This window comes from Solibacillus cecembensis (assembly GCF_050272495.1).
Classification (GTDB): domain Bacteria; phylum Bacillota; class Bacilli; order Bacillales_A; family Planococcaceae; genus Solibacillus; species Solibacillus cecembensis.
The window spans coordinates 57,672-115,342 of sequence record NZ_JBNNMF010000014.1 but is presented as its reverse complement, the minus strand read 5'-3'; the positions used below and the strand labels follow the sequence as shown (position 1 = coordinate 115,342).

General features: G+C 36.4%; 45 protein-coding genes, 3 pseudogenes and 2 other annotated features (2 of these 50 cut by a window edge). Of the genes and pseudogenes, 37 read left to right on the top strand and 11 right to left on the bottom strand.

The window, feature by feature from the left end:
* The 20 genes and pseudogenes from ACQKIH_RS13715 to ACQKIH_RS13620 form a co-directional block, all read left to right on the top strand.
* Positions 1–339: the 3' portion of a helix-turn-helix domain-containing protein gene (locus tag ACQKIH_RS13715; RefSeq protein WP_427766884.1), read on the top strand. Its footprint begins 249 nt before the window's first position; 339 of the gene's 588 nt are visible here — the last part of the coding sequence; the start codon falls outside the window, past its left edge; it ends in the stop codon at positions 337–339.
* Entirely contained in the window at positions 332–1,453 is a 1,122-nt protein-coding gene (eutH, locus tag ACQKIH_RS13710; protein ID WP_427766881.1) for an ethanolamine utilization protein EutH, read from the top strand. Before ACQKIH_RS13715 ends, eutH begins: the two co-directional genes overlap by 8 nt.
* Entirely contained in the window at positions 1,437–3,212 is a 1,776-nt protein-coding gene (locus ACQKIH_RS13705) for an aminopeptidase P family protein (protein ID WP_427766879.1), read from the top strand. The genes eutH and ACQKIH_RS13705 overlap by 17 nt, the downstream gene beginning before the upstream one ends.
* Before the next feature lie 633 nt (positions 3,213–3,845).
* A complete protein-coding gene (locus tag ACQKIH_RS13700) occupies positions 3,846–5,546 on the top strand; it encodes a methyl-accepting chemotaxis protein (RefSeq protein ID WP_427766877.1) in 1,701 nt (566 codons plus the stop codon).
* Positions 5,547–5,898: 352 nt separating this feature from the next.
* Positions 5,899–7,428, top strand: coding sequence for an AbgT family transporter (locus tag ACQKIH_RS13695; RefSeq protein WP_057982617.1), 1,530 nt, complete (start codon positions 5,899–5,901; stop codon positions 7,426–7,428).
* 12 nt (positions 7,429–7,440) lie between these two features.
* Complete coding sequence (locus ACQKIH_RS13690) at positions 7,441–8,634, top strand: M20 metallopeptidase family protein (RefSeq protein ID WP_427766874.1); 1,194 nt, start codon at positions 7,441–7,443, stop codon at positions 8,632–8,634.
* 271 nt (positions 8,635–8,905) lie between these two features.
* Positions 8,906–9,315 (top strand): annotated as a pseudogene (locus ACQKIH_RS13685) (sodium:solute symporter family transporter); the annotation flags it as partial.
* A 217-nt stretch (positions 9,316–9,532) separates the two neighbouring features.
* The gene (locus tag ACQKIH_RS13680) at positions 9,533–10,003 is read left to right on the top strand and encodes an HAD family hydrolase (protein WP_427766872.1); all 471 of its coding nucleotides are present in this window, start codon (positions 9,533–9,535) and stop codon (positions 10,001–10,003) included.
* 16 nt (positions 10,004–10,019) lie between these two features.
* Positions 10,020–10,124 (top strand): annotated as a pseudogene (locus ACQKIH_RS13675) (RNA-guided endonuclease TnpB family protein); the annotation flags it as partial.
* A gap of 253 nt (positions 10,125–10,377) precedes the next feature.
* Entirely contained in the window at positions 10,378–11,358 is a 981-nt protein-coding gene (locus ACQKIH_RS13670) for a DUF4822 domain-containing protein (protein WP_427766869.1), read from the top strand.
* Positions 11,359–11,401: 43 nt separating this feature from the next.
* Positions 11,402–12,853, top strand: a complete 1,452-nt coding sequence (locus tag ACQKIH_RS13665; protein ID WP_427766867.1) for a sensor histidine kinase — start codon at positions 11,402–11,404, stop codon at positions 12,851–12,853.
* Positions 12,854–12,868: 15 nt separating this feature from the next.
* Entirely contained in the window at positions 12,869–13,564 is a 696-nt protein-coding gene (locus tag ACQKIH_RS13660) for a response regulator transcription factor (RefSeq protein ID WP_427766864.1), read from the top strand.
* A 27-nt stretch (positions 13,565–13,591) separates the two neighbouring features.
* A complete protein-coding gene (locus tag ACQKIH_RS13655) occupies positions 13,592–14,266 on the top strand; it encodes an ankyrin repeat domain-containing protein (RefSeq protein ID WP_427766862.1) in 675 nt (224 codons plus the stop codon).
* Positions 14,267–14,729: 463 nt separating this feature from the next.
* Positions 14,730–15,587 carry a MurR/RpiR family transcriptional regulator gene (locus ACQKIH_RS13650; RefSeq protein WP_427766860.1) on the top strand — a complete coding sequence of 286 codons (858 nt, stop codon included), beginning with the start codon at positions 14,730–14,732 and terminating at the stop codon, positions 15,585–15,587.
* Positions 15,588–15,592: 5 nt separating this feature from the next.
* Positions 15,593–16,720: an amidohydrolase gene (locus ACQKIH_RS13645; RefSeq protein ID WP_427766857.1), complete on the top strand. Its 1,128-nt coding sequence runs from the start codon at positions 15,593–15,595 to the stop codon at positions 16,718–16,720.
* Positions 16,717–17,538, top strand: a complete 822-nt coding sequence (locus ACQKIH_RS13640; protein ID WP_427766855.1) for a GNAT family N-acetyltransferase — start codon at positions 16,717–16,719, stop codon at positions 17,536–17,538. Before ACQKIH_RS13645 ends, ACQKIH_RS13640 begins: the two co-directional genes overlap by 4 nt.
* On the top strand, positions 17,525–18,631 hold the full coding sequence (menC, locus tag ACQKIH_RS13635) for an o-succinylbenzoate synthase (RefSeq protein WP_427766853.1): 1,107 nt from the start codon (positions 17,525–17,527) through the stop codon (positions 18,629–18,631). The genes ACQKIH_RS13640 and menC overlap by 14 nt, the downstream gene beginning before the upstream one ends.
* Positions 18,632–18,731: 100 nt before the next feature.
* The gene (locus ACQKIH_RS13630; protein WP_427766850.1) at positions 18,732–19,808 is read left to right on the top strand and encodes a YkvI family membrane protein; all 1,077 of its coding nucleotides are present in this window, start codon (positions 18,732–18,734) and stop codon (positions 19,806–19,808) included.
* A 140-nt stretch (positions 19,809–19,948) separates the two neighbouring features.
* Positions 19,949–21,298 carry an FAD-binding oxidoreductase gene (locus ACQKIH_RS13625; protein ID WP_427766847.1) on the top strand — a complete coding sequence of 450 codons (1,350 nt, stop codon included), beginning with the start codon at positions 19,949–19,951 and terminating at the stop codon, positions 21,296–21,298.
* A 435-nt stretch (positions 21,299–21,733) separates the two neighbouring features.
* Positions 21,734–22,999 carry an MFS transporter gene (locus ACQKIH_RS13620; protein WP_427766845.1) on the top strand — a complete coding sequence of 422 codons (1,266 nt, stop codon included), beginning with the start codon at positions 21,734–21,736 and terminating at the stop codon, positions 22,997–22,999.
* A gap of 117 nt (positions 23,000–23,116) precedes the next feature.
* On the opposite strand, the gene ACQKIH_RS13615 is transcribed toward ACQKIH_RS13620, so the two are convergent.
* Positions 23,117–23,539 (bottom strand): hypothetical protein, encoded by a 423-nt coding sequence (locus ACQKIH_RS13615; RefSeq protein WP_057982637.1) that lies wholly within the window; start codon positions 23,537–23,539, stop codon positions 23,117–23,119.
* A gap of 205 nt (positions 23,540–23,744) precedes the next feature.
* On the opposite strand from ACQKIH_RS13615, the gene ACQKIH_RS13610 reads away from it, so the two are divergent.
* Complete coding sequence (locus ACQKIH_RS13610) at positions 23,745–24,797, top strand: YkvI family membrane protein (RefSeq protein ID WP_427766842.1); 1,053 nt, start codon at positions 23,745–23,747, stop codon at positions 24,795–24,797.
* A gap of 54 nt (positions 24,798–24,851) precedes the next feature.
* Here ACQKIH_RS13610 and ACQKIH_RS13605 read toward each other — a convergent pair whose 3' ends face one another.
* Together ACQKIH_RS13605 and exaC are read right to left on the bottom strand one after the other, a co-directional pair.
* On the bottom strand, positions 24,852–25,187 hold the full coding sequence (locus ACQKIH_RS13605) for a DUF779 domain-containing protein (RefSeq protein WP_057982641.1): 336 nt from the start codon (positions 25,185–25,187) through the stop codon (positions 24,852–24,854).
* A gap of 81 nt (positions 25,188–25,268) precedes the next feature.
* Positions 25,269–26,789 carry an acetaldehyde dehydrogenase ExaC gene (gene exaC, locus ACQKIH_RS13600; RefSeq protein ID WP_057982643.1) on the bottom strand — a complete coding sequence of 507 codons (1,521 nt, stop codon included), beginning with the start codon at positions 26,787–26,789 and terminating at the stop codon, positions 25,269–25,271.
* Positions 26,790–27,267: 478 nt separating this feature from the next.
* Here exaC and ACQKIH_RS13595 point away from each other — a divergent pair, with 478 nt between their 5' ends.
* Positions 27,268–28,956 carry a stalk domain-containing protein gene (locus tag ACQKIH_RS13595; RefSeq protein ID WP_427766838.1) on the top strand — a complete coding sequence of 563 codons (1,689 nt, stop codon included), beginning with the start codon at positions 27,268–27,270 and terminating at the stop codon, positions 28,954–28,956.
* 99 nt (positions 28,957–29,055) lie between these two features.
* Here the strand turns inward: ACQKIH_RS13595 and ACQKIH_RS13590 are convergent, their stop codons facing one another.
* From ACQKIH_RS13590 to ACQKIH_RS13580, 3 genes are all read right to left on the bottom strand, one after another.
* Positions 29,056–30,246, bottom strand: coding sequence for an MFS transporter (locus tag ACQKIH_RS13590; protein ID WP_427766835.1), 1,191 nt, complete (start codon positions 30,244–30,246; stop codon positions 29,056–29,058).
* Positions 30,247–30,497: 251 nt separating this feature from the next.
* Entirely contained in the window at positions 30,498–31,913 is a 1,416-nt protein-coding gene (locus ACQKIH_RS13585) for a HAMP domain-containing sensor histidine kinase (RefSeq protein WP_427766833.1), read from the bottom strand.
* Entirely contained in the window at positions 31,910–32,584 is a 675-nt protein-coding gene (locus ACQKIH_RS13580) for a response regulator transcription factor (protein WP_427766917.1), read from the bottom strand. The genes ACQKIH_RS13585 and ACQKIH_RS13580 overlap by 4 nt, the downstream gene beginning before the upstream one ends.
* 209 nt (positions 32,585–32,793) lie before the next feature.
* Here ACQKIH_RS13580 and ACQKIH_RS13575 point away from each other — a divergent pair, with 209 nt between their 5' ends.
* Together ACQKIH_RS13575 and ACQKIH_RS13570 are read left to right on the top strand one after the other, a co-directional pair.
* Positions 32,794–34,182, top strand: a complete 1,389-nt coding sequence (locus tag ACQKIH_RS13575) for an S-layer homology domain-containing protein (protein WP_427766830.1) — start codon at positions 32,794–32,796, stop codon at positions 34,180–34,182.
* A gap of 522 nt (positions 34,183–34,704) precedes the next feature.
* Positions 34,705–36,609, top strand: coding sequence for an endonuclease MutS2 (locus ACQKIH_RS13570; protein ID WP_057982653.1), 1,905 nt, complete (start codon positions 34,705–34,707; stop codon positions 36,607–36,609).
* A gap of 245 nt (positions 36,610–36,854) precedes the next feature.
* On the opposite strand, the gene ACQKIH_RS13565 is transcribed toward ACQKIH_RS13570, so the two are convergent.
* Entirely contained in the window at positions 36,855–37,835 is a 981-nt protein-coding gene (locus ACQKIH_RS13565) for an SDR family NAD(P)-dependent oxidoreductase (RefSeq protein ID WP_427766827.1), read from the bottom strand.
* Positions 37,836–38,218: 383 nt separating this feature from the next.
* The gene (locus ACQKIH_RS13560; protein ID WP_427766824.1) at positions 38,219–39,457 is read right to left on the bottom strand and encodes a flavin monoamine oxidase family protein; all 1,239 of its coding nucleotides are present in this window, start codon (positions 39,455–39,457) and stop codon (positions 38,219–38,221) included.
* Positions 39,458–39,737: 280 nt separating this feature from the next.
* Here ACQKIH_RS13560 and ACQKIH_RS13555 point away from each other — a divergent pair, with 280 nt between their 5' ends.
* The 7 genes and pseudogenes from ACQKIH_RS13555 to ACQKIH_RS13525 all read left to right on the top strand — a co-directional run bounded on the left by ACQKIH_RS13555 (position 39,738) and on the right by ACQKIH_RS13525 (position 48,155).
* Entirely contained in the window at positions 39,738–40,226 is a 489-nt protein-coding gene (locus tag ACQKIH_RS13555) for a L,D-transpeptidase family protein (protein WP_427766915.1), read from the top strand.
* An 87-nt stretch (positions 40,227–40,313) separates the two neighbouring features.
* Positions 40,314–40,548, top strand: a binding site (T-box leader).
* Between the two features lie 75 nt (positions 40,549–40,623).
* Positions 40,624–40,857 (top strand) — a binding site (T-box leader).
* 92 nt (positions 40,858–40,949) lie between these two features.
* Positions 40,950–42,308, top strand: a complete 1,359-nt coding sequence (locus ACQKIH_RS13550) for an amino acid permease (protein WP_427766822.1) — start codon at positions 40,950–40,952, stop codon at positions 42,306–42,308.
* Between the two features lie 724 nt (positions 42,309–43,032).
* Positions 43,033–43,599 (top strand): annotated as a pseudogene (locus ACQKIH_RS13545) (SF0329 family protein).
* A 143-nt stretch (positions 43,600–43,742) separates the two neighbouring features.
* Entirely contained in the window at positions 43,743–44,675 is a 933-nt protein-coding gene (locus tag ACQKIH_RS13540; RefSeq protein WP_427766819.1) for a hypothetical protein, read from the top strand.
* 88 nt (positions 44,676–44,763) lie between these two features.
* Positions 44,764–46,077 (top strand): GHKL domain-containing protein, encoded by a 1,314-nt coding sequence (locus tag ACQKIH_RS13535; protein WP_427766817.1) that lies wholly within the window; start codon positions 44,764–44,766, stop codon positions 46,075–46,077.
* A 721-nt stretch (positions 46,078–46,798) separates the two neighbouring features.
* Positions 46,799–47,059: a class I SAM-dependent methyltransferase gene (locus tag ACQKIH_RS13530; protein ID WP_152982914.1), complete on the top strand. Its 261-nt coding sequence runs from the start codon at positions 46,799–46,801 to the stop codon at positions 47,057–47,059.
* Positions 47,060–47,309: 250 nt separating this feature from the next.
* Positions 47,310–48,155 (top strand): aldo/keto reductase, encoded by an 846-nt coding sequence (locus ACQKIH_RS13525; protein ID WP_427766814.1) that lies wholly within the window; start codon positions 47,310–47,312, stop codon positions 48,153–48,155.
* 78 nt (positions 48,156–48,233) lie between these two features.
* On the opposite strand, the gene ACQKIH_RS13520 is transcribed toward ACQKIH_RS13525, so the two are convergent.
* On the bottom strand, positions 48,234–48,608 hold the full coding sequence (locus tag ACQKIH_RS13520; RefSeq protein ID WP_057982672.1) for a winged helix-turn-helix transcriptional regulator: 375 nt from the start codon (positions 48,606–48,608) through the stop codon (positions 48,234–48,236).
* Positions 48,609–48,717: 109 nt separating this feature from the next.
* On the opposite strand from ACQKIH_RS13520, the gene ACQKIH_RS13515 reads away from it, so the two are divergent.
* Together ACQKIH_RS13515 and ACQKIH_RS13510 are read left to right on the top strand one after the other, a co-directional pair.
* On the top strand, positions 48,718–49,932 hold the full coding sequence (locus ACQKIH_RS13515) for an MFS transporter (RefSeq protein WP_427766811.1): 1,215 nt from the start codon (positions 48,718–48,720) through the stop codon (positions 49,930–49,932).
* Positions 49,933–50,035: 103 nt separating this feature from the next.
* Entirely contained in the window at positions 50,036–50,605 is a 570-nt protein-coding gene (locus ACQKIH_RS13510; protein WP_427766808.1) for an SF0329 family protein, read from the top strand.
* A 176-nt stretch (positions 50,606–50,781) separates the two neighbouring features.
* Here the strand turns inward: ACQKIH_RS13510 and ACQKIH_RS13505 are convergent, their stop codons facing one another.
* Positions 50,782–51,972 carry an oxalate decarboxylase family bicupin gene (locus tag ACQKIH_RS13505; RefSeq protein ID WP_427766806.1) on the bottom strand — a complete coding sequence of 397 codons (1,191 nt, stop codon included), beginning with the start codon at positions 51,970–51,972 and terminating at the stop codon, positions 50,782–50,784.
* Between the two features lie 267 nt (positions 51,973–52,239).
* Between ACQKIH_RS13505 and ACQKIH_RS13500 the strand changes: the two genes are divergently transcribed.
* Positions 52,240–53,019 (top strand): alpha/beta fold hydrolase, encoded by a 780-nt coding sequence (locus ACQKIH_RS13500; protein WP_427766804.1) that lies wholly within the window; start codon positions 52,240–52,242, stop codon positions 53,017–53,019.
* A 278-nt stretch (positions 53,020–53,297) separates the two neighbouring features.
* Here ACQKIH_RS13500 and ACQKIH_RS13495 read toward each other — a convergent pair whose 3' ends face one another.
* Positions 53,298–54,521, bottom strand: coding sequence for a DUF418 domain-containing protein (locus tag ACQKIH_RS13495; protein WP_427766802.1), 1,224 nt, complete (start codon positions 54,519–54,521; stop codon positions 53,298–53,300).
* A gap of 142 nt (positions 54,522–54,663) precedes the next feature.
* Between ACQKIH_RS13495 and ACQKIH_RS13490 the strand changes: the two genes are divergently transcribed.
* The 3 genes from ACQKIH_RS13490 to ACQKIH_RS13480 form a co-directional block, all read left to right on the top strand.
* On the top strand, positions 54,664–55,344 hold the full coding sequence (locus ACQKIH_RS13490; RefSeq protein WP_427766800.1) for a response regulator transcription factor: 681 nt from the start codon (positions 54,664–54,666) through the stop codon (positions 55,342–55,344).
* Entirely contained in the window at positions 55,332–56,798 is a 1,467-nt protein-coding gene (locus tag ACQKIH_RS13485) for a HAMP domain-containing sensor histidine kinase (RefSeq protein ID WP_427766798.1), read from the top strand. The genes ACQKIH_RS13490 and ACQKIH_RS13485 overlap by 13 nt, the downstream gene beginning before the upstream one ends.
* A gap of 523 nt (positions 56,799–57,321) precedes the next feature.
* A protein-coding gene (locus ACQKIH_RS13480; protein WP_427766795.1) for a malate synthase crosses the window boundary here: on the top strand, positions 57,322–57,671 show its 5' portion. The gene runs 505 nt beyond the window's last position; only the first 350 of its 855 coding nucleotides appear in the window; its start codon is at positions 57,322–57,324; its stop codon lies off the right edge, out of view.

Below are 57,671 nucleotides of genomic sequence, written 5' to 3'. Positions count from 1 at the left end.
GTAGAAGGCGGTTTTATTAAGTATAGTTTAAGTGCAAATTTGGAAAATAAACAACTTGTTCCAAGGCTTATCGAAATTCTTCCTCAAAAGCAAGATGAAGAAATCGTATCCTATCAGCATGCGGGCGAGGAGTTCGTTTATGTTTTAGAGGGAATATTAACCGTTTACATAAATGGCAAGAGGCATGAAGTATATCCTGGTGACAGTGTTCATATGGACTCAACTATTGCGCACAATTGGGCAAATTATACGAACAAGAAGGTCAAGCTGATAGCCGTTAATACGCCTAACTATCTTTACAATAGTAGGTTGTTAGAAAGTAATCATAACAATGGATAAATTTGTATTATATATAATTGGTACTTTTTTTGTAATCGGGGCAATTGATTATATGACCGGAAATCATTTGAAACTCGGTGAGAAGTTTGAGGAAGGCATAAAAACGATGGGGGCTTTAGGGCTTGGCATGATCGGAATTCTTTCTTTAGCCCCTATCTTTACCAACTTTTTAGCAACTGAAATTGTCCCAATCTTTAGAGAATTGAATCTAGATCCTTCAATCGTTCCAGCAGCGTTATTAGCAGTTGATATGGGAGCCTTTCAAATGGCGAATGAGCTGGCTTTAACAGAGGAAATGGGGGCATTTTCAGGAATTATCATTGCCTCTACTTTAGGCGCCACCATTAGTTTTTCAATACCTGTTGCGTTAGGGATGCTTTCTAAAGAGGATGAAAAATATTTTTCTAAAGGTGTGTTAATTGGTATTATTACGATACCAATTGGATGTCTTGCAGCGGGCTTGTGGCAACAAATAGATATTAACATTTTAGTATGGAATATGGTGCCGATATTTGTTTTTGCTATTTTATTAGGGGCAGGATTATTAAAAGCTCCTACTATTTTTATCAAAGTTTTTAATGTATTTGGGAAGCTAATCATAACTTTGAGTACGGTTGGATTACTTTTACAAGGGATAGATGTGATATTTGGTGTAACGCTCGTGTCAGGATTAGCACCACTCTCTGACTCTACTTTAATCGTAGCCAAAATCGCACTTTTCTTAGGTGGAGCTTATCCAATGTTAGCATTGATTAATCGAATTTTTAATAAGAGTTTTAAAGAAATCGGGGAGAAATTGGGCATTAATTCAGCTTCAGTAGCAGGTATTCTAGGCAGTTTAGCGAGTAATCTGTTGGTATTTGGAACATTTAAAGAAATGAATCCGAAAGGGAAAGTGGTATGTACGGCCTTTGGGATAAGTGGAGCATTTGTGTTTGGCGGCCAGTTTGGATTTGTGTCAGGAGTAGCCCCAGAAATGTTAGGCGCGTTTATCATCGCAAAACTTACAGCTGGAACACTGAGTATCGTACTTGCTGCATGGCTGTTTGAGCGTGAAAATAAAACAATTAGTGTTAAAGAAAATGGAGGAATTCGTCATGAATATCAAGGATAGAGTTGAAAAGTTAAGACAGTTAATGAAAGAAAATCAAATGGATGCGTATATCATTCCTAGTTTTGATGCGCATCAAAGTGAGTATGTGGCAGAACATTGGAAAAGTAGACAATGGATTTCAGGATTTACAGGTTCTGCTGGTACGGTCGTGATTACATTAGAAGATGCGGGATTATGGACAGATGGTAGATATTATATTCAAGCAGAAAAGCAGCTTGCGGGTTCAGGAATTCGATTATTTAGAATGGTCGATCCAGGGGTACCATTTTATTCGGAATGGCTAGCAGAAGTTTTGAATGAAGGAAGCAATGTCGGCTTTGATGGAAATGTTTTTTCAACGAACTTAGTAAAAAGAATGGCAGAAGATCTACAAGCAAAGGACATCCAATTAAAAATGGATCTTGATTTAATTGGTGAGCTATGGGAAGATCGACCAGAAATTCCTAAAACACCATTATTCACGCATGATGTAAAATATGCAGGTAAATCACGCGTTGAAAAATTAAATGAAGTAAGAGAAGAAATGAGAAATAAAGGGGCCAATTATTATATTTTAACGTCTCTTGATGACATTGCATGGCTTTTGAATATTAGAGGGGTGGATGTGCCGAACAGTCCTGTTGTCATTGCTAATGTAATTGTAGCCGAACATACATGTTATTTATTTATCGATTCTTGCAAAGTCCTTGCTTCGGATAAATTAGAACTGGAAGCGGAAGGGATCGAGTTAAAAGCGAATGATGAAATACAAACATTCCTAGAAACTCTTTCAAGCGAAGATGCCGTTATGTTAGATGCGACTAAAACAAATATCAATTTATATAATGCCATTAATAGCGATACAAAGAAATGCGAAAACCCTGACATCACAACAAATTTAAAAGCGATTAAAAATGATGTTGAAATAGAAAATATGAAAGAGTGTCAAATAAAAGACAGTGTAGCCATGGTGAAATTTATTAAATGGCTAAAAGATGCTGTAAACAACGAAGAAATTACAGAAATTGCTGCAGAACAAAAATTAGAAGGTTTTAGAAAAGCGCAGGAAGGGTATATGGGAACGAGCTTCGATACAATCGCAGGCTATCAAGAACATGCCGCAATGATGCATTATAAAGCGAATGAAGAAACGCAATTTATGCTTAAAAATGAAGGCCTCTTTTTAATCGATTCAGGTGGTCAATATTATGATGGTACAACAGATATAACGCGGACGATTGTTTTAGGAAATCTGACTGATGAACAGAAAAGAGATTATACTTTAGTGTTAAAAGGGTTTATTGCACTTAGCGCGGTAAAATATTTACATGGCTCGACTGGTGCGAACTTAGATATTTTAGCAAGACAGCCAATATGGCAGCATGGTATTGACTATAAGTGTGGGACAGGGCATGGGGTCGGCTTTTTCTTGAATGTTCATGAAGGACCACAAAGCATACGAAATAATAATCATGTGCCATTAGAAAAAGGTATGATCCTTACGAACGAACCAGGAATCTATCTTGAAGGGAAATATGGCATTAGAATTGAAAATTTAATGATAGTTGCTGAAGACGAAAAAACAGAGTTCGGTCAATTTATGAATTTCGAAACGATTACTTATTGCCCGATTGATTTAGCTGGGATTAATCAAGGACTATTAACAGATAGCGAAAAGCAATGGTTAAACAATTATCATCAAGAGGTATATACGAAGCTAGCTCCTTATTTAAATGAAGAAGAGCGCAGTTGGCTAATGGAAGAAACGAGAGCAATATAAAGAGGTATTGCTAAACATAAGTAATATTTTTCACCTTAAAGTATAAAATGAATGTTAGTCACTTAGTTTTGTTACGGAGAACCGTATCATATGTAAGTGCGTTTTATAAAATAGACCACCTAAAACGTTGATTAGGCAACGTTTTAGGTGGTTTTAAAGTTGGGAAGAAGCAAATGTTTTTTTCGAGGATCAAATTGTAATATCAAGCCAATTCTACATACTTAATAAAATTTTACTCTTCAATGTTGTATCGTTTAAATGCTTGAATAGGTGCTTTAGGTTTTTCTGAAATAATAGTTGAGTCATTATAAGAATCCTTTCTTTTGGTTAATGTTTAGTCGCAATAACCTTAACAGAAATGGATTTTGTGTTAGTTGGTGAATAATCTAGGGTATACTTTTTTTAGAAAAATATATGGATAAGCCAAAACGTGAGCATGAACTAAAAAAACTTACAAAATATAGCTCATGGAACAAAAGGCGGAGAGTGTAGCTACCGGCATATTCGATAGTGAAAATATAATTATTCAGAGGCTTTATAGCATGTCGTTAAATGTCGAATTATAGATTATAATAATAGAAAAAGATTCTTAGAGTTTATGGTCTAGAAATAGAATCGAGAAGGAGATAATATATGAAGTGGACAATTGGTAGAAAGTTAGGGGTTTCATTTACGTTAATTATGCTCATTATTTTGTTTATAAGTGTCTTTTCAATCAATAGCTCTTTTACGTTAAATGAAAATACAACAACAATCAATAATGAAATAATGCCGAAGATTCGAATGGCTAACAAAGTAAATATCCAAACAGACAATGTACTTATTGCTACACAAAAGTTTTTGTTATCTAACAATCAAGCAGACAGAGACAAATATTTAAAAGAGGTACAATCAATTATTGGACAAGTAGAACAAGCTTCGAACGAGTATCAAGCAACATTGACGACAAAGCTGGGAGAAGAAGGATTTGAAACATTCCAATCTAGCTGGGCTGTCTATGTAGATAGTTTGAAAACAATTACTAGCTTAGTGGATGAAGGTAAAGTAGATGAGGCAATTGCGAAATCTTTCGAAATAAATGCCATGTATGATAAGACACAGGAAAAGATGAATTATTTAATCGGCTTGCATGAACAACAAGCAGACGCACTTCAGAAAGAAGGACTAGCTGACTTTAACAAAACAGTACTGTTGCTAATCGTTGTTGGTGTTATTGCTCTCGTACTAACGATTGGTATTGTTATCTTCTTTATGCGTGTTATTAAGAAACCTGTAGAGATTCTATCAGTACAAGTTAAAGAATTAGCGGATGGGAACTTAAGGTTAGAGCCAGTACAAATAAACAATCGAGATGAAATTGGTCAATTAGCAACAGATTTTAATATCATGCACACCAATTTAAAAGGATTGATACAAGGACTACAAGATCACATTCAAACAGTAGCTGCTACTTCAGAAGAGTTGTCAGCTAGTGCAGAAGAAACGAGTAAAGCAACCGACCAAATTACGAGTTCTATGGTAGATGTATCAGACGGCGCAGATCGACAAGTACAAAGTGCTAGAACTAGCAACGAAGCAATCTCAGAAATGGTGACTGGGATGGATCAGGCATCCCAATCTGTTCAATCTGTTTCGGATTTAGCGATCTCTACTAAAGAGTATACAACATTAGGTTCTTCTATGATGGACCAAACGATGAAGCAAATGACAAATATTCAACACTCTTCTGAGACAACGGCGAAAGTTGTTCAATCTTTAGGCGAGAAGTCTACGGAAATAAGTCAAATTGTAGGATTGATTACAACGATAGCAGATCAGACGAATTTACTTGCATTAAATGCCGCAATTGAAGCAGCAAGGGCGGGTGATTATGGCAAAGGATTTGCAGTAGTAGCCGATGAAGTGAGAAAATTAGCAGAAGATTCATCTGTTGCTGCCAACCAAATCCGCGATGTTATAGTATCTATTCAACATGAAGTAGGAGAAGCTATAAATGCGATGAATGTGTCTACTACTACAGTAGAAGAAGGCATTACGCTTGTTAAAAAGTCAGAAGAAAATTTCCACGGTATCTCTTCGATGATTGAAGATGTATCAGCTCAAACAGGAAATATTTCTGCAGTAATTGAACAGTTAAGTGCGAATACAATTAGCATTAAAGGGCAAATGGACGAAATAGCTACACTTTCAGAAAATTCGTCTGATAAAGCACAAACCGTAGCTGCCGCAGCCGAAGAACAAAATGCCACAATGGAAGAAATTGCAGCATCTGCTCAAGTATTAGGTGAATTGTCTACAGAGTTACAAGAGATGGTAAAAAAATTTAAAGTATAATCTTAGAAATAAGAGTTATGTGGAATGATATACCAGAATGACTGGCTATTCATTCCACTTTTTTCTATGTATAGAATTTCGGCAGCCATTACATAATTAGGCTAAAAGGTTAACGGCTATCTTTATGGTGAAAATCGGCGGGAAATGTTGTTTAAATGATGTTTTTCATGTAAAATTAGCTATGCTTATGTCCTTTGTTTTGGTTTTGGATGGTATACTACCGCCAAACCATTATAAAGGCTTTTTTTATGTGTGTATAATATGACAGAAATCTCGTTTTATTTATACTGTAAAAAATTTATAATGCGACGCTTGTGACGTCGGATAAAGTAATAGAAGGAGATGCGATTGTATGAAAGGGAATTTGGAAACAAAGGGAAAAAAAGCTTGGGTAGATAAAATGTTGGATAAGATTGAATACGCGGGCAATAAATTACCGGACCCGATCACGCTATTTGTCATTCTAGCGGGCTTAGTACTTCTTTTATCATGGATACTATCAATATTCGGTGTTTCGGCAGTCCAACCGGGTACAGACAATGTGATTGAAGTAAAAAATCTACTAAGCCAAGAAGGACTTATTTTAATCGTCACACAGATGGTTTCAACGTTTACAGGCTTCGCGCCTTTAGGATTAGTCGTTGTGACAATGATTGGTATCGGTTTAGCTGAGCAAACGGGACTTATTTCAGCTGTTATGAAAAAGCTTGTCATGTCAGCCCCGACAAAATTAATTGTACCGTTTGTTATTTTCGCAGGTTTAGTTGGTAACATTGCCGCTGATGCTGCATTTATCATTTTGCCACCAATTGCGGCGATGATTTTTATGAGTCTTGGTCGAAATCCACTAGCAGGTTTAATTATTACATATGCGGCGGTAGCTGGGGGTTTCAGTGCCAATATTATTATTAACTCAATCGATGTATTATTATTAGGAATTACAGAGTCAGCAGCGCAAATTGCAGATCCGGAGTATAAGGGTCGTGCAACGATGAACTATTACTTCTTAATTGTATCCACGTTTTTAATCGTCATTATTGGTACATGGGTTGCGAAGAAGTTTACTGAACCTCGCTTCGGTACATTTGAAGGAAAGATTGAAAAGTTAGAGCCTGCGACAGATTTAGAAAAGCGCGGTTTAAAATGGGCAGGTATCGTTGCATTTATTTATGCGATCATTATTGCAATGACGGTCATTCCATCTAATGGGCTATTACGTGACCCTGAAACAGGTGGCTTCTTAGATTCACCATTTATGTCTGGAATTGTCCCGATTATGTTATTTTTCTTCCTGTTACCTGGTCTTGCATATGGTATTGCAGCGAAGGAAGTTAAAAATGATAAGGACGTTGCTGAGAAAATTTTTAAATCAATTGCTGATTTAGCACCGTTTATTGTATTAGCATTTGCTGCTTCACAAATGATTGCCTTTTTCAACTGGAGTAATATTGGTGCGATTTTAGCCATTAAAGGAGCAGAACTTTTACAAGCATTCAACTTTACAGGCTTGCCGTTAATGATTGGATTTATTTTAATGTGTGCATTCATTAACTTATTAATCGCAAGTGCATCAGCGAAATGGGCATTACTAGCACCGATTTTCGTGCCGATGTTCTTTTATTTAGGCTATTCTCCTGCGATTACACAAATGGCGTATCGTGTAGGGGACTCGATAACAAATCCAATTACGCCGATGCTCGCTTATTTTGCTATACTATTATCGTTTGCAAAGCGTTATGATAAGAATATCGGTATTGGAACACTGATTTCAGCCTTGCTACCGTTCTCGGTATTCTTTGCAATCGGTTGGATTCTATTATTTGCGATTTGGTTCTTCTTCGGTTTACCGCTTGGACCTGGAGATTATATTTACTTAAAATAAGGGGTGTTATCCATGACAGCTTTACAACAAGAGCAGCTAACTAGTCTATTAAAGGAATACGAAGAAGAGATGATTCAGCTTCGTCGTTATTTTCATGAAAATCCTGAAATATCATTTGAGGAAGTAGAAACGCCAAAAACAATTGCGGCATTTCATCGCGCGTTAGGCCATGAAGTACGTGAAGGTGTTGGTGGGAGTGGTGTTGTCGCAAAGCTTGTAGGTGGCAAACCAGGAAAAACAGTCGCGTTACGTGCAGATTTTGATGCTTTAGCCATTACAGAAGAAACGGGCCTACCTTTCCAATCAAAAATGAAAGGGCGTATGCATGCTTGTGGGCATGATGGGCATACAGCTTCATTATTAATTTTAGCGAAAGCAATCAATCAAATGAAGGATGAATTAGCAGGGACAATTGTGTTTATTCATCAGCATGCGGAAGAAATTGCGCCTGGTGGAGCGATTGCGATGATTCAAGATGGCTGTTTAGAAGGTGTAGATGTTATTTTCGGCACGCATTTATGGGCACCGATTGAGCTTGGAGAAGTACATTCTGCTAAAGGTCCATTAATGGCTGCGGCAGACGGCGTATATATTACGATTAAAGGTAAGGGCGGTCACGGTTCGAACCCAAGTGATACGAAAGATTCGATTGTACTGGCGGCACAGTTTATTACTAATTTGCAACAGCTCGTATCACGCCGTATTAATCCATTGCGTCCGGCAGTCGTTTCGATTGGACATATTGAAGCATTAAATCCTTTCAACGTGATTGCAGACCAAGTGTATATGAAAGGGACTGTGCGTACTTTCCATGAAGAGGAGCGCGCTTTATTAGAACGTGAAATTGAAGAGTTATTAAAGGCGACATGTTATTTAACGAAGGCAGATTATGAATACGAATTTGTTCGAGGCTATCCACCAGTTGTGAATCATGACGCGGAAACAGAGCATGTGATGGCATCTGCAGAAAAAGTGGCTGGTGTGGAAGCAGTTAAATATATTGAACCGATTATGGGCGGCGAGGATTTTGCTTACTACTTAGAGGAAATTCCAGGATCATTCTTCTTCACAGGGGCAAAAAATCCAGCTTGGGAGGAAGTATACCCACATCACCATCCAAAATTCGATATCGACGAGCGCGCATTGCGTATCGCGGCGAATGTGTTGGGGCAAGCGACTTTGGATTATTTAAAGGAAAATAATTAACCTGATTTTTGTAGTTTAATTTTCGTCTAGAATATTATGGTAATAACAAGTTTAAAGACGCTTAGATTTAATAAATCAAGCGTCTTTTTTTGTACCCTATTATGCAATTTTACGCACGGTCTTTGAGAGATTAGGTGTTTACATAGGTTAATTGATTTTCAAATTCGTGAAATTAATTCACATTATATTACGTATTAAGTTGATATTTTCTTATTAGTAACAATAATGGAATTAATTAGTTAAATGATGAATGTCGGAATGGAAATCAAGAATAGGTAGAATTTCGATTGTCGTTGCAACATTATTAGCCGGAATTATTGGACTTAACCCCTTGGTGCAATTACACAAATTGTTGCTTGGGCATTTGCGCTTGCATCTGGTACATTCTTCCCGGCTCTCGTACTGGGCGTCTGGTGGAAGCGTGCGAATGCAAAAGGAACAATTGCCGGTTTGCTTGTCGGTTTAACTGTGACGCTTCTTTACATTTTCGGTGCCAAGTATGGTGGCTTTACGATACTATGTATTATTGATACAGGCGCTGGTATTTTCGGAGCGATTGCAGCCTTCGCAACGAATATTATTGTGTCACTCTCAACGCGTCCACCTACACAAGAACCGCAGGATGCGGTTATTAACCTACGTTATCCAGAGCAAATGGTTTATAAAGATGGTGATGTTTAGTTAAATGATGGTTCAGTGAAAGAACAATGAACTAAGCAGGGCAGTGCAACAGACTATCTAAAAAGTTGATAAAATTTCAAAATGTCGAAACGCTGTTAAATCAACGTTTAGGTATTTTTTTATGGCGTTCATTTATAGTGTTAGTGGTAAAAAATGCTAAAAACAAATATAATTAAAATTATATATAATTGAAACTAGCGATTAGGGGATGTTTATCGTGGAAATTAATATACCAGGGAGAGGAATCATAGAAATTAAAAATCTGTTATTAGACTATAATGGGACGATAGCTTGTGATGGTAAATTGATTTCTTCAGTACAAGAAAAATTAGAGGCGATCAATAAAAAAGGTATAACAGTTCACGTAGTAACTGCTGACACGCATGGTACTGTAACGGCTCAATGTGCGAATTTACCTGTTGAAATAAAAATATTTGATAACTCAAATGCTGCAGCAAATAAACGAGCAATTGTAGAAGAGTTAGGTGCAGAACAATGCGTATGTATTGGAAATGGGTTTAATGATGGACAAATGTTTGAGACTTGTAGCATAGCCATTATTGTTATTGGAGAAGAAGGATGTTCTGCAAAATCTTTCATGAAAGCCGATATTGTATGTAAAGATATTGAAGATGCTTTTGATTTAATATTAAAACCAAGTAGAATGATTACAACTTTACGAGGGTGATGTAATCACAGCAAACCTATCTAGACGCAAGAAGGGTTCTGTACGTTGGACCAAGCAACGTATAGCAGCAGCCAAGTTACATGAAAAGATAGCAAACCAACGCATGAACATTCTCCATCACAATTAAATGTACAAACTAATTGAAGGGATACTTTATTATTTTGGAGTACATAACATTAAAACCCAGCAACCTTAACATGAAAAGGTTGCTGGGTTTTCTAAATTATTTGAATGCGAATAAATACTACTATCTTATTGGAGCAGGGGAGATAATTCATTCGTTTCGAATTTATAATTTGTTTATATTTGCGATATAAGCAGTTTAGAACTGTCTTTCATAATGAAGTATAAGAAATGAAAGGGAGAGAACAAATATGAATAAAAAATTTAAATTTGCATCATTGGTAGTATTTAGTTCATTAACAATTTTGGCGGCATGTAGCGGAGAGGCGGCAACGGAAAAGGAGACAACTAAATCTACGGAACAAGTTGAGCAAACAGAACAAACAACACAAGTTGAAACAGAAAGCCAAGTTTCAAAAGGTCAAGAAATGATGAATATGCTCGGTAGTACAAATTGGCAAGGAACAAAGGTTTATGATAAAGACAACAATGATTTAACAAAGGAAAATGCAAACTTTGTTGGCTTAGCAAAATATGATGCTGAAACTGGTCGTTATGAGTTTTTTGATGCAGCTACAAAGAAAACACGTGGCGATGAAGGAACATTCTTTATGACAAATGATGGCGGGAAGCGAATTTTAATTTCAAACACGATGAAGTATCAAGCGGTTGTGGAGATGACGGAACTAAACGAAGACATTTTCACATACAAGCGCATGGGTAAAGATGCAACTGGCAATGATATCGAAGTCTTTGTGGAGCATATTCCATATGATGAAACAGAATTAGCCTTTACAAATCCAATGCCAAATTTAACGGCAACGACAGGCACAATTATTACGGACGTAGATGGTGATGATATTTTAGGAGAAACAGTATGGCAGGGGATAAAAGTTCTAGATGAGCAAGGTAATGATGTAACTGAGCACAATTCTAACTTTATTAGTATCGCTAAATGGGACCCAACAACAAATCAATATGAATTTTTCGACGTTGAATCAGGCGTGAGTCGTGGAGACTTTGGTTACTTTGATGTCATTAATAGTAACAAAGTTCGAGCACATGTTTCGATCGGTGAAAATAAATATGGTGCAGCTTTAGAACTCACAGAATTAAACGGCAGCAAGTTTACTTATAAGCGTATGGGCAAAGATGCAGCAGGCAATGAAGTGACTATTTTTGTAGAGCATGAGCCATATAATGGAGAATTAAATGTGAATTTCAGCTTTTAATTGGTATGATTTTTTATATAGAATTAGGGAGAGGGGGGCTACAATGACAATAAAAAATCGATTTCTCATTTCATATATTGGGGGTATTTTTATTGCGAGCGTCTCCATTCTCCTAATTTTATGTATCGCTTTTTATGTAACGACAGGGTCCGTACCAACGCCGAAAACATTGTATCAATCCTTTACGAAGCAGCGTTCTTTGAGCCCTGAAGAGGAGCTAGCTTATGTAGAATTACGAAATATCGCAAAAAGAACGCCAGACCAACTATTAGAAGAGGCTATGCCAAATAAATTACAGCAATTAGAACAGCAATCTCTTGGTCTTGTGATTCGCAAGGGGCGGGACATTTTATATTACTCCGAGGAGCTAGTGGAGAAGTCGCTTACTGTGCATTTTCCTAATTTTGATTCAAATAATATTGAAACAAAGGGCACGATTGATAATGCAGGTAGAATGTTCCGTTACATTAAATTTGATTTTTATTATAGCGATCAAACTAAAGGAAGTATTCTAGTATTAAAAAAGGAAAATAACTTGCTCGAGTTTCTGACAAGATGGGGACTGCTTGTTATTGTTCTTATCTTGTTCGTTTCGATTACAGGTATGTTATTTTTAAATTATCAAATTCGAAAATCAATTATTCAACCTATTGAAAAATTAGGTCGAACAATGTCCGGTATTCGAGATGGGGACATGATGATGCAGACAGCTATTTTGCCGGAAAATACGGCAAAAGAAGTACAACAGCTGATGGTAAATTTTGAACGAATGAGAGAAGCTTTACTAGTATCGATTGAAGAGCAGCAAAATCTTGAAAATAATCGAAAAGAATTAGTGGCGAGTATTTCGCATGATTTGAAAACGCCGATTACCTCTATTATTGGTTATGTAGAAGGTTTGCAAGAAGGTGTTGCTGAAACACCTGAAAAGCAGGAAAAGTATTTAAAAACAATCCATTCCAAATCACTTGCTTTAAATCATTTAATAGAGGAACTTTTTCTCTATTCAAAGCTTGATGCAGAAGCGGTACCATTTCATTTTGAACGCACATCATTGCCAAATTTTCTAGCACATGTTGTAGAAGAATTTCAATTATCCAATCGACAGGTTCGCATTGACTTGCAGGTTTCTGAGGAAGTACATGTGCAAATTGACCGAATGCATATGAATCGGGCAATTACGAATTTAATAGAAAATAGTATTAAGTTTCAAAAGACGAGGGAACCATTAATAATTGTTGTGGAAGTGATTACTGTGTCTCGCTTAGTGCAATTGATAGTCAAAGATAATGGGCAAGGTATTTCAGAGGAAAAATTGCCCTATGTATTTGATCATTTTTATCGCGGGGAAGAAGCACGAACATCGACAACGGGTGGCAGTGGCTTAGGGTTAGCGATTGTAAAGCAAATTGTTGAAAAACATAATGGTCAGGTGAAAGTTCAAAGTACATTAGATGAAGGTACATCTGTAATCATTGTTTTGGAAAAGGCTTAAAGGAAGTGTTGAGAAATGGTAGCATCACGGATTTTAATTATTGAAGATGATTTAAGCATTGCGGAATTGCAGCGAGATTATTTAGAAATTCATTCAATTGAAGCAGATATTGTAACGGATGGATTAGAAGGGGTGAATTGTGCATTAAATGAAGATTATGCCTTAATCGTTATTGATTTAATGCTCCCTTCGATGAATGGCTTTGAAATTTGTCGCCGTATTCGCGAGGTGAAAAATATTCCACTCATGGTTGTGTCAGCAAAAAAGGAAGATGTTGATAAAATTCGTGCCCTTGGTTTAGGCGCGGATGATTATATGACAAAACCATTTAGCCCTAGTGAGTTGGTTGCACGTGTCCAAGCACATATAAAACGCTACAAACAGCTAACAGGCGCTGGTCAAGCGGTTGAGTATATCGAAATGAATAATATTGTTGTCGATAAGGCAGCGCGTAAAGTTTATGTGCTCGGTGAAGAAAGTACATTTACAACAAAGGAATTTGATTTACTCGTATTTTTTATGGAACATCCTAATCGTGTATGGACGAAGGAACAGCTTTTTCGCCAATTATGGTATATGGATGATTTGGATGGTGAAGTATTCACTGTTGTTGTCCACGTCGGGCGAATCCGTGATAAGTTAAAAAAAGGTAAATTATCAGAATTACCGATTGAAACCATTTGGGGCAGCGGTTATCGCTTTAATAATTGATTTCTCCTTTTGGAGGGAGGCTCTAATTTGAAACTTTTTAAAGGTTTAATTATTATCTTTTTATTCATAATAACAGGCTGTAATGACGAGGAGGAAATACAAATGGCACATCAACCAGGTGAATTGCTTCAAGCTGTTGAAGCGAACAATCTAGAAAAAGTACAAGACATATTAAAAGATACATCATACCCAATCAATGAAACAAATGAAAAAAACGAATCACCATTGTTAATTGCAACGCATAAAAATTACATTGAAATTGCAAAAGCTTTAATCGATGCAGGATCAGATGTTAACCAACAGGACGCGATTCAAGATAGTCCTTATTTATATGCAGGCGCGCAAGGTAAAACCGAGATTTTAGCTTATATGCTAGAAAATACAATACCTGATCATCAAGTGTACAATCGCTATGGTGGCAATGCCTTAATCCCAGCTGCTGAAAAAGGACATTTTGAGAATGTAAAGTTACTTTTAGTAGACGGAAAGATGGATATGGATCATCAAAATAATTTTGGTTATACAGCCTTAATTGAAGCAGTCGCATTAACGGACGGTTCAAAAGTATATCAACAAATTGTACAGGAATTGTTAGCTTACAATGCGAACAAAGAGCTTCGTGACAACAACGGTATGACAGCATTGGATTACGCTAAAGAAAGAGGATATACAGAGATGATCGAGCAGTTGGAAAGGAAATGAAACATTTTATTAGTTGAAAAACAGGGGGATATCTCTTCCCATTCGTTTTAAATACAGTTGCCCAAAACTTTCTAGTTGTACAAAGTAAAATTAACTAAAAGAATTGAAAATACCAAAAACAGGAGTGATTGCGTTCATCTTGTTTTTGGTATTTTTTGTTCAATCATAAACAATATGAAGCTTTTGGATACAAATGTTGGGGGAAAATCAAAACTATTTCTGTAAAAGTCCCTAAAGCATAAAAATAAATTTCAAAAGTACAAATAAGCGATTTTCCTTCCTTGTTTGTACTTTTTTCTGTTTGAAAACGCTTTATCGGGAATTGTGGAAACGTGTAGTTGTTGTTTAATTGAGAAATTTCAGAAAACTAATTGCTATTCATACTTAATCATGCTAAATTATGTAATACCCGAACGAAGTATAAACTTCAAATAAGATAAAAATAAAGGAGTGACTTCTTTTATTGACGATTAAAGAGCGTATTGAGCAACATTTTTATCAATTATCAAAGTCTCAACAAAAAGTGGCTACTGTTGTTTTAAATAATCCAGCGTATATTAGTACGCACGCAGCGGCTGAAATCGGTCAATTGGCGAATACAAGTGAGACAACCGTTATTCGATTTTGTTATGCAGTGGGGCTGACAGGGTTTGCACAACTACAAAAAGAAATTACAAAGTTCTTAGTAGAGGATTATGCAAGTAGTACATTAGGAAATTACGTATCATCGAAAGAAGTGCTATTTAAAGAACCAGCGCTTTGTGAAAAGGTCATGCGTCAATCGAGTGCTAAAATTGTCAAAATTGCTGAGCAAATGGATGAACTACTTTTTAAAAATACGACGAAAGCAATGCATGATGCGAAAAAAATATACATTGCAGGTGTTGGCGCTTCACAATTTGGTGCACAGTGGTTGCACTATACGCTGAACATGCTAAGACCGGATGTGGAATTGCTTGTGATGGAAACAAGCGCCTTAATTCGGAAGCTACAAGAAATAGATGATTCCTCACTTGTGCTCATTATTTCCTTACATCGTTATTACAATGACACTTTGCATTTAGCACAAGAGGTATTGTCAAGAGGTGCTAAAGTGATTGGGATAACAGATTCTAATGTTGCCCCTTTACATGAAGTGATTGATACATGCTTTGTTTTGGAACAAAAGGAGCTCTCAACAATTGATTTAATGCCTGCGCTTGTGACGTTTTTGAATTCTTTAATAGTTGGCATGATGTCACATGACGTAGCTTATTATAATGAACAGCGGTTAAAATTTGACGATTTCCAATCTAGTTTTATCGCAAATCGATGGAGATGATAAACATGAAGGAGCAATTACAAGCCCGTCTACAAAATGAATTTAACTATTTACATACACATCCAGAAATTAGCTGGCAGGAAGTAAACACAACAAAATACATTGCAGAGTTATTACGAAAAGAAGGCTTAAAACCAATTGAATTTTCTGATATGACAGGTTTATATGTTGATATTGGTCAAGGTGAGCCGAAAGTGGGATTCCGAACAGATATGGATGCATTATGGCAAGAAATTGATGGACAGTTTCAAGCGAATCATTCGTGTGGACATGATGGACATATGACAATGGCGATTGGAGTCGTGTTGTTATTAAAAGAAATGAAACTTCCAGGAGCTGTACGTATTATTTTCCAACCGGCAGAGGAAAAAGCATCCGGGGCAAAGGCGATGCTCGAAAAAGGCGTCATTGATCCGCTCAATTACCTATTCGGTTCACATGTTCGCCCGCTTGTAGAGTTAGCAGACGGACATCATGCCCCCGCACTTTATCATGGGGCAGCCAAACTGATTACCGGCACAATTACAGGTATAGAAGCACATGGTGCAAGACCAGAGCAAGGAATTAATGCTATCGAAGTAGCTGCAGCACTGGTAGATGCACTAAAACGTATTTGGATTAGCCCAACGGAGTCCGCTTCCATAAAAATGACGCAAATTCAGAGTGGAGGGACGTCGACAAATATTATTCCGGGCACAGCAACATTTAGTATAGATGCTAGGGCACAAACAAATGAAACGATGAACAAATTAACGACTGGCTTCCAAATTGCTGTCGATGCAATTAGCCTTTTGTATGGGGCTTCGATTAAGACGACGGTATCAGCATATATTGTAGCTGCACAGGTAGATAAAGACGCAGAAGAAATCATGAGGCAGGCAATCACCGATACGGTTGGGGTAACGAATTGTGCACCGGCTATTGTGACGCCAGGCGGGGAAGACTTTCATTTTTATACGTTTACGAAGCCTAACTTGAAAGCGACGATGTTAGGACTTGGTTGCGCGGTATCGCCAGGATTGCATCATCCACAAATGACATTCAATCATAAACAGCTACCAGTAGGAGCGCAAATTATTACAAAAGCGATACAACTAGCTTATCAGCAATTAGAAGGAAGCGAACAAGCATGATTATTAAGGAATTAACAACATTACAAGAAATGGAGCAAGTCCAACAGCTAGAGCAGCGCGTATGGGGTATAAGTCCAATTCCGACGCACCAAACGTTAACGGCTGTGAAAAATGGGGGCATTGTCGTTGGCGCGTTTGATGGTGAAAAATTAGTTGGCTTTAGCTATGGTTTTCCAGCATTAAAAAATGGCCAAAGTTATCTTTGCTCGCATATGTTAGGCATCGATGAAGCGTATCGTTCACAGCGAATTGGTGAGCAACTGAAGCATGAGCAACGTCAAATTGCACGAGCAAAAGGTTACAATATGATGCATTGGACATTTGATCCACTGGAAACACGCAACGGCTATTTAAACTTAACTAAGTTAAATGGTATTTGTGACACGTATTTAGAAAATTGCTACGGTGAAATGCAAGATGGCTTCAATAAAGGGCTCCCATCAGATCGCTTTGAGGTGCACTGGCATTTAGCTTCAGATTATGTAGAACAGCAACAACAGCCAGAAATTGTGAATTTACGACCAATAGGCCAATTTTCTACCGATCAAAATGAGCTACCTACTTTACAGCTAGAACCTTTAGAAAATTTAACAAATGATTCGTATTCACTACCTGTCCCGAAAGATTTCCAACAATTAAAGCAAACAAGCGCGGATTGTGCAATGCACTGGCGCATGATGACACGAAAAGCATTTTTAGCACTTTTTTCGCAGGGCTATGTAGCTGTTCGTATCGCAATTGGAGAACAATGGAATGATTACATTTTTGTGAAAAAAGAAACATTAGCACTTGGAGGGAATACATATGAAAATTACTGAAATAACAATTCGCCATTTACAAATGAAACTAAAAGCACCGTTCACAACAAGTTTTGGCACATTTTCAAATAAAGATTTTTTAGTATTAGAGGCAAAGGACGAAAGCGGTACTATCGGCTGGGGTGAATCTGTTGCTTTCCATTCTCCTTGGTACAACGAGGAAACGCTAAAAACGAACTGGCATATGTTAGAGGATTACTTAATACCTCTTATTTTAAATAAGGAAATTAATCATCCAGATGCAGTAAGCGAAATTTTTGAGCCAATCCGTAAAAATAATATGGCAAAATCGACAATCGAAGGTGCAATTTGGGACATCTATGCGCAGCAAACGAATCAATCACTTGCTGCTGCGCTTGGAGGCAAAAAAGATAAAATTGAAGTCGGTATTAGTATCGGCATTCAAAAATCAATGGATGATTTAGTCGCACTTGTAGATGAATATGTCAACGAAGGTTATAAACGTATTAAGGTTAAGATCAAGCCAGGCTGGGATATCGAGGTAATGCGTACATTGCGTGAAACATTCCCAGGTGTTGCCATTATGGCTGATGCCAACTCAGCGTATCGTTTAGCGGATATGGAATTATTAAAGCAATTGGATGAGTTCAATTTAACGATGGTGGAGCAACCGCTCGCATCGGATGACATTATCGATCATGCATCGTTACAAAAGCAAATGACGACGCCAATTTGCTTGGATGAAAGTATTCATTCTTTAGAGGATGCACGAAAAGCGATTGAAATCGGGGCTACAAAAATTATTAATATTAAAATTGGACGTGTTGGTGGCTTAACAGAGGCGAAAAAGATCCATGACTACTGTGAAGCACAAGGAATTCCTGTATGGTGTGGCGGTATGTTGGAATCGGGAATTGGACGTGCGCATAATGTGGCATTAACAACCTTAACAAACTTCATCCTACCTGGTGATACAGCGAGCTCAAACCGTTACTGGGAAAAAGATATTATCGAGCCGGAAGTTGTAGCAGAGAATGGTTATATTACAGTGCCACAACAAGCTGGTATTGGCTATCAAGTAAACGTTGAAACAATAGAGTCATATACGGTTGAGAAAAAAACGTATCAATGATGGCATACAATCCTTAAGTATCGAATCAGGTGCTTAAGGATGTATTTAGGTCTAAATTAACTGAATATTTAAATAACAAAATAATTTAGTAGGTGAATTTATGAAGAAAAGTATACAAATAGGGGGCGCATTTGTCGGGATTATTGTCGGTGCCGGCTTTGCTTCTGGACAAGAAATTATGCAGTATTTTACAAGCTTCGGGCTTAAAGGGTTGATTGGTGCGATTATTGCTATGATCGTCTTTGCCTTTTTAGGTATGACACTTGCACAGCTAGGTTCGGATTTACAAACAACGTCGCATAAAGGTGTAATCTATTACATAGGTGGACGTTATATTGGATTAATATTAGACATTTTAATTACGTTCTTCTTATTTGGTGTAGCCGTTGTTATGTTTGCTGGTGCGGGCTCTACATTCCAGCAAATGTTTGGAATTGATCCGATGATTGGTAGTGTCATTATGGTAGTAGCAACCATCATTACGCTATTATTAAATGTAAAAAATATTATTAATATAATAGCTTTAATTACGCCATACTTAATGTCAATTATTTTTGTTATATTAATCTATTCATTATTTACAATGGATATTTCTATCTTAGAGGCAAATGAAATGGCCCAAACACAAAATTCGGCAGCATCTAACTGGATTGTCAGTGCATTGCTTTATGTTTCGTATAACCTAGCAGCAGGTGCAGCGATGTTGATTGTAATGGGTGGAACAGTAAAAGATCGTAAAGTAGCTGGTATGGGCGGTGTTTTCGGAGGTGTTATGCTAGGAGCTTTAATCATTTTAATCAATTTAGCGATGTATGTGAAAATGGATGTTGTCGCAGGAGTAGATATGCCTACACTTGAATTAGCTAACAACATTCATCCAGTAGTAGGAGTTTTAATGGCTATCGCACTTCTTGGAATGATGTACAATACCGCAGTTGGGATGTTTTATTCATTTACAGTGCGCTTTGTTGCCGCAGATGACAAAAAATTTAAACCTACTGTTGTATTTGTAGGATTACTTGGTTTTTTCGCTAGTTTAGTAGGTTTTACAACATTGGTTGGAAAAGTATATTCAACAATGGGCTATTTAGGATTTGCATTAATTATTACAATCGTGATTGCATGGTTCCGTAAAACGAAAAAAATAGCCAAATTGAACACGGTAAATAATATGTAATCATTTGTTTTACCCCGCCAGTTAAATCGTGACGGGGCTTTTCTTCGTTTAACTTGCTTATAGGACCTTAAAAAACTTTCCTTATGTCGTTGCATAGTATGTAACATATGGGCAATATCATTTGAGAAAGAGGTTATGAATTGAAGAAGGCGAAGCTAACTGGAAGAATTGTTACCCCTGAAGATCCTAACTATGAACAGGCGAGGACGAATAATAATTTAAGCATTCCAAAATTTCCGAGTAAAATTGTATTTTGCCAAAAAACAAAGGACGTCATCAATGCATTGCGGTGGGTGCAAGAAAAGAATGAATCGTTTCGCATTAGAAGTGGTCGGCATAGCTATGAAAATTTTTCGTTAGTAACAAAGGGATTAATTATTGATGTTAGTGAAATGAATAAAATTGAGGTAAATCCTAAAGCTATGACGGCCAAAATCGAAGCAGGTGCAAATATAGGTGCAGTTTATCAAGAACTGTGGGAACATGGCCTGACGATTCCAGCGGGTACTGAAAGCAGTGTGGGTTTGGTTGGTCTTACACTAGGCGGTGGAATTGGCATGTTGTCACGGCCGTTTGGACTGACTTGTGATAATTTGATTGAAGTTGAAATCGTTACGGCGAATAGTCATGGAGGAGCCGAACTCATTAAAGCAAACCAAAATAAGAATCATGAATTGTTTTGGGCGTGTTGCGGAGGTGGAGGCGGAAATTTCGGTATTGTCACTTCACTTACATTTAAGCTGCACCCTATTGCAAATGTGTCACTCTTCTCTATTACATGGGGGTGGGAGGATTTCGAAGTTGCCTTTGATTCATGGCAACGTTGGGCACCCTTTACAGATGAACGGCTCACATCACAAATTGAATTGAAATCAAAAAAAGTAGGCGGAATTGTTGCGCAAGGCATCTTTATAGGTTCACCATCCAAATTAAGAAAGCTCCTCAGACCTTTAAGGAATACGGGCTCCCCGACGAATTTCTGGATTAAGGAAGTGCCGTACATCAAAGCGGCTAAATTCTTTGACTTACCGAGCGGCAATCAACCAGCCCCCCGCAAACGCTCTGGATCATTTATTGAAAGACTATTTCCGCGGAAAGCCATCACCGAAATGAAAGAGTTGCTAGCAAACGCACCAAATAAAAATGCATCTATTTGGCAACAATCATTAAGAGGAGCGGTAGGGCAGGTCTCTTCAAATAGCACCGCATACTACTACCGAAATGCGCTCATTGCTCAAGAATACTTGACGATATGGAAATGCCCAGATGAAGAAAAGCAAAATATTCGTTGGATTGAACAAGTGAGGAATACTTTATCGCCTTATACAGCGGGAGATTATGTGAATTTTCCAGACCGCTATATTAAAGATTGGCCAACTGCATACTATGGACGAAATTTTAGAAGACTGAGAGAAGTTAAATCAAAATTTGATCCGAGAAATGTCTTTCAGTTTCCTCAAAGTATTCCACCGAACAGGAAATGGTTTTAAAAAAATATTTTAAAAAGGATAAATCCGGTTATTGTTGTTTTTCGAGTATTCTTTCATTATATAAAGTTTCATGAAAGCAGAGTGCAGAAATATCTTCGCATGCTGCTTTTTTGTTTTGAGTATTAATAAAAAGGGGAATAATGATTTGGTTATGTAAGAAACATCGTCAAAATTGGCCCCCAGTGTATGTTTTTTTGAGTTCAACTTGAATAAGTTCGTTTTTTTGTAAAATCAGTAAAGTTCATATTATTGACACATAATCCTCATAGGGTTATTATTTATTATTGTTACGAAAAGTAACTAGGTGATTAATAGTTATAATAGTGAGAATTCTTTTCTTTTAATTGTAGATAAATCAATTTGAAGTATTCTCTCAAATTACGAAATATTTTGCATGAAAACTAGAAGTCAAATATAGGAATCGGGGACGTCATCATGAGTGAGTTATGGAAAAAAATCCACTATGCTTGGTGGGTATTATTTGGATTAGTTGTAATGGTCGGAGCAGCAAAAGGCGGTATTATGACGACTGGTGGGTTATTTTTAACGTCAGTTACAGAAGATCTTGGTATTGGAATGGGCAGTTTAACATTATACTTTAGTATTTCATCCATTGTCACAATGATATCGCTACCATTTGCAGGAAAGCTAATTGCAAAATATAATATTAGAGTTCTTTTAGTAGCGGCAGTTATTTTGGAGGCAGGCTCTTTTGCGATGTTTGGTTTAATGAACTCGGTATGGGGTTGGTACTTGTTTGCAATCCCAATGGCAATGGGTTCTGTAATAGTTACACAATTAGCAGGTCCTGTACTGATTAATAATTGGTTTAAGAAGCACAGAGGATTAGCTATCGGTATTATGGTGGCAGCAGGCGGTTTAATAGGTGCTTTCCTTCAACCTGTCGCGGGTAACTTAATTGCGAGTGCGGGTTGGAGAAGCACGTATATTATTTTAGGTGTTGGCGTTATGGCAGTTGTTATTCCAATCGTGTTAATAACGATTAGAAAGGCTCCACAACAAAAAGGTTTACAGCCATATGGTATGGAAGATGTGAAGCAAAAAGATCTATTGAAAGTTTCTACAACAACAAATAGTGGAGTTTCAACGGCTGTAGCGAAAAAATCGAGTGCATTTATCTTTTTACTAATTTTCTTCTTTTTTGATACATCAATCGCCGCATTTAACCAACATGTCGCGCCATTTGCGATGGGTATAGGCTATGATATTAAGTTTGCAGGTAATGCGATGGGTGCTTGGTCGGTAGGGGTTGTCATAGGCGCATTATTTTTCGGCTTCCTTAGTGATAAAATAGGTGTGAGAAGTACAGCGACTGCCGCGATGCTTTTAGGACTAGTTCCAGTTGGCATTCTTATCCTGATTCCTGAAAATCCAATCATGTTTACAATCGCTACCGGTCTTTATGGATTTGTTGTTGCATCTCTCGGAACTTTGGGACCTCTTTTGACAACAGCACTATTCGGTAATAAAGAGTTCAGTCAAATTTACGGACTTGCCATAACAGGATTAGCAGTAGCGGGCATCGTTGCGTTACCTGCATATGGCTTTATATTTGAAATAACAGGTAGTTATACGTATGTGTTATATGCTATTTTTGTCATGCTGATCTTAAATGTGGGATCTATTTTCTTCGCATTTAGAGGGAAAAAGAAGCTAGAAAAAGCAGGACACTGGAATTAGTATAAGAAGACCAGTTATAAAATTTAAAAACCAGAAACAAGAATTGTAGCATATCTCTTGTTTCTGGTTTTTTAGTATAAATTAATTTGTCTTAACCTTTATAGCACATCCGATGTATTAATTAAAGCATTGGAATGTCAGAATGGAATCGCGATTAATCGTGCTAAATACCCAGCCGAATCGTCCCCAACGGAATCCTAAAATAACATTTCTGGAAACAAATGTTGGGAAAAACCAGTAACTATGGCCATTTCTTTCCCAAATGAATGTATTACGATAAATACAACGTCTAATTCCACTAGAACCAGAGTGTGAACCAGACCTAGATGAAGCTGTTGTCATCGGCATTGCTGGTGTAAAGTTAGGGGGCGCTGCAGTTGGTGCTGGCGTATTTCCTCCCATTGATGGTTGACTCATGGACGGAGGGTAACCAGGTCCGCCAAATCCTGGAGGTGGAGAACTAGGGCCACTGAAACTTGGAGGGAAGAATTGATTAAATGGTTGACCATTTGGACTTTCATCAAATTGATTATGATACAAAATGCATACCTTCTTTCATTAGTAATCCATATAAGTTATGTGAAAAAATGAATGGCATAGTGGGAATTCGCCTGATTTTATAAACAAAGCCATATTTTCGCTCTATTTTGGTAATCAGAAGCAATTATAAATGTCATATAATCCTAAATATTTGAATAAGGTGCTTAAGAGTTGTTTTGGATTCGATAAATTAGAGGGTGAACCGATGAAAAAAAGTATGCAAATAGGTGGCGCATTTGTCGGGATGATTGTTGGTGCGGGCTTTGCATCTGGACAAGAAATTATGCAATATTTTACAAGCTTTGGACTTAAGGGAATGATTGGCGGAGTTATTGCGATGATTGCCTTTGCTTTATTAGGAATGACGCTTGCACAGTTAGGCTCAGATTTTCAAACAACGTCTCACAAAGAGGTAGTCTATTACTTAGGTGGACGTTATATTGGACTAATTTTAGATTTTTTAATTACGGTTTTGCTATTTGGTGTAGCCGTTGTCATGTTTGCTGGTGCGGGCGCTACATTCCAACAAATGTTTGACATTGATTCTTTGGTTGGTAGCACGATTATGGTAGTAGTGACCATCATTAGTCTATTTTTAAATGTAAAAAGTATCATTAATTTAATTGCGCTTCTTACACCATACTTAATGACGATCATTTTTGTCATATTAATCTATTCCTTATTTACAATGGAAATTTCTCTTTCCGAGGCAAATGTAATCGCGCAAACTCAAACTTCCGCAGCGTCAAACTGGTTTGTTAGTACATTGCTGTATGTTTCATATAACTTAGCGGCAGGCGCGGCGATGTTAATTGTAATGGGGGGAACCGTAAAAAATCGCAAAGTAGCTGGCATGGGTGGTATTTTTGGGGGGATTATGCTAGGAGTTTTAATTCTTTTAATTAATGTAACAATGCTTGTGAAGATGGATGTTGTTGCAGGGGTGGATATGCCTACACTTGAATTAGCCAACAAAATTCATCCTGTAGTAGGTGTTCTGATGGCGATTGTACTACTTGGAATGATGTACAATACCGCGGTTGGGATGATTTATGCATTTACAGTTCGTTTTGTTGGACCGAAAGATAATATGTTTAAACCTACTGTAGTTTTCGTGGGGTTACTTGGACTTTGGGTAAGCTTAGTAGGTTTCACAACATTGGTTGGAAAAGTCTATTCAACAATGGGTTATTTAGGATTTGTATTAATTATTACGATTATTATGACGTGGTTTCGGAAAACTAAAAAAAGAGCATAATTTAACGCACTTCCTAAGCAGAGGTGCGTTTTTTGAGTGCTAGAAATAACGTATTTATTGCTCTGTTTTAAGTATCTTCGAGTGCGTAATAAACGCAAATCCTTCAACGCTTTCAAGTGAAAAGGAAGCACCCTGTCCTTCGATTGCATCGACAATGATTTGCATATGCTTCATATATTCATATTGTTTTTTATCAATATAGTAGGGCACACCCCCAATCTCACCGACTAATAGATTTTGACTACTCATATAATGCCCGTCTGTTTGATAGCACATTGGAACCGTACCGTCACAGCAGCCTGCAGATTGCTCGAACAGGATATTGCCATGCTTGTTTTTTAGTAATTCGATCACATCCACTGCTTTTTGAGTTGCGATTAATTTCTCCATTTGTATTCACCTCTTGGAATTAAGTTAAAAGTCCCCCGTTTTATTGAAATTAAACGGGGGATAGATTAGTAGATTGACGGCTTAGAAGAAACCTTGTGGTGATTTGTTGTAGCTTACTAACATACATTTCGTTTGTTGGTAATGTTCTAACATCATTAAATGGTTTTCACGGCCAATACCTGATTTTTTGAATCCACCGAATGCAGCATGTGCAGGATATTGGTGGTAAGTATTTGTCCACACACGGCCAGCTTGGATGCCACGAACTGCGCGGTAAGCTGTATCCATATTACGAGACCATACACCCGCTCCTAAACCGAATTCAGTATCATTAGCGATTTCCATTGCTTCTTCAAAAGTAGAGAATGTCGTTACAGATAATACTGGACCAAAGATTTCTTCTTGGAAGATACGCATTTTGTTGTCACCTTTGAAGATTGTTGGTGCGACATAGTATCCACCTTCTTGATCTTCGTCTAATTTGTTTTGGTAACCACCGATTAATAATTCAGCGCCTTCTTCTTTACCGATTTCAATATAAGAAAGAATTTTTGTTAATTGTTCGTTAGAAGCTTGTGCACCCATCATTACCTCTGAATCTAGTGGGTTACCAATTTTGATTGCTTTAACGCGTTCTAATACACGCTCCATGAATTTGTCATAGATTGATTCGTGTACTAATGCACGAGACGGACAAGTACAAATTTCGCCAGAGTTTAATGCGAACATAACTAAACCTTCAATTGCTTTATCTAGGTACTCATCATCAGCATCCATTACATCTGGGAAGAAGACGTTTGGTGATTTACCACCAAGCTCTAATGTTACAGGAATAATGTTCTCTGTAGCGTATTGCATAATTAAACGACCAACGCCAGTTGAACCAGTGAAGGCAACTTTATTAATACGTGGGTTTGTAGCAAGTGGTTTACCAACTTCTACACCGTAACCGTTTACAATATTGAATACACCTTTTGGTAATAAGTCTTGAATTAATTCAACTAATACTAAGATTGAAGCAGGTGTTTGCTCAGCTGGTTTCATTACGATTGTATTGCCCGCAGCTAATGCAGGAGCGATTTTCCAAACAGCCATTAATAATGGGAAGTTCCAAGGAATGATTTGACCTACAACACCGATTGGTTCATGGAAATGGTATGCTACTGTATCATTATCGATTTGAGAAATACCGCCTTCTTGCGCGCGAATCGCACCAGCAAAGTAACGGAAGTGATCAATTGCAAGTGGAATATCAGCGTTTAAAGTTTCACGTACAGCTTTACCGTTGTCCCAAGTTTCTGCAACAGCGATCATTTCTAAGTTTTGTTCAATGCGGTCTGCAATTCTATTTAAAATGTTCGCGCGGTAAGCAACTGAAGTCATACCCCAAGCATCTTTTGCTGCATGTGCTGCATCAAGCGCTAATTCAATATCAGCTTCTTTAGAACGTGCCACTTTTGTATATACTTTCCCAGTTATAGGGGATTTTACGTCAAAATATTCGCCGCCCACTGGTGCTACCCATTCTCCACCAATAAAGTTTTCGTATTGCTCTTTGAAGTTTACTACTGCACCAGCAGTGTTAGGATTTGAATAAATCATTATATAAAACTCCTATCATCAATCTCGTATTTAAAGTTGAATAAACTTTATACTTAAATTATGCATAAGGAGATTAGATTTAACAAATGAAAAGGCTTACAAAGAAATATTGTGAAATCACTTTGGGAGGGAAAGTTGTATATTATTTTGAATAAAACTAAAAATGGTTGTATTGATACAGTCGGTTTTATATAGATAATTGAATGATGGGGCACCTATATATCGATATATTATTATAATTATTTTGATATACAACAAAAGTGAGTGATAGATATAAGGTGAATTTAAACTAATTTATATGAATAAAAATTCTATCCTTATTTCTGTGTGATGTAAGGTTAAATTGGATTTCAATAAAATAATGTCTAGTAAAAACTCTTAATCAATTTTCAAAAGGGCTTTAACTTTATTTGACGTTAAGCTTTAAAGAAGGTTCGCCGATAAAATGATTGGTGAATACAAAAGGAGAGATGTAGAAGTGAGAAAAATTCAAGTAATGTTTTCCATGATGATGCTATTAATGACTGTTTTAACTGTTTCGAAAGTAGAGGCAAAGGAAATTGAGGTAACTCCAACGATGACGGATATTTTGTTGAATTATGAGCATTATACTGCGGGTGTATATAACATTGAAGGCAATAATTATTTCCAGCTCCGCGATGTAGCACAAATTTTATCAGAAGGGTCGAGTAAGTTTGATATTGGATGGGATCAAAAAAACAAAATGATTCAAATTATCCCAAAGAAACAATATTCGTTTGACTATGCTACGTATGATTACGCGAAAGATGATTCCTATAACATTACATACAATGAAACAAAGCTATTGAAAGACGATAAAATCTTCTCAATGAAAGCATACATAATTGACAATGCTACTTATTTTCAGTTACGAGAATTATCAGCAATTCTTGGTATTGAAGTAGGCTATGATGCCAAGGAAAATAAAGTAACAGTGAAAACGGAGCCGATCGCAGGTGTTCATTACATTGGTAAAGTGAATTTTGACGGAACTAATTTAAAATCGGGTGAGCATCCTCGATGGGCAGAACCTGTTACTAGTTTTATCTATGAAAATAGTAATAATACGATTACAACAGTTGATGTAAATGATGAAATTACGATTACAACATATGATCCAAACTACAAAGTGCAAGCAACAAAAGAATTAAAATTAGAGCTCCCAATTTTCGGAACATTTTATAGCGGGGAACAGTTTAACTACATTTCGTATGGTCAAGAAAATAAGGAAGAGTCAAATAAAGAAGTCATCCGAGTTGTTAAGTATGACAAAAACTTTAACCGAATTGCGGCTGCATCGATTACGGGAGATGCAATCACTACAACTATACCATTTAATTCGGCAACAGGACGTATGGCAGAGCAGGGAGATGTTTTGGCTTATCATACATCACGTACGCGTTATACAGGTGATGATGGACTGAACCACCAATCGCAATTAACATTTGAAATTAATACGCAGACGATGCAAGTAATGAATGAGCTAAAGCCGTTTCCATGGAATCATGTAAGCCACTCATTTGACCAATATGTGCTGTTTGATAGAAATTCACCTGTATATTTAGATCATGGGGATGCGTATCCGCGCTCATTAGTATTAAATCGAGGTAATTCTAAAGATAATTCAAAATCTATTTTTGAAATTTCAGGTGCTACAGGTGCCAATGTAACAGGCGTTTCAATTGGTGGATTTGAACAATCAAACGACCATCTTTTAGTAGCCTTTAACTCAATCAATCAAAATAATAATTATGGGTATACATCGTTTGACTTAGTAGGTGGCGATGTGAATAAGCGAAATATTTACGTGTATGCAGTGGAAAAAGGCTTTACTAAGGAACAAGGAGATATAATAAAAACGGAAATTGCAAATTATGAAAAATCCAATTTGTACACAACGACTCCAACGCTTGTTAAAGTCAATAATGATAAATTCGTAGTGCTATGGCAAGAATATACGGAAAATTCAAACGCTGAGGATTTTAAATTTGTTTATTTAAATGGCAAGGGCGAGATGACATCAGCTGTGCAAACATTGCCTGACTTCGAATTATCAAAAGTCCAGCCAATCGTTATAAACAACAAACTTATTTGGTTTACTACGAAAGGTAATAAAAAAACAGTTTATGAAATGAAAATGGATTAATAAGATCGTGTAAACAAAGAAATATCAAGGAACTAAATGTCCTTGATACTTCTTTTTGAAATGTTATAGATAGCTAGCCAAACATTAATCGCATCTCTTTTATGCTACTTGCTTCTGTTTTTGATCCAAACGATAACTAAAGAAAGTTAGCAGAGCTGCACCGACTGCCACGATTCCACCGACCCATGTAACATTCATTAAATCCCCCTGATGGTAGACAATGCCGCCTAATGCAGAACCAAAAGCGATCCCTACATTACTTGCTACTGGCATAAGTGAAGCAGCGAGCCCTGTTGCTTTTGGCTGATAAATTTCAGCAAGGTCGATTAAATAAAGCTGTGTAGATGTTGTTAAAAGGATGGCCATTAACGACATGAATCCAATATTTATGAGACCTAATGTAAAATGATTTGTCGTCCAAAATAAACTTGTCAAAACAACAGCCTGTACAAGAAATACAAATCGAAGGCGGCCGATTGCATTGTGGCTGGCGATTTTACCAGCAAGTATATTACTGAAAATCGAAATAAATCCGTATGCAAATAATACTAAACTAACCGATTGACTTGGTACTTCCATTCCATGCAAAATAGGAACTAGGTACGTAAAGACTGTATAAGTTGCACCAAATCCGAGTGCAGGAATGAAAAAGGCCATTAAAATTCTTGGATTGACCAATAAAGAAACTTGATCCCGGATAGAACTGCGCAATTGGCTGAGTCCATTAGGCAAGACAAAAAAGGATGTTAAAAATGCTAAGCCTCCAAGGAAAGTTGTTAGCATGAACGTGGCATTCCAGCCGTACGATTCAGCAATAACAATACCGAGTGGGACACCAACGACATTCGCAAGTGTAAATCCACCGAAAACGAATGATATCGCAAGTCCGCGTTTGTTACTTGGCATCGTTTCACTTGCAACGATCATCGCTAAAGATATTAATACGCCCGTTACAACCGCTGTCATAATTCGAAGTGCAAGGAGCATAACGTAATTCGTTGAAATGACACACAATGCATTGAAAACGATGAAAAAAACGATCAATAACAACATCCATTTCCGCTTTGGAAAATGACTTGTTGCTGACATTACGAGCGGTGTGGCGATGGCAAACGTAATGGCAAATGCAGAAACAAGCGTGCCTGCCATTGCATTTGTTATTTGAAGGCTTGAGGAAATCTCGGTTAAGATTCCGACAATCATAAATTCACTTGTCCCGAGAACAAATGTTAATAAAGTAAGTGTGAAGATGAGCAACCAATGTCGCTTCGTTAATGGTGTGGAGTGCATAAGTACCTCTTTTCTTAGATGAATATAAATGTGTTATATAGTATAAAACAACCTACATATCATACCATATCAAGTTTGTTGATTAACTGAGTTTTACCAAAATGCTAATAAAAAAAAGAGATTCCATGTAAAATGTAAGGTACCACACCAACATTTACAGGAGGAATCTCTAGGCTTGTGAATCCCATGATTTTTACACTACTTTAAAACTTTATTTCTCAGGAAGAAAATGACGAGATTTTAGTTGAGCTTCAGTATTGCTCGAGTGGATGAATTGGCAATTGGATAACAAATACAGTTTTAAAAGGAACACTCGAGAAGGTGACTGTTCCACCATGGAAGGAAATAATTTCTTTGACAATAGAAAGTCCAATGCCAAGACCTACTCCTTTTCTGCTGCTATCAACACGGTAGAATCGTTCAAAAACATGTTCTTGATTCTCTATTGGAATGCCAAGTCCTTTATCGATAACTGTCATGAATAGGGAACCATTCTTTTTCGAAAGTCCGAGTTCAAGATATTGGCCATCCGAACCGTAACGTATCGCGTTGTCCAATAAATTTCGCAATGCCCTTTCGATTAGAGAGGCATCGATCCAAGCATGAATATCTTCATCGGGGATATTTACTTGAACAGTGAAGTATTGTCCTTCTAAAAACATCAAGTAGTCTACAGCAATTTTTCTCATCATCTCAGATACATTATGCTTTGTAATAGATAATTCGAAATTTCCCTCGTCTTGTCTTGTAATATCTAATAATTGATCTAAAAGCGTATTCATATAACGAGAGCGTTGTAGTAAAATCTTAGCACTCGCTTGCAATTCCTTCTCGTCTTTATACAATCCAGTTCGAATCGTTTCTGCATAGCCTAGAATCATTGTTAAAGGAGTGCGTAGGTCATGGGAAAGATTAGATAGTAGTAGCTTACGTCTGTTGCTAAATTGCTTGATTTGTTCGGCTTGATTTTGAATACGGAGTGCCATGGCATTATAATGTGTAGTTAGCTGTCCGATTTCATCTTTTTTCATGTCATCTAGTAAAGTGATGTCACTATGAAGGTTAAGGTGTTCTATAGCATGATTGAGCTTGTTAATGCGTTTTTTCATGGAATAGAAAAACCATAGAGATAGTATATAAGGAACTAAGAAGGCTACAATTAACGGTAACATAAAAGCTAACAAGATTTTAAAGGAGCGCATGAAAAAATAAAATTGTCCTTGTTTCAAAGCATCGCTGGACAAACCTATTAGTAGATAAAAGTGTTGATCATTTTGGCTAACGGAAAAAGTTAGTGTTACTGGCCCATCAGCACCCCAAAGACTTTCTGGCATAAGAAGCATACGATCGGCAAGTTGTTTAAAATCATACTTTTTCTTTTCTCCGAGGGTATCATAAATTGTTGATCCGTCAGCTGCAACCCATTCAAAATGAATTTTAGGGTGGTTTTTATAAGCACCATCCAGTATGGGCTTTATATCTGCTGCATGAAAAGCTTGCTGCGTTGTTATCGTAGTAAGAATTTCTTGCGAGAGGTTGTTTAAGCTATTTAAATTATATCCCCTATCACTTATTTTCCCTATTAAAAGACTAAGTGAAACGAACAGAAGAATACTGGCAATTGCACTAACGAGCATAAGCAGCCATAGCTTTGTTTGATTTTTCATTGTCCATCTCCTGAGAATCTATAACCGATTCCACGTATGCTTTGTATGTAATGAGGGGAGTCCTTTGTGGGTTCAAGAATGCTTCGTAGTTTGCTTATAAAAACACTTAAATTGTTAGCATCAAAGTTTTCATGATTCCATACGTGCTTGTATATTTCTCTTTTAGTTAAAACACGGTCTGGATTTTGCATGAAAAATTCCAAAAGTCTGCATTCTACTGGCGTTACATGAAATAACATCCCATCATTTCGCAATATATAATTGTCGATATCTAACTCAAATTTATTTAAACGTATAACCTTTACAGGGTAAGTAGAATGGGGGCGATTTCTTCTTAATTGTGCTTGTACACGAGCAACTAATTCTATGGGGCTAAAAGGCTTTGTTACGTAATCATCTGCACCTAATCCAAGTGTCAAAATTTTGTCTTCAACGTCTTGTCTGGCACTAAGGACAATTACTAATGGCCCAGCATTGACATCTCGTAAATAATGTAGCACCTCAAATCCATTGCCATCTTCCATCATGAGATCCAGTATCAATAATTCAATATTATTTTCCTGTAAACATTGAACTGCTTGTCGCCCTGAATTGGCCTCTATGACCTTTAATTGTGCTTGTTCTAAATGTATCCGAATTAACTGTCGAATTTCTGGCTCGTTATCTACGATTAAAATTTGATTGATGATGAATTTCTCCCCCTCCTTAAATGATATGTAACTGATTTTTATTCACGATAAAATCATAACAATAATAAATTAGAAAATACATATTTTTTTAACTATTAAGAATTCGTTAAGAAAACTCGTTTTATTCCTTGTTATAATTAAAGATGTTATTTATTACTAATTATTATTAGGAAGGTAGGTTATGTTAGGTTATGAGTAGGAAATTTTATAAGTGGATGATGGTACTCACTATAGGTTTGACACCAGCAGCGTTTATAGGTACTAACGTTATCGAGGCGAAGACATCAGCCGACTTTAGAGACCTCAAAGATTTAGATGAAGCAACGAAGGCGAAGATTGATGCAATGATTTCAGCTGGTATCTTTGACGGTGTTTCAGAAGGTACTTTTGGACTAGTAGAAGAAATGAATCGGGCTCAATTTGCTAAGGTTGCAGCGCGTATTTATAACTTGCCTATTAACTGGGATCTTAAAACATCCTCATTCTCGGACGTAAAAGTGGACGATGCTGCAAATGGTTATGCACTACCTTTTATTGAAGCGCTTAAAATTGCAGGGATTACTGATGGTTTTGGTGATGGAACCTATAACCCAGAAGGAAATGTGACTAAAGAGCAATTGGCCACATTTCTAGTTCGAGGATTAGGTAAGGATAGGGAAGCTAGTTTGACAACGCCTGTTAGCGATAGTACTGTATCCAATTGGGCAAGCGGGTATGTTTCTTCAGCGCTTCAATTAGGGTTATTAAGTAACTCTCCAGATGGTACGTTCGGCGGAAAGGATTTAGCAAGTCGCGAGTTACTTGTTACTGGAAGTTTCGAAACTGCCAGAACAATTGAAGAAACCAAACCTCTCGAAGTGTCTGGAGCCGACTTCGTAGTGGGGAACAAACTACATTTGACTCTAACAGCGGGTGTCAACGCAGACTCAGTCGATTTATCTAAGATTATGATTAATGGAGTCCCACTAGATCCAAAGCTCAACAGCTATGAGTTGTCAGAGGACAGAAAATCAATCATTATCAAATTGCATGAAGGATTCCAGCTTGATTTGTCTAAGACACCAGTTATAACTGTGAATGGTCTAATTACGCTTTTTGGTAACGTGGTGAAGAACGAAGAAAGCAAGACGATTCCGGTTAAGTTGACAGTACCACCGATTAACTCAATAACACCGGTTATTCCAACGCCTGTACCAACACTAGATGAATCGAGCAATCCAGACTTAGAGACAGATTCATCAAATGAACCAGCGACTCCAGACCAAGAAACGGGTTCATCAAATGAATCACCGAATCCAGATGGAGGAACAGGATCACCAAATGAGCCAAACAATCCAAACGAGGGAACTGGATCACCAAATGAGCCAAACAATCCAAACCAGGGAACAGAATCACCAAATGAGCCAAACAATCCAAACGAGGGAACGGGATCACCAAATGAGCCAAACAATCCAAACCAAGGTACAGGATCACCAAATGAGCCAAACAATCCAAACGAGGGAACGGGATCACCAAATGAACCGAACAATCCAAACCAAGGAACAGGTTCGCCAAATGAGCAACCAAATCCAAATCAATAAATAATTTTTAAAAGAGGGAACGAGTAAATTTATGTAAAAAAGGGGCACCTAGTAACTAGGTGCCCCTTTTTTACACTTATTATAGTAGCAAATTGACTACAATGCATTAAAATGCTATATTGAGTTTATTCTTAATTAAAGGTGTGGTGGGTTTGTTAGAAGTAGGTATGAACTAATCAAATTTTAGTTTAATAAGGTTTTTTTTAACTGGATTTACTCCGGTTTATTAAGTATGCCTTGTTTCACAGTGTTGATGAAACGTTGTGAATACCTACCTGAAGACTGACTCCTTTTCCATATATTCGTTTAACATCATGGGTGTTAAGATGAAGAGCATGGCGGGTTTTGTCCTGTTATGCTTTTTTTAATCCAACTTATTTTTGTTAACGATAAAATGGCTTTGTGATGACCACAAAGCATATGCCCGCGGGAGCTTTCTACCCATTTTTCGGTTCAACCGTAAAAATGGAAAGGTAGGATAGTTTTTTGCGGGCATTTTTTTCTATATGAGGAGGACTAAAAATGAATTTAATGACAAATGATAAATTACAATATAACGAACTAAAAGAAATAGTGAAATCCCATTGTGTTAGTGGTTTAGGGAAAGAATTGATTGATAAGCTACAACCTAGCAGTATTTTAAAAGTTGTTCAAAATAGACTAAATGAGACGACAGAAGCAAGAAAATTACTCGATGCAGAGAGCCATCTTCCGCTTAAAGGGATTTCGAACATCAATCATCTGATGGAAAAGCTTGAAAAGGGAATCATTCTTAGCCCAACGGAGTTAATCACAATCTCGGACTTTTTGAGAGGCTGTAGAATAATCAAGAAGTTTATGATGGGCAAAGAGTTTTTTGCGCCTGTTTTACATTCTTTCGCCTTTTCGATGACGGATTTCCAAAGTATTGAAGAGGAAATTAATTATGCCATTAGAGGAAATCGAGTGGATTCAGAGGCGAGTAAAGAACTGAAGCGAATTCGCAATCATATTGCAAAGGCAGAAGAAAAAATAGAAGAACGTTTAAATAAATTTTTAAAAAGCAGTGCGAATAAAGAGTATATCCAAGAGTTCTTTATTAGTAAGAAAGATGACCGATTCACCGTGCCGATTAAAGCATCGTATAAAAATCAAGTGGCAGGTACAATCGTTGAAATCTCATCTAAAGGGTCCACAGTATTTATTGAACCAGCTGCGGTTTCCAAGTTAAATGCTGAATTAGCAATCCTTAAAGCCGAAGAAGCAATAGAGGAATATCAAATTTTAGCAACGCTTACAGGAAGTATACTAGAGCATATTAGACAAATATCGATCAATATTGAAGTAATTGCGCAGTATGACATGATTTTTGCGAAAGCGAAGTTTAGTAAAAGTATAGATGGAATGGCGCCCAAGCTAAATAATCATGGATTTATCAGATTGAACAGTTGTAAGCATCCTCTTTTGTCAGGGAATATTATCCCTTTAGATTTTGAAATAGGCAGTGACTATCGCAGTTTAATTATTACAGGACCGAATGCTGGTGGGAAAACAGTCGTATTGAAAACGATAGGAATTGTAACGCTTGCAGTCATGTCCGGATTTCATATTGCAGCAAATGAGGGGACAGAAATTGCAGTTTTCGATCATATATTTGTGGATATTGGTGACAATCAAAGTATTGAAAATTCACTAAGTACGTTTTCATCTCATATGAAAAACATTTCAGAAGTTATGAATGCATCTACGAATAATACATTGCTCCTTTTTGATGAAATCGGTAGTGGTACAGAACCAAACGAAGGGGCGGCGCTAGCCATTGCGATACTCGAAGAATTTTATCAAATGGGCTGTATAACAGTTGCGACGACTCACTATGGGGAAATCAAGCGCTATTCGGAAATTCATAGTGACTTCATGAACGCAGCGATGCTATTCGATAGTGAAGTGTTAGCACCTATGTATAAACTATTAATCGGGAAGTCAGGGGACAGTAATGCACTGTGGATTTCTAAAAAAATGAACTTACGCGAAAAGGTATTACAAAAAGCTAAGTTTTATATCGACAATAAAGAGTACAACTTAGAGCGTGTGAAAGAAAGTAAAGTGAAGAAGCCAGTTCAAGTGACGATTCAAGAAGAAGTAACATATGATTTCGAAATGGGAGACAGAGTAAAGTTGGCGGAACATGACGATTTTGGAATTGTGTATGAGAAAATGGACAATCACAATAATGTATCTGTGTTTTATAAAAATGAAGTGATAAAGGTAAATGTAAAAAGGTTAGAACTTCAAGGAAAAGCGTCGGATTTATATCCAGAAGGTTATGATTTAAACACGCTTTTCGTCAGCTTTACGGAGCGAAAATTCCAACATGATATGGAGAGAGGTTCCAAAAAGGCGCTGAAGAAAGTTGCCAAAGATATTAAGAAAGGCTTGATTGAATAAAGCTGTAATATTTGGTCATGTGGGATCGATATACCTTATAAGGGCCTTGAAGTATTATTTGGTATGCAGTTTCAGGGGGCTACAAAGGTATTCGCTGTTAACTAGAAGCAAATAGTAAAGCTTACTCAAAGAAATAGCTAAAGAAATAAGGCACATCTTATTCGAAATTGAATAAGATGTGCCTTATTTTTACCTGAGAATGCATTGTGATTTTTAAAAGGTGCGTGTTTCATTTAGTACCCGTATTAGAAACCGGTGAGATTTTTAGTGAGTGTATAGGCGGAGTGGCATTTAGTTAACTCAGCACTTAACGCCCATAGTTGCTCCATAACTTCATTATTATCAGCATATGTGGGATAAACACTGGAACCGAGCACTCGTTTTACTTGTTCGAAAAGACTGGGATATTCATTTGGTGTTACTTGCATAATTTCCAATTTATCGTTAATAAGCTTACCACTTACATGGTGAAATGTATTAGAGGTGCATATTTCAAAATAGTTATTTGCCATATACGAAGTTGGTGGAAAGAATATGTTTTGTCCCCACGCGATTGGTCGCCACCAAGGTTTAACTTTTTTTAATGTTCGCTTTGACATTTTTGCCCCATTGATTTGCAATGCATTTACTTTAATTCCATTATCTTTATACATCTCAGCCATTTTAAATGTGAGTATAACGAATGCCATTTTCGATTGGCAATACATTTTATACACGCTATGGGGCCTACTACCCTTGAATTCACCTTGTAGGTTATCAAAAATTATTTTTGTTTTCGGGTCAAAGAAATGTTTAATGATATTACTACTTGCATGAAGAATTCTAGGGTCATCAGATTTTTTTATGTGATCCAATAATAATGTTGTCATCAAAAAAGGACCAAATACATTCGTAGCAAAAGTCAGTTCAATATTATCTGGGCTAAGTTGATATTTTTCACCATGATTTATATAAGCAGCGTTATGGATTAAAATGTCCACTTTATCATATTTACTTTTGTATTCGGAGCAAAATGTATGGATAGAATTTAACGAAGACATATCTACTTGGATTAAATCGATATTCTTATTTTGGGATAGTTCAACTATTTCTTTTTGAACGGTTCTACTAAACTCCAAATCCCTACAAGCCATTATAACGTTGTATCCCTCTGTGGCAAATTTAAGTGTTGCGGCTTTACCTATTCCAGAATTGGCACCTGTAATAATAACATTTCTTTTTTTCATAAAACGTTACCCCCTAAATGTTAAGTATGCCAACTAGCCTTACTTTCTTAAACGAGCAGCAGTGATCGCATCCTCTACTGCGCTGTCAAAAATCTCGGTTAACATTTCATCATCAAAATCCACTAGGAGTAGTGTATTCGCTACCATAACAGAAAGACCATTTTGAAAAAAACATCTTTAATTCTTCATCAGTAAAAAGATATTGCATTTGAACCTTCTTCATTTGTTCTATAACAATGTTCGTACTTCCTGCTCATATTTCGTATGGGTTTATTTTCATTATCAGATCTATATAAAGCACATTATATTCATTCGCAAATCAAAAAGGAATACGCGCTAGCTTGAAAAAATAGGTGCGTGTTCCTTCTGATAATGGGATTAACTTATTTTTTTAATTTTAATTCGTCCACTGCAGTGTATCCAGCTTGAATAGCACCTTCCATAAAATTAGGGAATTTAAGGGCTACTTCACTACTAGCGAAAACAACATTTTCATGTGGTGTTCTTAATATTTCAGGTGCATCGATGAGTCCACAAAATTTCACTTTCGCACTATATCCGCCGCCACAATAAGGATGGTTTACCCAAACACTTTCTTGAACGTCCATATAGTTATTTGCGATTTCCCCGAAATATTGCTTCAGTAATGCAGTAGCTTTTTGTAGGCGGATTGTTGCATCTACTTTATCAAATTCTTGTGCAATCTGTGCTCCGATAAACATCGTTAAACGTGCATCCTCTTGTTTTTTTGATGAATCCACTACCGAAACTCCGGGTACACTTGTATAAATAATTCCATGAAGTAGCTGTTTATCCTGCCAAAATTTTCGAGGATAAAGCCATGTTATTTTGATTATCGCTCCGTCCAAATAGCTTCGGAGAGCGGGCATAAAGTGCGTAACCAACGAGTCACTAAATTGAATTTGACTTGCGATTGTTGGAGGTACCGCTATAATTACCGCATTCGCATGAAACACTTGCTTCTTTGTATGAACCTCATAGCCATCATTCATCTTGCGAATAGCTGTAACGGGATGATTAGTAAAAAGCTCTTCTTGAAAAAGGGAAGCGAGATATTGCGTTAGCATTTTAAATGGTTTTGCCCCTTGAAGGAGTAAATCATTTTGCTCTGATATATAACGTTTATTACTTGCAATGGATGCGATTGCACTTACTTGTGAAGGTTGGATATTTAAAATTTCACAAAAATAACTTTCTACAATATGACGCTCCTGCTCATTCGTTATAACCTTTTCATATAAGGTTTGTAGCGGAACATCCTCTGCTAACGGAACATCTCCGGTAGTGTGAAGTTTTTGAAATATCGGGCTAACGTCCAGTTTCCGATAATCGTCCACTTCTATTGATTCGCTGTCTAGTGCCGTTTCTACAACGGTAATGTGTGCATCGCTTAATAACTGATTAAAAGCATGCATATCATCATTAAAAAATTGGGGACCTAATTCAAAATAATGTCCATTGTCATGTGTGACGGAATCAATCTTTCCCCCAACGCGTTCAGTCGCTTCTAATAATACAAATGGAATGTTTTGTTCTTTCAATTTTTTAGCAGCACTTAAGCCAGCTAAACCAGCACCGATAATAATGACTTGTTTTTGCATCTTATAAACCTCCGTATAGATAAATCTTACTTTTTTCCATTTTCATTTAATTTTTCTGTAAAGGTGAAACCAAATGTTTGTTACAGTTGAATTGCTATTTTATTTTGCTCAAATACACTTAAATATATAGGCTGGTTTGGGTGGATTTTCAGTACACAAAAAAATCAATTAATTCTCATGTTCAAAGCTTATAATTTCAACTACTTATGTAAACCGTTAAATCATCCTTCAACCTTTGCATAATATACGGTAACAACTTTAGATTTTGGAGCTGATTTTATTGATTTATACGGTGAGAGCTGGAGATACATTGTCGCAAATAGCGAGAGATTTTCGAACTCCTTTAGCGGCAATCATTCAAGCCAATCAAGGGATCAATCCCGACGTACTCTATATTGGTCAGCAAATAATCATACCTGGTTTTCCGGATACGACGCCTTTTCAAATTGAAATTTCTGTCAATAATCGATGGTTACGTTTATTTAAAAATGGGGTGCTGCAAAAGCAATATCATATTGCCGTTGGAAAAATGCTAACTGAAACGCCATTAGGCAATTATATCATTGTCAACAAGCAGCCAAATCCTGGTGGTCCATTCGGTACGATGTGGATGAGTTTATCGAAAGAACACTACGGTATTCACGGAACAAATAATCCTAGCTCCATCGGTCACGCAGTATCTCACGGCTGTATTCGTATGCATAATGAAGATGTGGAAGAATTAGCTCGCACGGTTCCTATAGGGACACAAGTTATCATCCATCCTTAAAAGTTATTGTAAAATAAAGTGTTGACAAAATGATAACAGGTCCGTATAGTGATGGATATTAGATAAAACATATAAAATACTATTTTAGCAAACGCAATGAATAGGAGTAGTAAAAGTACATTATTTGGTTAAGAGAGCTGCGGGTCGGTGCAACGCAGTCCAATAATACTTTGAACTTACCTAGGAGTGGTAAAGTAAATAGAATGGCTTGCCGATTTTATTTGCTTTAACGATTAACCTTCGTTATCAGGTTTTTAAGTAGGGTTCGTAAAGGACCAATTAGAGTGGTACCGCGGTTTGCTAAAGGCATATCGTCTCTTTTTTCATTAGATAATGATGGAAGAGACGATATGCCTTTTTTGATTTTCAGCAGAAGAAGACAACTAAAATATGATATATAAACACAATGAGTAGGAGTAGTAAAAGTCCATTATTTGGTTAAGAGAGCTGCGGGTTGGTGCAACGCAGCCCAATAATACTTTGAACTTACCTAGGAGTGGTAAAGGAAATAGAATGGCTTACCAATTTTATTTACTTTAACGATTAACCTTCGTTACAAGGTTTTAAGTAGGGTTCATAAAGGACCAATTAGAGTGGTACCGCGGTTTGCTAAAGGCATATCGTCTCTTTTTTCATTAGATAATGATGGAAGAGACGATATGCCTTTTTTATTTTCAGGCGGATATTACGAGTTAGGCATAGTTGATTTTAGGAGGAAAGAACATGGAAAACAGCAGCAAGAAATTACAGAGAACAATGACTACGCGCCATATTACGATGATGGCGTTAGGTGGTGCCATTGGTGCAGGATTATTTAAAGGGAGCAGTTCAGCCATTGATTTGGCCGGTCCAGCGGTACTTATTGCATATTTATTAGGCGGTATTATTCTATTATTTGTTATGCAAGGTTTAGCAGAAATGGCAGTTCGCAATAGCGAAGCAAGAACATTTAGAGATTTAGTACAATCAATTCTAGGAAAATATCCCGCTTATTTTTTAGATTGGATCTATTGGAAAATGTGGGTTTTAAATATTGCAGCCGAATCGGTCGTTGCAGCAATTTTCATTCAATACTGGTTACCTGAATATCCGATTTGGATACTTGCCCTATCAGTTTCCGTGTTAGTTACAGCCGTAAATTTATTATCCGTAAAAGTTTTTGCAGAAACGGAATTTTGGCTTGCGTTAATTAAGATTTCCGTAATTGTCGTGTTCATCATTGCTGGGCTAGTATTATTACTTGTCACATTTGGTAATCATACAGCGGTTGGTTTTTCGAACTTAACAGATCACGGTGGATTTTTACCGAATGGACCAGCAGGCTTAATTGCAGCAATGCTTGTCGTAATTTATTCTTATGGTGGCACTGAAATTATCGGTATTACATTAGCTGAAACAAAAAATCCTGAAAAAGCAGTTCCAAAAGCTGTTCGCAGTACATTAATCCGTATTATTACATTTTATTTACTACCATTCTTTATTATCGTTAGTTTAATTCCTTGGAATGAAGTAAACGGTGTACCAGAAAGTCCGTTTGTTATGGTATTTAAAATGATTGGGATCCCGGGCGCGGACCATATTATGAATGCAGTGGTCATCCTTGCAATTGTTTCATCGATGAACTCAGGTTTATATGGTTCATCACGCGTGTTGTTTACACAAGCGATGGACGGGCGTATACCTAAAATTTTTGCAAAATTATCGAACAAGAAAGTCCCAGTGTATGCGATATTAATGTGTACAGTAGCGATGTATACAGGTGTAATTATTTCGTTATTTGCGGGAGAAAAAACGTTTGAGTTCCTAATGGGTTCACTAGGCTATACAGTATTATTTATTTGGTTAATCATTGCAGTTGCCCATGTGAAATCACGTAAAATACAGCCCCAAAAAACAAGTGCTTATGCAGTGAAATGGTTCCCTTATACAACGTGGTTTGCAATTATTGCTTTAAGTGCAATTCTTATTGGGATTATTTTCACAACGTCGATTATCGTAACAGGCATAACATTAGTTATTTATATTTTTATCACGTTAACTTATGTATTTAGTGGCCGTTTCCATGTAGAGGGAGAGAAATAAAAAATTATCAAAAAACTATTTTTTTTGAAGAAGAAAGATTATGACGTAATGTAATTAACCGAGGGACTTTTATTTAACACAAAAAGATTGAAAGCAAAATAATATTATTTTGCTTTCAATCTTTTTTTCAAACAATGCTTTTATCAGTTCAATAAACTAATTTAAACTTTCTTTATTCGTTTTAGAGGTTATGGTAAGGCGATCAAAATAACGCTTATTTAACCTCACAAAACAAATCAAAAGGTTCCCGCCACAATTTCTTTTACTCGTTTACCAGTTTATTCAGTTTCTACATATAAATCTGAGAAAAGAAGGATGATAAATCGATAGGCGCACATCCATCGTACCCAATTTAATTTCACCAAATATCGATTAGTTCGTAAAAGGTGTCCAAGTATATAGAGAGGTACACCAATAAAACCAAGGAAAAAATTACATTAGGAAAAATGTTAACTACACTACTAAATCCAATCATAATACTCAAGCAAATGAGCATAACTCCTACTGTATTTTTCATCTACTTACCTCCTTGTTTTTAATACAAGGAATGGGTATTACTAAGGGTTCAAATTTATTGTGAGTAAGTGCATGTAGTGAATTGTCGGAATTAGGTATACCATTTAAGCGATCGTATTTAGTATAGTTGATGAGTTGATTATTGTATGATTGATAATAGAACATCTATCACAATAATTATTTTTTATATGAAAATAAGGAGAGTTACATGACCTGGAGTAATTGAAGCAAAAATTAGAGAGTTTTCTCAGTCCTACATTAAATGGTAGGGTCGAATAACGTTCAACAATCTATTATTATTTACCTGATAAAGCAAGACTTTGTTATATTGCGATAGATAAAAAGCATATCCTCAATATGCGTGCTACAATTATTCAAATAGGATGGTATCAGACGGAGCAAGAAATTAAGAATGATTCAACTATCCAATTTCTGATCAACAATGAGGAATTTGAAGTGATAAGAATAGAAACAAAAGGGGGAGTTACGGAAGATCGTCTACTAGTAATGACTAGGAGTAGAGAGCTTTAAGAATGTGCTTAGGAAATTATTTCAGCACAGTCTTCATCAAATAAATCAAATTTTATCGTAGTAGCGACTAAGTTATTGTCCACTCCAATAGAAGAAAATTTAGAGAGCCATGATATCCTATTAAATATTCTAGCCTTGGTGCATATACGATTTGGAAAAAATGAATTTTATATTGAGGCGAGAAGATGAAATTAAAGCAACAAATTGTGCAATATTTTATGAACTACGGGTGAATACGTTATGATAATTACTAACTCATTGTCATTTTGATGTTAGTATTATTATTGAACTATATATTGAAAGAAAAAATTCTAACATATGGCTAAATTAGTGGTCCCCACAATGTGTCGGATTATGCTCAATTAATAATAATGGAGGTAATAATCGATGAACTTTCAAATGAATGATAAACTACTTAAAATTTTAAAAAAAGTTTATAACAAAAAGAAATATGAAAAAGATGAAAAAGGTTATTATCGTGAAATAGATCATGGAGATGTATGGGATAATGAAAGAGCTGTTTATATTTTTTCAACCGAGAATTTAAAAAATGAAGAAAAAATTTTTTTGGAAGAAAGTTCTTATCCATTAAATGAGGTTGTGCATTATACTCATGATAAAATTATGGATGAAATGAAGGGGTTAATAAAGAGTTCCAGTGTGACAATGGATAAAGTACTTCAAGCATATGTTGCTGGCATGACGAGTTTTCCAAGAGGAAGACAACCAATATTAAGTTATCTTTATGCGAATCAGTGTAAAAATCATCCCTATCAAGGCAATACAGGGAACTGCGAAAATTGCAGTATTAAAAAGGAAAAATACATAAACGTAGGAGACACGTTATTTAGTAGCTATTATGGGGGGTCATGGAATGAGTGTGTTGAAATGATGTTGATTGATTTGAAGGAATTTTCGCAATTAGACGTCCCAACCCCAACAGAAGAAGATCTAGTAATCTTTAGAAAGTTAATAGATGTAATCAGAAATGCCCCACAAGGAGAAACGCTAGGAAAGTTAGAACAGCGAATTAAATCAGCAAAGATATTTGCTAAATTTAATAAGTATGCTGTTCGGGGACAGGTATTAACCTTAGCTGAACTTGGCATTATGCCAAATGATTTTTATCCGCCAATGGTAGATAAATTAGTTGATCCAGTTGAACGAATGAAACTTTATGAGAAGATAAAAGGCTCGCCACGTTCCGATATTATCCTTCCACTAGCTGCATGGCGAGGAGAGCATGGAATTAATGAGAATCGTTTAAAGAACTATTTTGAGAAGTATTATGTTAGCGGAGTTACTTTCCCAAATAGATAAAAATACATTGAAGTATAATTGTATATGGGACTCGGTTGATATATGTCATTAACCAACTTTTAATAAAGATAAGGAAGTTCAATTTTGAATGAAAAATCATAAAATAAAATTTATTTTAATATTATCTACGTTCTTATTATTTTCGTTTACAAGTTTAAATATTTTTGCCTCTTATGTGAAGATGAAAAAAACGGTTGAAGAGTCAATTGCAAACCAAAGTCTTGAAGCAGCAATTGCTATTGCATCAACAATTGATATAGATACCTACCAAAAGTTCTTAAATACTAAGGTTAAAGATGAGAATTATTGGGAAATTAGTGACCATTTAAATGATGCAAGAGAAAAAATGGGTGCTTTATTTGTATATACATTGGAAATTGATAACGCTAAAGTATCGAAAGCAATGGTTGCTGGAGTACCCGAGGGATTAAATGACCTATATAACATTGGAGATGTTTGTACAGTACCCGAAGCTCAGGTCAAAAGAGCCTATGAAGGCAATACATATGTAACGGATGTAATTGAAGATCCCAAATTTGGTTCATATCTTTCTGTTGGAGCACCTATAAAGGATGAAACAGGGAAGGTGATTGGATTCGTAGGTATTGATATTGGTGCCGATACACTAAGTGAAATCAAAGGCAAAGTCATAGAAAGTAATTTCCTACTTTTTGTCTTTAATGGTGTAGTTATTTTGGTTGTTATAGGTTCCTTTTTCTTTTTACAAAGATGGTATCAAAAAGAAGTGGCGAAGGAAGTAGGTGTCACCGAAGATATTTACCAAGCAGAAATTAAAACATTAATCACCTCGGTCTCCTCTCTAAGACATGATTATACCAATCATATTCAAGTTTTACATGGACTGCTTCAATTGGGTGAATCCGGGCAAGCGCAAGAATATTTAGCATCTTTATCAAAAGAAGTTCATACGGTTGAATCACTAAAATTAAGTATAGATCATCCTGGTCTGTCTATATTATTGCAAACAAAGAAACTTGCCGCACAAAATTATCTTATAGATATGAATTTTACAATTTCCCAAGATACATTCTATAAAATAAAAACAACTGATTTAATCAAAATATTATCGAATTTAATCGATAATGCTATTGATGCAACAATTGAATTACCTGAAGGAGAACGGAAAATAACGATATGCTGTACAGCAGATAATACACACTATGTATTTAAGATTATGAATACAGGACCGAAGATTATAGAAAAAGACCAAATTTTTAAACAAGGGTATTCAACAAAAAGAGCAGAGCAAGGGAAAATACGAGGGCAAGGGTTATTTATCGTGAGAGAAGTTGTGGATAAATATAATGGGGAAATTAATATTAATTCAACCAATGATTTAGAGACGACGGCTATTGTAAAAATTCCGCTCAAGAGAAACTGAGGGAGAGCTGTAAACTTTTTAAAAGCAGCGAGAAAGTGATATGTGAAGCTTGTTGGGCAAAATACACATGATGGAGAGAACTTAAATCCCAATGCTTTAATTAATGTTTGAGGTAAGGGCTACAAAATGTTCACATTGAATGTATGAGACTTGATAGTGGGAGACCGGATAATAGTAGAGTAATAGTTAAAGCTCATGAGAAATCATGGGCTTTTTTCCTTCGTTAAAAAAGGCGGTCGTATTTAATCAAAAATTAATCTAGACGGATTTGTAACTGCCCTTGCCATTAAAGACAAAATGTTAACCTCTGATGAAAAGGCAGCCGACATTGCATCGCATTTGAAATAGGCGAATCAATCAGATTGTATGGTGAGTATAGTGAACTAACGAAAAGCGATAATTAGACAAGATAACTTTACCACATCAAATGATGAAGGTAGTGGTGTTTTAACAAATATTTAAAAGAAGAGATGCCTCTATCTACATCCCATCAAAAGTTGAATTATAAATCTATTTACATTTTAAGTGCTATGTAAAAATGAAAGGGAGCAAATAGATCATAACGTTAAGATGAATAGAGGAACATATGAAACAGAATATATATCATAACAATAAGTATTTTCGACAATATGAGGCAATACGATAACGTGAAAATAACTTACTTAAACAACCTATTTTTTTACTCTTATTACAAATTTTGAAGGTAGAGTAGTATTGGATATTGGATATTGGATATTGGATATTGGATATTGGGTGTTGTATGGGGGATTTTGCAGCATATTGTATTGATCATGGTGCGAACCATGTAACAGGAATTGGTATTTCTTTAAATATGATTACTGCAGCAATAAATCGCCTTACACATGGGCATTTAACCTTTTTGAACACTGATTTTGAGGATTTGAACATACAGAATAATTTAATTTATTTTATTGGTAGTTTATGGGGATTTGCGAAGGAGACTGGGGGCATTAATTGGTGAAAAAACTGTTTAAAGATAAATAAAAAACGGGTTCTACTAAGGTAGGACCTAGCCAATTACTTTAAATCTACCGACTTCCAAAACGATTCTACCCCATCCTAAAAAAAAACTTTACCCCTAAAACGGTTGATACTACACTATAGGAACCTGGACGTTTCTATGAAACCTAAAAGTGCGTACTTATATTTATGCGTACAATGCTACATAATAAAAAAGCAACGATATAACAACTCAAATGGGGGACGAAAAAATGATAACTAGTTTACAAGATACAATTAAATTAAATAATGGAATTAACATGCCAGGGATGGGCCTTGGTGTATTCCAAGTAGCAAACGACGCAACAGCAGAAATCGTCAAAAATGCGATTGAGGTTGGCTACCGTAGTATTGATACAGCCGCTATTTATGGTAATGAAGCGGGTGTGGGTGAGGGGATTAAACAAGCACTTGCTTCTATGAATTTAAAACGTGAGGATTTATTTATTACATCTAAAGTATGGAATGCGGGTTTAAGCTATGACGAAACAGTAGCTGCTTATGAAGAAAGCCTACAAAAACTAGGATTAGAGTACTTGGATTTATACTTAATTCACTGGCCAGGCAAAAATAAATATGCAGAATCTTGGACAGCGCTAGAGGATCTATACAAAGCGGGCAAGATCAAAGCAATCGGCGTATGTAACTTCAATATTTCTCACTTACAAGACTTATTAAAAACAGCCCGTGTAACACCAGTTATTAACCAGGTAGAATTCCACCCACGTTTACAACAAGTGGAATTACGAGCATTTTGTAAAGAGCACAATATCCAACTAGAAGCTTGGGCGCCATTAATGCAAGGTGGACTTCTTGAAGATTCAACAATTGCGGAAATTGCAAAAAAATATGGCAAATCAATTTCACAAGTTATTTTACGTTGGGATATCCAAAATGGTGTTGTAACAATACCTAAAACAGTAAGCAAAGAGCGTATGGTTCAAAATGCGAGCATCTTTGATTTCAGCCTTACTGAGGAAGAGCTACAAATAATTAATGCGATGAACTTAGAAAAACGTGTAGGTCCAGACCCAGCAGAATTTGACTTTGTACTATAATCCAACTTTATATTGATTAGAAAAACTAAGTGTAAATAGAAAGAGCCTTTAGGTTTTATCCTAAAGGCTTTCTCTATTTTACATCATAGCAATGTCTTCATCACGTTGCATGAGAACAACGTCTTCACCATTCTCGATTAACTTTTCGATATGATTTTCACCCCAAGTACAAAGTAAGTTAAGCACGGGTTCCATCTTATGTCCATACGGTGTTAAGGAATATTCAACTTTTGGTGGTACTTGATTGAACACTTTGCGATTGATTAATCCACATTGTTCCAACTCTCGTAATTGATTCGTCAACATTTTTTGTGAAATACCTGGAATTAATCGACGAAATTCGTTCGTACGTATTTGACCATGGTGATTAAGGTGACAGAGAATAATAGGCTTCCATTTACCGCCAATTACTTCAAGTGTCGCTTCAACACCAATATTATATATTTTTTGCATCGTGAACCCCCTGTAGTATTCAAAAGTAACTAAAAATACGCTACGTACATTTTTAACATGTATGAATAATACTACATCCTACAATAAAATCAAAGGAGTAATCATTACAATGAAACAATCATCCATACCAAATGCCAAACTAACACTTCTTGCACTAGCGATCAGTGCCTTTGGTATCGGTTCTACAGAATTTATTAGCGTGGGGCTACTTCCACTCATAACAAACGACTTCGGTATATCATTAAGTACTGCTGGCTTAACCGTATCTATTTATGCGCTAGGTGTAACGATCGGGGCGCCAATTTTAACGGTATTAACGTCTCGACTTGACCGAAAGAAAGTTCTATTGCTCGTGATGGTCATATTTATAGTGGGTAATCTATGGGTTGCACTTGCACCTACATTCTCGTTACTACTAATTGGGCGTATTATCTCAGCTTTAGCACATGGTGTATTTATGTCCATTGCAGCAGTCATTGCGGCTGATGTCGTAGCACCTGATAGACGAGCAAGTGCGATTGCATTTATGTTTACAGGTTTGACTTTAGCAACTGTGACGGGGGTTCCACTCGGGACTTTCATAGGCCAAGTAACAGACTGGCGTATGTCATTCATTTTCATCGTAATAATCGGTGTAATTGGTTTAATTAGTAATGCATTACTCGTACCAAATAATTTACCAAAGAGTAATCCAATTTCGTTACGTGATATAGGCAAAGTATTGAGTAATTTACGAATGTTATTAATTCTATTCATCACAGCGATCGGTTACGGAGGCGTATTTGTCGTTTACACATATGTATCGCCCATTTTAGAAAATCATATGGGTTATTCAGCTCAAGCAATCGTCGTTATTTTAGTTATATACGGTATTTTTGTAGCAGTTGGGAATACATTAGGCGGCCATTTTGCAAATAGTAATCCATTACGAGCGTTAGTTTTTAGCTTTATAGGGCTAGCTTTAGCACTGCTGGGCATTAATTTAGCATTTGATTCCCATATTATTGGGCTAATGATGGTCTTGCTCATGGGCCTATTCATGTTCATGAATGTACCTGGCTTACAATTATATGCAGTTCAGCTTTCTGAAAAATATGTACCTTCAGCTACTGCCATGGCTTCAGCTTTAAATATTTCAGCATTCAACGTCGGAATTTTCATAGGATCGTATGTGGGAGGATTAATTGTACGTCATAAATCATTGGAATATACACCTTTATACGGCTTCTTAATGGTGATGGTTGCCGCAAGTATTACATTGGCATGGTTAGTTTATGAAAATAAAAAGAATGCAGCAACCACTACATTTTCGAAAACGAATTAAAATTGATGTAAATGACCTTCATAGAAAAAGTACAAGTCATTGTGTATGAAGTATTGTAATATGGATACTAGTACGCTTATTAGAAACAATTAAGGAGAATGACATGAGCTGGAGTAAATTGAAGCAAAATTTAGAGAGTTTTCTCAGTCCTGCATTAAATGGCAAGGTCGAATATCGCGCAACTGGATACCGTTATTTACCTGATAAAGCAGGACTTTGTTATATTGCGGTAGATAAAAAGAATGTCCTCAATATGCGTGATACAACTACCCAAATTAGATGGTATCAGGCGGAGCAAGAAATTAAGAACGATTCAAATATCCAAATTCCGATCAACAATGAGGAAATTGAAGCGATAAGAAAAGAAACAAAAGGTGTAGTTCCGGAAGATCGTCTACAAGTAATGGCGAGGAGTAGAAAACTTTCAGAATGTGCAAAGGAAATTTTTTCAGCACAGTCCTCATTAAGTAAATCAAATTTTATCGTTGTAGCGACTAAGTTTTTATCCACTCCAATAGAAGAAAGTTTAGAGAGCCATGATATCCTATTGAATATTCTCGCTTTAGTGGACAGACGAGTTGGAAAAAAGCGACTTTTAAACATGGCTGAGAAGATGAAGTTAAAGCATCCGATTGTGCAGTATTTTTATGAACTGCGGGTGGGTACGTTATGATAATAACTAGCTCATTATAAAAATAAATTCCTAATTAATACCGCATTTGAAATTCCTTGTGAAGTAAGTTAAAAGGTTAATAAAGAGGCTGTCTCAAATGGAGTATTTTAGCCAAAAAGAATAAAAAGTGAAGGGCAGAAACATTAATTTAACAATGTTTCTGCCTTTTTTAGTGTTTATTTAGGATAGTAGGAAAATCCCGGATATTTGACGACAGGAGATTCTATTTTTCGTAACGTATCCAATAATTCTAGTCCAACATGCAAATTGTCTCTAACCAGATTATGGGGAGTAAGTGCCATCCATTGATTTAACGATACATTTACAAATCGATTACTCTTGAACATTTCCAAAAACCATAAAGTTTCAGTACCGGTATTCTGAATATAATGCCCAGTAGCAAATGGGACATAGCCAACATCACCAGCTCTATAATCAAATGTACGAGCTGTACCATTTCCGGAAAATACCGTCATGCGCCCCTGACCGGTAAGGTAATACTGCCACTCATCATTATTCGGATGCCAATGTAGTTCTCTCATTGCGCCCGGTTTAACTTCAACAAGAGCCGCTGCAATATTTTTTGAAATAGGGAAATTAGAAGAGTCTACAATTCGTACACTTCCGCCAGACGTTATAATTGGCTTTTGCGCTAGTAACTCATACTTAAAGCTTTGAGGAATCGTTCCATAAGGGGACTGAACCATCTCACTTTCCAGCGTACCTGGAACCTTGTCTTGATAAATATAGACCTGCTTTGAAGGAATGTGGTCAAAGGCACTAACGGGTACTCCGAAATTGGCAGACAGCACATCTTTTGGCGTGTGTGCAAACCAATCAGAGATGGATAAAGTGTTAAGATCAGAAAAGGAACCATCATCGAAAACGAGCAAGAATTCGCAGTGTTCCAATCCTTGTATGGAATGGGGGAGTCCAGGAGGGAAGTACCAAAGATCGCCTGGCCCTACATCGGCAATAAAATTTCGTCCCTCTGTGTCTATAGCGGTAATTCGCGCGCGACCTACTATCATGTAGGCCCATTCGGCTTGTTGATGCCAATGCAATTCCCGCACACCACCGGGAGTCAAGCTCATATTTACACCTGCTAGCGTGGTAGCAATAGGTAGTTCTCTACTAGTGATTTCCCGGGACCAACCTCCGTGATTTAATGTCATTGAAGTGTCTGAAAAAGAAAATCGCATGTTAGGGAGCAAGCCGTTATCCGTTTCAGGTGGAACGAGCATGTCAGGATTTTCAAGATCCCGCATAATATCACGAGGACCGGTATCATATCCCCCGGCGCCGTCATATCGGATGGGCTGTGGTGCATTTTCATACATATTTAGGTATTGTTTCGAAATATCCATTCCATAGGCTCCTCTCATTGGTGGGCATTTTTTGTTTACTCTTACATTAAGGTTTATGCAATAAAAATTGTATAAATGTTTTTATATTAAAAATTAATCATTAGAATCACTGCTCTTATTTTGTAATCCGACACCTTTAATAATTCTACAAATGAGGAAATGTTCTTCGCCCGAATTCAATAAAGACTAAAGTCAAAATTAGGCACATACTCCGACATGGGTGAATAACTTAATGGGAAATTACTTATTAAAAATGAGGTGTTACACATGGGATACTATGTAACGGTCGAACCAGGTGTCAATATATATGTAGAGGACATCAATCCGATGGGAAATAAAACGATACTTTTTATTCATGGATGGCCACTAAACCATAACCAGTTCGAATATCAGTTCAACTACCTTCCAACGCTTGGATATCGTTGTATTGGAATAGACTGGAGGGGATATGGCAATTCGGATAAACCTTTTAGTGGGTATAGTTTCGATAGATTAGCAGATGATGTCCGCATGGTCATCGAGACGTTACAGTTAAGAAACATAACACTGGCAGGACACTCTACAGGAGGCGCGATCTCGATTCGTTATATGGCTCGTTACAAAGGACATGGGGTATCTAAACTTGTCCTGATTGACGCTGCCTCACCATCTAGCGTTCCAAAAGAATTTACAAACAAAATCATTGAAGATACTAATCATGACCGACCACAAATGCTGCAAGATCAACCGGAACTTTTTTTCTTTCAACATATTTCTGAACCGAAATCTGATTGGTTCGTTTTAATGGGATTACAAGCGGCGAATTGGGCAACTTCCGCCATTATGGTAACGCTTCGAGATGAAAATGTTCACAATGATCTCGGTCAAATCGATGTACCCACATTAATTATTCACGGAATTCATGATAAAGTCGTTCCGTTTAGCCAAGCAGAGGAAACAAATAAGCTGATCAAAAATTCGACGTTAGTTCCGTTTCAATACAGTGGCCATTGCGCTTTTTTAGAGGAGCGAGATAAATTCAATCAATTATTAGCTTCATTTGCATAACGACTAGGAATTGCAACACGTCCGAGCTGCGGTGATGGTGCATTTTATATTGATAACTAAAATTCGAATAAATTGCTGATAAAGTAAGTTTCTTTATGTATAGGTATTCAAAAGGAGTTAAGCGACCTACGCTTAACTCCTTTATTTCTGTCGAGAATTCCTTTTGAGATTCCAGGAAGAAGCTGTGTTAATTCGCCAGAAGAAGCAATTGTTAGTCTAATAGACTCCTAGCAAAAAATCAGGGCACTACATAAATTAATTTGTAGTGCCCAAAATATTTAACTTCTAATCCCCCAATACGTAATCGTTCTCCAAATATATTCTAACGGTCCAAAGCGGAATTTGGATAACCACCATTTACTAAAGAACATTTGGAAAATATAGATGGCAATGGCAATCATAATAGCTGTCGTTAATTGCAGTTTTCCGTACACGCCAAATGCAAAAGGACCAAATAAGACTGTGCAGATAATGGATTGACTAATATAGTTTGTAAATGCCATTCTTCCAGGGAAAGTGAACCACTGTAAAACTTTCTTCCCTTTTACAGTGTGATAGATGAAGAGGAGGCTAATGGCATAAAAAATTATGATTAGCGGTGAGCTAATATATTGAATCGTTTGAACAGCGTATTGATTTTCTACGATAAATGGTAAAGCCCAATTTAAAGTGCCACCTGTAAGTAAGGTAATAAGCCAAGTGATGAAAAATCCTTTTCTGTGTTGTTGGAAATGGTGCACCCACTTTTTCTTCGCAATTGCTGCTCCAAACATAAAGATGAGTAGAAAAGGAAGATTCGAAATTAAATAGGCTAGTGGCATGCCGGAGTATAGCGCATATAATCCGTTTCTCATCGTATAATAGGTTCTTTCAGCGATGTTCGCCTCTATCAATTGTTGAATGTTTCCAGATTGATGTACTTCTATTGTTGCTTGGATGAGCTTTTGATCTTCTTCTGATATGTTTGTCATCATAGCAGAAGAGTCGGCTGATAGAGAACCTAGTGTGACTAGAATAATTAACAAGCTATATAAAGTGATACTAATAAATAACAGCGTCTTCGGCTTGAACTTATGCATCAGTAGCAGTAAAAATCCAAGGATTGCATAGTCTGTTAAAATATCGCCGAACCAGATGAAGTACGCATGGATACTACCGAAAATAAATAATGCAATGAGTCGTCGAGAATAAATTCCCCAGAAGTTTAACTGCTTGATTGCGGTTCTTTCCTGCATAATGACCATCCCAAAACCAAATAGCATAGAAAAGAGCAGGACAAACTTTCCAACAACAAACATAGCAAGAGCAGACTGCACAGTGTAATCAGATTCATTCCAGAAAGCTGTCCATTCATTTTTAAATGAAAGATCTTGCTGTAGGTACGCAGGATAAAGATACCAAACAATATTTGCTATAATAATTCCGAGGAGCGCGAAACCTCTAAGCATATCAATCGTTTCGAGGCGATCTTTTCCTGAAATAGGTGAGACCTTTTGTTTCATTATTATCCATCCTTTTCAAAATATTTAATAATGAAACTGTAAACGATAAATATCAAGAAAGGATAAAGCACCGTACTTTATTTTTTCTTGATATTTATAAAGGAGAATTAATGAAAAAAGTAAATGAATAGGATGGTTAATCATGAATGAGAAAATCTTAATTATTGACGATGAAATAGAAATACTTACTTTTTTGTATGATGCATTAGAAGATGAGGGCTATCAAGTTTTGAAAGCTGCGAATGGCGAGGAAGCATTAAGGCAATTAAAACACGGACCAGATTTGTTGATTCTGGATGTGATGATGCCAGGGATGAGTGGTTTTGAGTTATGCGAACAAATAAGAAAAAGTGTAGATGTGCCCATTTTATTTCTAAGTGCTAAGCAAACAGAAAATGACCGTGTTCAAGGATTGCTTGTTGGCGGTGATGATTATTTAGTAAAACCATTTAGCTTAAGGGAATTAAAAATGCGCGTACTTGCCCATTTACGTCGCGAAGAAAGAAAAAGTAGGAATCAGCAGAAATGTTTATATTTTGGGAAGATACATATTGATCTTAAGAGCTGCCAATTATTCTATGATGCTCAAGAAGTGTCTTTAACGATGAGAGAGTTTGAAATTGTCCAATACTTGGCGATGAATTGTGGACAAGCGCTCACGCGTGAACAAATTTATGTGAAAGTATGGGGATTAGAAGCTACAGGTGATTCGATAACGATAAATGAGCATATTAAAAATATTCGTGCGAAGCTACAAAAAGCTGGGGAACAAAATTCTATCATTTCAACCGTTTGGGGAAGAGGTTATCGATGGGAAAAGTGAATCGAAATAATCAGACATTAAGGAGCAAATTTGTCGCTTCATTTCACTTTGTGTTATTTAAGAGTATTGTAGCTACCATTTTAACGTGGTTATTATTACTTTTTTCTATAAGTATGTTGTTTTCGACAAATAAGCTAAACCCTGCCAACTATTATGAAAAACAACTGCCTGCGATTGAAAAATATATTGATGATGCAGGGGCATCCATACTTTTTTCTAATAGTCAAAATCAATTAGAAACAGTCATTCCTCTGGATGGAATTGATTATCAAGTAATGGATTTAGACGGTCAGATTATTTATGGTACTTACGAGACTAAGTTAATAGACAACGAGAAGGAATTAAAGCAACAGATTACAACAGCTGCTACAAAAAAAGATGGTGGTTTTATCAAATTTTATCCGATTAAGAATGAGCAAGGAACACTTCAAGGGGCTGTTGTTTTTAAGTATGGTCTTAGTTTGCTCACTTCAAATCCACATAATCAATGGATGATTTTATTTTTAAGTATCATATTTCTTTTCATTTTCGCACCATTCATCTATTTTTATCTTTTTTCTTATTTCTCAGGGAAAAGGCTAAGTCGCGAGTTTGAACGACCCTTTAATGAAATGATTGAAAGTACGAAAAAAATAAAAGAACAGGATTTGGATTTCACTTTACCAGTAATTAATTATTCTGTTGAATTGGAACAACTTGTGCAAGCATTTGAAGAAATGAGGTCAGCGTTGAAAGATTCATTGGACCGTCAACTTCAGCTAGAGCAAGAGCGAAAAGAGATGATCGCAGCGATTTCACATGATTTGCGAAATCCATTAACAATTATTCAAGGTCATGCGGAAGGGCTATTAGAAAGTGGAAAAAGGCGACAAGAACGATTAGAGCCGTATTTACAAACAATTATTAGAAATACTAATTATGCGAGCCATTTGATAGCTGAGTTAAATGAAATGGCGCTTATTGAGAAGCCAACGTTTACTCTTAATCCGAAACGAACTTTAATTAATCAATTTGTGCAAATGAAGGGTGAAGAATATCATAGGCTATGTGAGAAGAAATATATCGACTTTCAACATCGAATGATTAACGAGGATGAAATATACATGAGAATGATTGATCAAGAGAGAATTTCTCAAGTGCTTGATAATATTGTTACGAATAGTATTCGTTACACACCTGTTAATGGAAATATTGAATGGATTATTACGATGAATCCAGACCAAAGTATTTCGTTTGACATTTTCGATAATGGCCCTGGTTTTTCTAGTAATCAGAATCAATGTGTGTTCGATAAATATTATCAGGAAGAAAGTAAGAAATCAGGAGTTAATGGGCTCTCAGGCTTAGGGCTGTATATTGCAAAGGAAATTGTAAAAAAACACGGCGGAGAGATTCACGTCAATAACCGTAAAATTGGTGGAGCGCATGTAAAAGTGAGGATTTGTGAGTTATAACTAGGGGAAATTGTATTTACACCCGTGGGAGGTCATATAAAGGGAATGCAGAACTCAAGATGTAGTTTTAAATAGGCACATCATTTAAATACCTTAAAGACCTATATACTACACATTGCGAAGCTTTTACGTGGTTGGAGTTTGTACCTGGTGCACTTGTTATTTATAGAGACTTTCCAAAAGTTATGCGACTTTTTGGAGGCCTATATTTCATAGTTATTTCAAGGAGATTCAGAGAATAAAATTCAATTCTACCCCATGGTAAAATATATTGTCAACAATAAATTTGTAAATCCATTAAAAAAATGTTATAATAATCTTACAATTGTTTTTTTAACTCGTATTTTGAATTCCGCTGACCTTATTTGCAGATAGAATTTGGATACTTTTTTTATGACCTTTTTTAAACCGTAGAAAGAATTTCAAACAGTTGTGTGAGCTTTTAATTAAATTAGTTGAATAAAATTATCAATATACTATTTAGTAGTAACCGATTTTTTATTCTACAAGGAGGACTTGAATAATGAATCTGATCAATAAGAAAGTTACACACAAGAGTTTTGGCATGGGTAGTATAGTTAATCAGAATGATTCTAGTATTGAAATACACTTCACATCGGAAATTAAAAAATTTGTTTTCCCTGATGTATTTGGAAAGCACTTAAAACTACATGATAAAAGTGATGCTAAGTCACTTGAAGAGATTATACAAAAAAAGGAATCCGAGCTAAAAGAGGAAGAATTGAAGAAGGAAGAGGAAATAAAACTACAGCGAAAAAATCTGGAACTACGCTTAGAACACGAAAAGCTTATGAAAAACCATAAACTTCATCCCGAATCACAAATGGTTTTTTGGTGTGATACAGAAGAACA

Bases quoted from the DNA above. Each gene is read 5' to 3' on its own strand.
- eutH (WP_427766881.1), top strand. From the start codon at position 332: ATGGATAAATTTGTATTATATATAATTGGTACTTTTTTTGTAATCGGG.
- ACQKIH_RS13705 (WP_427766879.1), top strand. From the start codon at position 1,437: ATGAATATCAAGGATAGAGTTGAAAAGTTAAGACAGTTAATGAAAGAA.
- ACQKIH_RS13700 (WP_427766877.1), top strand. From the start codon at position 3,846: ATGAAGTGGACAATTGGTAGAAAGTTAGGGGTTTCATTTACGTTAATT.
- ACQKIH_RS13695 (WP_057982617.1), top strand. From the start codon at position 5,899: ATGAAAGGGAATTTGGAAACAAAGGGAAAAAAAGCTTGGGTAGATAAA.
- ACQKIH_RS13690 (WP_427766874.1), top strand. From the start codon at position 7,441: ATGACAGCTTTACAACAAGAGCAGCTAACTAGTCTATTAAAGGAATAC.
- ACQKIH_RS13670 (WP_427766869.1), top strand. From the start codon at position 10,378: ATGAATAAAAAATTTAAATTTGCATCATTGGTAGTATTTAGTTCATTA.
- ACQKIH_RS13665 (WP_427766867.1), top strand. From the start codon at position 11,402: ATGACAATAAAAAATCGATTTCTCATTTCATATATTGGGGGTATTTTT.
- ACQKIH_RS13660 (WP_427766864.1), top strand. From the start codon at position 12,869: ATGGTAGCATCACGGATTTTAATTATTGAAGATGATTTAAGCATTGCG.
- ACQKIH_RS13645 (WP_427766857.1), top strand. From the start codon at position 15,593: ATGAAGGAGCAATTACAAGCCCGTCTACAAAATGAATTTAACTATTTA.
- ACQKIH_RS13640 (WP_427766855.1), top strand. From the start codon at position 16,717: ATGATTATTAAGGAATTAACAACATTACAAGAAATGGAGCAAGTCCAA.
- menC (WP_427766853.1), top strand. From the start codon at position 17,525: ATGAAAATTACTGAAATAACAATTCGCCATTTACAAATGAAACTAAAA.
- ACQKIH_RS13630 (WP_427766850.1), top strand. From the start codon at position 18,732: ATGAAGAAAAGTATACAAATAGGGGGCGCATTTGTCGGGATTATTGTC.
- ACQKIH_RS13620 (WP_427766845.1), top strand. From the start codon at position 21,734: ATGAGTGAGTTATGGAAAAAAATCCACTATGCTTGGTGGGTATTATTT.
- ACQKIH_RS13610 (WP_427766842.1), top strand. From the start codon at position 23,745: ATGAAAAAAAGTATGCAAATAGGTGGCGCATTTGTCGGGATGATTGTT.
- ACQKIH_RS13605 (WP_057982641.1), bottom strand. From the start codon at position 25,187: ATGGAGAAATTAATCGCAACTCAAAAAGCAGTGGATGTGATCGAATTA.
- exaC (WP_057982643.1), bottom strand. From the start codon at position 26,789: ATGATTTATTCAAATCCTAACACTGCTGGTGCAGTAGTAAACTTCAAA.
- ACQKIH_RS13590 (WP_427766835.1), bottom strand. From the start codon at position 30,246: ATGCACTCCACACCATTAACGAAGCGACATTGGTTGCTCATCTTCACA.
- ACQKIH_RS13585 (WP_427766833.1), bottom strand. From the start codon at position 31,913: ATGAAAAATCAAACAAAGCTATGGCTGCTTATGCTCGTTAGTGCAATT.
- ACQKIH_RS13575 (WP_427766830.1), top strand. From the start codon at position 32,794: ATGAGTAGGAAATTTTATAAGTGGATGATGGTACTCACTATAGGTTTG.
- ACQKIH_RS13570 (WP_057982653.1), top strand. From the start codon at position 34,705: ATGAATTTAATGACAAATGATAAATTACAATATAACGAACTAAAAGAA.
- ACQKIH_RS13565 (WP_427766827.1), bottom strand. From the start codon at position 37,835: ATGAAAAAAAGAAATGTTATTATTACAGGTGCCAATTCTGGAATAGGT.
- ACQKIH_RS13560 (WP_427766824.1), bottom strand. From the start codon at position 39,457: ATGCAAAAACAAGTCATTATTATCGGTGCTGGTTTAGCTGGCTTAAGT.
- ACQKIH_RS13550 (WP_427766822.1), top strand. From the start codon at position 40,950: ATGGAAAACAGCAGCAAGAAATTACAGAGAACAATGACTACGCGCCAT.
- ACQKIH_RS13540 (WP_427766819.1), top strand. From the start codon at position 43,743: ATGAACTTTCAAATGAATGATAAACTACTTAAAATTTTAAAAAAAGTT.
- ACQKIH_RS13535 (WP_427766817.1), top strand. From the start codon at position 44,764: ATGAAAAATCATAAAATAAAATTTATTTTAATATTATCTACGTTCTTA.
- ACQKIH_RS13525 (WP_427766814.1), top strand. From the start codon at position 47,310: ATGATAACTAGTTTACAAGATACAATTAAATTAAATAATGGAATTAAC.
- ACQKIH_RS13520 (WP_057982672.1), bottom strand. From the start codon at position 48,608: ATGCAAAAAATATATAATATTGGTGTTGAAGCGACACTTGAAGTAATT.
- ACQKIH_RS13515 (WP_427766811.1), top strand. From the start codon at position 48,718: ATGAAACAATCATCCATACCAAATGCCAAACTAACACTTCTTGCACTA.
- ACQKIH_RS13510 (WP_427766808.1), top strand. From the start codon at position 50,036: ATGAGCTGGAGTAAATTGAAGCAAAATTTAGAGAGTTTTCTCAGTCCT.
- ACQKIH_RS13505 (WP_427766806.1), bottom strand. From the start codon at position 51,972: ATGGATATTTCGAAACAATACCTAAATATGTATGAAAATGCACCACAG.
- ACQKIH_RS13500 (WP_427766804.1), top strand. From the start codon at position 52,240: ATGGGATACTATGTAACGGTCGAACCAGGTGTCAATATATATGTAGAG.
- ACQKIH_RS13495 (WP_427766802.1), bottom strand. From the start codon at position 54,521: ATGAAACAAAAGGTCTCACCTATTTCAGGAAAAGATCGCCTCGAAACG.
- ACQKIH_RS13490 (WP_427766800.1), top strand. From the start codon at position 54,664: ATGAATGAGAAAATCTTAATTATTGACGATGAAATAGAAATACTTACT.
- ACQKIH_RS13485 (WP_427766798.1), top strand. From the start codon at position 55,332: ATGGGAAAAGTGAATCGAAATAATCAGACATTAAGGAGCAAATTTGTC.